Origin of the sequence: Faecalibacterium sp. BCRC 81149 (assembly GCF_022750605.1) — a bacterium.
GTDB lineage: Bacteria > Bacillota > Clostridia > Oscillospirales > Ruminococcaceae > Faecalibacterium > Faecalibacterium duncaniae.
In genome coordinates, this window is record NZ_QXJA01000003.1 from 170,750 (window position 1) to 227,989 (window position 57,240).

54 protein-coding genes and 2 tRNA genes (2 of these 56 only partly in view) are annotated in these 57,240 nt (G+C 59.4%); 34 read left to right on the forward strand and 22 right to left on the reverse strand.

The window, feature by feature from the left end; genetic code table 11:
* Together D3F01_RS05870 and D3F01_RS05875 are read left to right on the forward strand one after the other, a co-directional pair.
* Positions 1-63, forward strand: partial view of an RluA family pseudouridine synthase gene (locus tag D3F01_RS05870; protein WP_242886820.1) — the 3' end only. The gene continues 642 nt to the left of window position 1, outside the view; only the last 63 of its 705 coding nucleotides appear in the window; the start codon falls outside the window, past its left edge; the stop codon is at positions 61-63.
* 197 nt (positions 64-260) lie between these two features.
* Positions 261-941 (forward strand): GntR family transcriptional regulator, encoded by a 681-nt coding sequence (locus D3F01_RS05875; RefSeq protein ID WP_097769891.1) that lies wholly within the window; start codon positions 261-263, stop codon positions 939-941.
* Positions 942-1,023: 82 nt separating this feature from the next.
* Here the strand turns inward: D3F01_RS05875 and D3F01_RS05880 are convergent, their stop codons facing one another.
* From D3F01_RS05880 to dnaA, 8 genes are all read right to left on the reverse strand, one after another.
* A complete protein-coding gene (locus tag D3F01_RS05880; protein WP_242886823.1) occupies positions 1,024-1,608 on the reverse strand; it encodes a manganese efflux pump MntP family protein in 585 nt (194 codons plus the stop codon).
* A 319-nt stretch (positions 1,609-1,927) separates the two neighbouring features.
* Positions 1,928-4,492, reverse strand: a complete 2,565-nt coding sequence (gene gyrA, locus D3F01_RS05885; RefSeq protein ID WP_242886826.1) for a DNA gyrase subunit A — start codon at positions 4,490-4,492, stop codon at positions 1,928-1,930.
* A 12-nt stretch (positions 4,493-4,504) separates the two neighbouring features.
* Positions 4,505-6,499 carry a DNA topoisomerase (ATP-hydrolyzing) subunit B gene (gene gyrB, locus D3F01_RS05890; RefSeq protein WP_117476648.1) on the reverse strand — a complete coding sequence of 665 codons (1,995 nt, stop codon included), beginning with the start codon at positions 6,497-6,499 and terminating at the stop codon, positions 4,505-4,507.
* Between the two features lie 56 nt (positions 6,500-6,555).
* Positions 6,556-6,807 (reverse strand): DUF370 domain-containing protein, encoded by a 252-nt coding sequence (locus tag D3F01_RS05895; protein WP_005929118.1) that lies wholly within the window; start codon positions 6,805-6,807, stop codon positions 6,556-6,558.
* Between the two features lie 87 nt (positions 6,808-6,894).
* A complete protein-coding gene (locus D3F01_RS05900; protein ID WP_097769896.1) occupies positions 6,895-8,016 on the reverse strand; it encodes a DNA replication/repair protein RecF in 1,122 nt (373 codons plus the stop codon).
* A 3-nt stretch (positions 8,017-8,019) separates the two neighbouring features.
* Entirely contained in the window at positions 8,020-8,235 is a 216-nt protein-coding gene (locus D3F01_RS05905) for an RNA-binding S4 domain-containing protein (RefSeq protein WP_005929126.1), read from the reverse strand.
* Between the two features lie 11 nt (positions 8,236-8,246).
* The gene (gene dnaN / locus D3F01_RS05910) at positions 8,247-9,353 is read right to left on the reverse strand and encodes a DNA polymerase III subunit beta (RefSeq protein WP_097773091.1); all 1,107 of its coding nucleotides are present in this window, start codon (positions 9,351-9,353) and stop codon (positions 8,247-8,249) included.
* 400 nt (positions 9,354-9,753) lie between these two features.
* Positions 9,754-11,076, reverse strand: a complete 1,323-nt coding sequence (dnaA, locus tag D3F01_RS05915) for a chromosomal replication initiator protein DnaA (RefSeq protein WP_005929139.1) — start codon at positions 11,074-11,076, stop codon at positions 9,754-9,756.
* A gap of 386 nt (positions 11,077-11,462) precedes the next feature.
* On the opposite strand from dnaA, the gene rpmH reads away from it, so the two are divergent.
* The 12 genes from rpmH to serS all read left to right on the forward strand — a co-directional run bounded on the left by rpmH (position 11,463) and on the right by serS (position 23,782).
* Complete coding sequence (gene rpmH / locus D3F01_RS05920) at positions 11,463-11,597, forward strand: 50S ribosomal protein L34 (RefSeq protein ID WP_005929142.1); 135 nt, start codon at positions 11,463-11,465, stop codon at positions 11,595-11,597.
* A 247-nt stretch (positions 11,598-11,844) separates the two neighbouring features.
* A complete protein-coding gene (rnpA, locus tag D3F01_RS05925; RefSeq protein WP_117534290.1) occupies positions 11,845-12,243 on the forward strand; it encodes a ribonuclease P protein component in 399 nt (132 codons plus the stop codon).
* Positions 12,240-12,539, forward strand: a complete 300-nt coding sequence (gene yidD, locus D3F01_RS05930) for a membrane protein insertion efficiency factor YidD (protein WP_098924012.1) — start codon at positions 12,240-12,242, stop codon at positions 12,537-12,539. The genes rnpA and yidD overlap by 4 nt, the downstream gene beginning before the upstream one ends.
* A gap of 133 nt (positions 12,540-12,672) precedes the next feature.
* Complete coding sequence (gene yidC / locus D3F01_RS05935) at positions 12,673-13,755, forward strand: YidC/Oxa1 family membrane protein insertase (RefSeq protein WP_242886829.1); 1,083 nt, start codon at positions 12,673-12,675, stop codon at positions 13,753-13,755.
* A 5-nt stretch (positions 13,756-13,760) separates the two neighbouring features.
* Entirely contained in the window at positions 13,761-14,882 is a 1,122-nt protein-coding gene (gene jag, locus D3F01_RS05940; RefSeq protein ID WP_242886831.1) for an RNA-binding cell elongation regulator Jag/EloR, read from the forward strand.
* Between the two features lie 129 nt (positions 14,883-15,011).
* A complete protein-coding gene (gene mnmE, locus D3F01_RS05945) occupies positions 15,012-16,382 on the forward strand; it encodes a tRNA uridine-5-carboxymethylaminomethyl(34) synthesis GTPase MnmE (protein WP_242886834.1) in 1,371 nt (456 codons plus the stop codon).
* A 265-nt stretch (positions 16,383-16,647) separates the two neighbouring features.
* The gene (gene mnmG, locus D3F01_RS05950; protein WP_242886837.1) at positions 16,648-18,522 is read left to right on the forward strand and encodes a tRNA uridine-5-carboxymethylaminomethyl(34) synthesis enzyme MnmG; all 1,875 of its coding nucleotides are present in this window, start codon (positions 16,648-16,650) and stop codon (positions 18,520-18,522) included.
* A 137-nt stretch (positions 18,523-18,659) separates the two neighbouring features.
* Positions 18,660-19,367 (forward strand): 16S rRNA (guanine(527)-N(7))-methyltransferase RsmG, encoded by a 708-nt coding sequence (gene rsmG, locus D3F01_RS05955; protein ID WP_005929169.1) that lies wholly within the window; start codon positions 18,660-18,662, stop codon positions 19,365-19,367.
* 157 nt (positions 19,368-19,524) lie between these two features.
* The gene (locus tag D3F01_RS05960; RefSeq protein ID WP_242886840.1) at positions 19,525-20,319 is read left to right on the forward strand and encodes a ParB/RepB/Spo0J family partition protein; all 795 of its coding nucleotides are present in this window, start codon (positions 19,525-19,527) and stop codon (positions 20,317-20,319) included.
* 193 nt (positions 20,320-20,512) lie between these two features.
* Entirely contained in the window at positions 20,513-21,364 is an 852-nt protein-coding gene (locus tag D3F01_RS05965; protein WP_156076666.1) for a ParA family protein, read from the forward strand.
* Between the two features lie 3 nt (positions 21,365-21,367).
* Positions 21,368-22,237 carry a ParB/RepB/Spo0J family partition protein gene (locus D3F01_RS05970; RefSeq protein ID WP_242886843.1) on the forward strand — a complete coding sequence of 290 codons (870 nt, stop codon included), beginning with the start codon at positions 21,368-21,370 and terminating at the stop codon, positions 22,235-22,237.
* A 213-nt stretch (positions 22,238-22,450) separates the two neighbouring features.
* Positions 22,451-23,782, forward strand: a complete 1,332-nt coding sequence (serS, locus tag D3F01_RS05975) for a serine--tRNA ligase (RefSeq protein WP_223455406.1) — start codon at positions 22,451-22,453, stop codon at positions 23,780-23,782.
* 131 nt (positions 23,783-23,913) lie between these two features.
* On the opposite strand, the gene D3F01_RS05980 is transcribed toward serS, so the two are convergent.
* From D3F01_RS05980 to D3F01_RS06015, 8 genes are all read right to left on the reverse strand, one after another.
* Positions 23,914-23,988, reverse strand: a tRNA-Glu gene (locus D3F01_RS05980).
* Between the two features lie 91 nt (positions 23,989-24,079).
* Positions 24,080-24,156, reverse strand: a tRNA-Met gene (locus D3F01_RS05985).
* A gap of 160 nt (positions 24,157-24,316) precedes the next feature.
* Complete coding sequence (locus tag D3F01_RS05990; RefSeq protein WP_186851133.1) at positions 24,317-24,985, reverse strand: hydrolase; 669 nt, start codon at positions 24,983-24,985, stop codon at positions 24,317-24,319.
* 150 nt (positions 24,986-25,135) lie between these two features.
* Positions 25,136-25,792 carry an HAD family hydrolase gene (locus tag D3F01_RS05995; RefSeq protein WP_242886846.1) on the reverse strand — a complete coding sequence of 219 codons (657 nt, stop codon included), beginning with the start codon at positions 25,790-25,792 and terminating at the stop codon, positions 25,136-25,138.
* A 93-nt stretch (positions 25,793-25,885) separates the two neighbouring features.
* Entirely contained in the window at positions 25,886-27,262 is a 1,377-nt protein-coding gene (locus tag D3F01_RS06000) for a PH domain-containing protein (protein ID WP_242886849.1), read from the reverse strand.
* Positions 27,259-27,690 (reverse strand): hypothetical protein, encoded by a 432-nt coding sequence (locus D3F01_RS06005; protein WP_242886852.1) that lies wholly within the window; start codon positions 27,688-27,690, stop codon positions 27,259-27,261. Before D3F01_RS06005 ends, D3F01_RS06000 begins: the two co-directional genes overlap by 4 nt.
* A complete protein-coding gene (locus tag D3F01_RS06010; protein ID WP_005929193.1) occupies positions 27,687-28,352 on the reverse strand; it encodes a TrkA family potassium uptake protein in 666 nt (221 codons plus the stop codon). Before D3F01_RS06010 ends, D3F01_RS06005 begins: the two co-directional genes overlap by 4 nt.
* Before the next feature lie 119 nt (positions 28,353-28,471).
* Positions 28,472-28,885, reverse strand: coding sequence for a TrkA family potassium uptake protein (locus D3F01_RS06015; protein ID WP_097769913.1), 414 nt, complete (start codon positions 28,883-28,885; stop codon positions 28,472-28,474).
* Positions 28,886-29,137: 252 nt separating this feature from the next.
* On the opposite strand from D3F01_RS06015, the gene D3F01_RS06020 reads away from it, so the two are divergent.
* Entirely contained in the window at positions 29,138-29,968 is an 831-nt protein-coding gene (locus D3F01_RS06020) for an undecaprenyl-diphosphate phosphatase (protein WP_156074256.1), read from the forward strand.
* A gap of 157 nt (positions 29,969-30,125) precedes the next feature.
* Entirely contained in the window at positions 30,126-31,250 is a 1,125-nt protein-coding gene (locus D3F01_RS06025; RefSeq protein WP_097769914.1) for a DUF362 domain-containing protein, read from the forward strand.
* 69 nt (positions 31,251-31,319) lie between these two features.
* Here the strand turns inward: D3F01_RS06025 and D3F01_RS06030 are convergent, their stop codons facing one another.
* Positions 31,320-31,907, reverse strand: coding sequence for a hypothetical protein (locus D3F01_RS06030; RefSeq protein ID WP_242886857.1), 588 nt, complete (start codon positions 31,905-31,907; stop codon positions 31,320-31,322).
* A gap of 259 nt (positions 31,908-32,166) precedes the next feature.
* On the opposite strand from D3F01_RS06030, the gene D3F01_RS06035 reads away from it, so the two are divergent.
* The 5 genes from D3F01_RS06035 (at position 32,167) to D3F01_RS06055 (ending at position 37,841) form a co-directional block, all read left to right on the forward strand.
* Positions 32,167-33,708, forward strand: a complete 1,542-nt coding sequence (locus D3F01_RS06035; protein ID WP_242886860.1) for a PTS transporter subunit EIIC — start codon at positions 32,167-32,169, stop codon at positions 33,706-33,708.
* A gap of 294 nt (positions 33,709-34,002) precedes the next feature.
* Positions 34,003-35,319 (forward strand): M18 family aminopeptidase, encoded by a 1,317-nt coding sequence (locus D3F01_RS06040; protein WP_242886863.1) that lies wholly within the window; start codon positions 34,003-34,005, stop codon positions 35,317-35,319.
* The gene (gene gluQRS, locus D3F01_RS06045; protein WP_242886867.1) at positions 35,316-36,260 is read left to right on the forward strand and encodes a tRNA glutamyl-Q(34) synthetase GluQRS; all 945 of its coding nucleotides are present in this window, start codon (positions 35,316-35,318) and stop codon (positions 36,258-36,260) included. Before D3F01_RS06040 ends, gluQRS begins: the two co-directional genes overlap by 4 nt.
* A 117-nt stretch (positions 36,261-36,377) precedes the next feature.
* Positions 36,378-36,689 (forward strand): hypothetical protein, encoded by a 312-nt coding sequence (locus tag D3F01_RS06050; protein WP_242886869.1) that lies wholly within the window; start codon positions 36,378-36,380, stop codon positions 36,687-36,689.
* Positions 36,690-36,812: 123 nt separating this feature from the next.
* A complete protein-coding gene (locus D3F01_RS06055) occupies positions 36,813-37,841 on the forward strand; it encodes a leucine-rich repeat domain-containing protein (RefSeq protein WP_242886872.1) in 1,029 nt (342 codons plus the stop codon).
* Between the two features lie 59 nt (positions 37,842-37,900).
* Here D3F01_RS06055 and D3F01_RS06060 read toward each other — a convergent pair whose 3' ends face one another.
* The 3 genes from D3F01_RS06060 to D3F01_RS06070 form a co-directional block, all read right to left on the reverse strand.
* Positions 37,901-38,554, reverse strand: a complete 654-nt coding sequence (locus D3F01_RS06060) for a phosphatase PAP2 family protein (protein WP_242886876.1) — start codon at positions 38,552-38,554, stop codon at positions 37,901-37,903.
* Positions 38,555-38,822: 268 nt separating this feature from the next.
* Positions 38,823-40,181: an MATE family efflux transporter gene (locus tag D3F01_RS06065; RefSeq protein ID WP_242886881.1), complete on the reverse strand. Its 1,359-nt coding sequence runs from the start codon at positions 40,179-40,181 to the stop codon at positions 38,823-38,825.
* Between the two features lie 91 nt (positions 40,182-40,272).
* The gene (locus tag D3F01_RS06070; RefSeq protein WP_242886884.1) at positions 40,273-41,070 is read right to left on the reverse strand and encodes a hypothetical protein; all 798 of its coding nucleotides are present in this window, start codon (positions 41,068-41,070) and stop codon (positions 40,273-40,275) included.
* A 193-nt stretch (positions 41,071-41,263) separates the two neighbouring features.
* Between D3F01_RS06070 and D3F01_RS06075 the strand changes: the two genes are divergently transcribed.
* The gene (locus tag D3F01_RS06075; protein ID WP_242886887.1) at positions 41,264-42,919 is read left to right on the forward strand and encodes a putative manganese-dependent inorganic diphosphatase; all 1,656 of its coding nucleotides are present in this window, start codon (positions 41,264-41,266) and stop codon (positions 42,917-42,919) included.
* Positions 42,920-42,990: 71 nt separating this feature from the next.
* On the opposite strand, the gene D3F01_RS06080 is transcribed toward D3F01_RS06075, so the two are convergent.
* The gene (locus D3F01_RS06080; protein WP_242886892.1) at positions 42,991-43,659 is read right to left on the reverse strand and encodes a hypothetical protein; all 669 of its coding nucleotides are present in this window, start codon (positions 43,657-43,659) and stop codon (positions 42,991-42,993) included.
* A gap of 315 nt (positions 43,660-43,974) precedes the next feature.
* Between D3F01_RS06080 and D3F01_RS06085 the strand changes: the two genes are divergently transcribed.
* From D3F01_RS06085 to D3F01_RS06120, 8 genes are all read left to right on the forward strand, one after another.
* The gene (locus tag D3F01_RS06085; protein ID WP_242886895.1) at positions 43,975-44,451 is read left to right on the forward strand and encodes a hypothetical protein; all 477 of its coding nucleotides are present in this window, start codon (positions 43,975-43,977) and stop codon (positions 44,449-44,451) included.
* 200 nt (positions 44,452-44,651) lie between these two features.
* A complete protein-coding gene (locus D3F01_RS06090) occupies positions 44,652-45,170 on the forward strand; it encodes a hypothetical protein (protein ID WP_242886898.1) in 519 nt (172 codons plus the stop codon).
* A 137-nt stretch (positions 45,171-45,307) separates the two neighbouring features.
* Entirely contained in the window at positions 45,308-45,517 is a 210-nt protein-coding gene (locus tag D3F01_RS06095; RefSeq protein WP_097769926.1) for a BrnA antitoxin family protein, read from the forward strand.
* A gap of 131 nt (positions 45,518-45,648) precedes the next feature.
* Entirely contained in the window at positions 45,649-47,082 is a 1,434-nt protein-coding gene (locus D3F01_RS06100) for a Wadjet anti-phage system protein JetA family protein (RefSeq protein ID WP_117506204.1), read from the forward strand.
* Entirely contained in the window at positions 47,066-47,671 is a 606-nt protein-coding gene (locus tag D3F01_RS06105; protein WP_005929221.1) for a DUF4194 domain-containing protein, read from the forward strand. The genes D3F01_RS06100 and D3F01_RS06105 overlap by 17 nt, the downstream gene beginning before the upstream one ends.
* On the forward strand, positions 47,668-51,006 hold the full coding sequence (locus D3F01_RS06110) for an SbcC/MukB-like Walker B domain-containing protein (protein WP_242886913.1): 3,339 nt from the start codon (positions 47,668-47,670) through the stop codon (positions 51,004-51,006). Before D3F01_RS06105 ends, D3F01_RS06110 begins: the two co-directional genes overlap by 4 nt.
* The gene (locus tag D3F01_RS06115) at positions 50,999-51,238 is read left to right on the forward strand and encodes a hypothetical protein (RefSeq protein WP_005929223.1); all 240 of its coding nucleotides are present in this window, start codon (positions 50,999-51,001) and stop codon (positions 51,236-51,238) included. The genes D3F01_RS06110 and D3F01_RS06115 overlap by 8 nt, the downstream gene beginning before the upstream one ends.
* Positions 51,239-51,263: 25 nt before the next feature.
* Entirely contained in the window at positions 51,264-52,616 is a 1,353-nt protein-coding gene (locus tag D3F01_RS06120) for an MATE family efflux transporter (protein ID WP_242886916.1), read from the forward strand.
* Between the two features lie 391 nt (positions 52,617-53,007).
* On the opposite strand, the gene D3F01_RS06125 is transcribed toward D3F01_RS06120, so the two are convergent.
* Complete coding sequence (locus D3F01_RS06125) at positions 53,008-53,562, reverse strand: histidine phosphatase family protein (protein ID WP_242886965.1); 555 nt, start codon at positions 53,560-53,562, stop codon at positions 53,008-53,010.
* 335 nt (positions 53,563-53,897) lie between these two features.
* Here D3F01_RS06125 and D3F01_RS06130 point away from each other — a divergent pair, with 335 nt between their 5' ends.
* The 4 genes from D3F01_RS06130 to D3F01_RS06145 all read left to right on the forward strand — a co-directional run.
* Positions 53,898-54,818 carry a LysR family transcriptional regulator gene (locus D3F01_RS06130; protein WP_242886919.1) on the forward strand — a complete coding sequence of 307 codons (921 nt, stop codon included), beginning with the start codon at positions 53,898-53,900 and terminating at the stop codon, positions 54,816-54,818.
* Positions 54,819-54,882: 64 nt separating this feature from the next.
* Positions 54,883-55,047: a hypothetical protein gene (locus D3F01_RS06135; protein ID WP_242886922.1), complete on the forward strand. Its 165-nt coding sequence runs from the start codon at positions 54,883-54,885 to the stop codon at positions 55,045-55,047.
* Between the two features lie 72 nt (positions 55,048-55,119).
* A complete protein-coding gene (locus tag D3F01_RS06140) occupies positions 55,120-56,625 on the forward strand; it encodes a carbon starvation CstA family protein (RefSeq protein ID WP_242886925.1) in 1,506 nt (501 codons plus the stop codon).
* Positions 56,626-57,036: 411 nt separating this feature from the next.
* A protein-coding gene (locus D3F01_RS06145) for a carbon starvation CstA family protein (RefSeq protein WP_242886928.1) crosses the window boundary here: on the forward strand, positions 57,037-57,240 show its beginning. It continues 1,302 nt past the right edge of the window; the window shows 204 of its 1,506 coding nt (coding positions 1-204); its start codon is at positions 57,037-57,039; the stop codon falls past the right edge of the window.

The following is a 57,240-nucleotide window of genomic DNA, read 5'->3' on the forward strand; positions in this document are numbered from 1 at the left end:
AAGCCCATGGCCTTTTCTCTGCCCCTGCCCGCCGCCGCACCGTGGAAGGAGTTTTTGGAATAAGGCTGTTGCGCATGGTCAACATCCTCGCCCTCTCCGTCACCTGCGGTGACACCTCTCCCAAAGGGAGAGGCCTTGGCAAAAAGATGAAGTTTGCGTGGACTGCCAAGGGCTCCCACTTTGGGGGAGCTGGCATCGCGTAGCGATGACTGAGAGGGCGAGCCCGCTAAAGGAATAATCATTTCAACTAGGTGAGTGATATGGAACAGCAATACAAGACCGACGCTGAAATTTACGCTGTACTGGAGCGGGAGATCATCGACCTGACCCTGCGGCCGGGCAGTTCGTTGAGCGAAAACCCGCTCTGCGCACGCTTCGGGGCACCGCGCTCCATGATCCGAGTGGTTCTGCAGCGGCTGCAGGAGAACGGGCTGGTGAAGATCGTGCCCTACAAAGGTACCACTGTGACCCGGCTGAACCGGGAGATCGTGGATGAGCTCATTTACGAGCGCACCGCTGTGGAAGCCCGCGTCCTGCGGGACTTCTCGCCCAAGTGCACACCGGAGCAGCGGGCACTCATCCGGCGGCAGGCCGATGCCTACGCCGCGCTGGCCCGTGCCGAAGAGATCGACTACAACAAGCTCTACGAGGCAGACCGCCTGCTCCACGAGACATGGTTTGCCGCCATGGGAAAAATGTATCTGTGGCGCACCTTACAGAACGCCCACGCCGATTACAGCCGTTTCCGGATGCTGGACACCATGACCAGCGGCGGGCTGGACGAGGTGATCGCCGACCACCAGAACATCATCGCCGCCATTGAGCGGTGTGATCTTGCCGCCTTTGAGCCGCTGGTGGAGCGCCACCTCTACGGCGGCATCCGGCGGCTGGGCTCTAAGCTCACCGGGGAATATGCCGACTACTTTGAGCCGGAAAAATAATGCACCCTTAAAAATGTTCCACGGGGAACAAAACCGGCACAGCGCCTGCCTGACGCTGTGCCGGTTTTCTTTGCCCGTTTTTTCAGAAGAATACGCCGGAGATGAAGATCTCCAGCCCAATGCCGATGAGGATGACACCGCCCAGAACAGAGGCCTTGCCGGAGAGCCTGGTGCCGAACTCTTTGCCGATGTGCAGGCCCGCCATGCAGAGGAAGAAGGTGACGACGGCAATGATGCCGGAAGCTGCCAGCGCCATCAGCCAGCCATACTCCGCAATGGTAAAGCCCACCGAGAGGGCATCGATGCTGGTGGCCACGCCCTGCATGAAGAGGGCACCGGCACTCAGCGCGGCGGCTTCCTCGGTTTCCTCGCCCCGGATGCCATCAATCAGCATCTTGCCGCCGATATAGCCCAGCAGGGCAAGGGCGATCCAGGGGATGAACGTTTCAAAGGAGGAGAACATCTCCACGATGGTATGGACGCAGACCCAGCCTGTCATGGGCATCACGGCCTGAAACACGCCAAAGGTGCTTGCAATAATGCACATCCTCTTTCGGGACATGCCGGGATCATGCAGACCGTTTGCCATCGAGACCGAAAACGCGTCCATGGCAAGGCCCACGCCCAGCAGTGCACTGTTGAGAAAAAATAAAAAACTCCATTCCATAACTGAATGCCTCCTGAATCTGACCAAAATTACGGTGCGGCAAAAACAAAACCCGAGATCGGCGCGCGTGCACGTCCGGTCTCGGGTCATTTTTTACAAATGAACTCCATGTGTTGGGCGTGGTACTCCGCACCATAACACATGAGTCTCGCAAATGAAAGCAAGCCAGACAGCAGTGCTGTCATTGTGTTGACTTGCTGCGCCGTCTGCAAACAGCGCCTGCTACTCCCCCATGGGATTTTGTGATCGTTTCGCTAGTCTATCATATTTTCTGATAGAAGTCCAGGCTAACTTTTCCATTTTCTTTGGCAGGAGAGGCTCAATCCTCAGACGGTGCCTCGGAGGCAGATGCCTCATCGGCTGCTTCCATGGCGGCCAGCTGCTCTGCGGTGGGCTCATCGCCCTCCTCAGCCTCTACCGTCTCGGTCTGGGCTTCATCATCGTGGTCGGTACGGGCCAGGACCATGACCTTATCATTCTCGCCCAGACGCATGACACGGACACCGGAGCCGTAGCGGCTCTGCACCGGGATCTCATTGGCGTGCAGGCGGATGATGATGCCCTCCTGGCTGCTCAGCAGCACGTCATCCACATCGTCCACGATCTTGACCGCGGCGACCTTGTCCTTGGAGGCATCGTAGTTGCGGATGCCCTTGCCGCCGCGGGCGGTGATGCGGTAGGTGTCGATGTCGGACCGGCGGCCCTTGCCGTTCTCAGTCACGGTCAGGATGGTGGCGTTCTCACGGCAGATGCAGACACCCACGACCTCGTCGCCCTCGGCCAGCTTGATGGCGCGCACGCCGTGGCCGCTGCGGCCCATGGGACGGGCATCCTCCTCATTGAAGCGGATGGCCTGACCGTTGCGGGTGGCAACGATGAGCATATCGTGGCCGGAGGTCAGTCTTGTCCAAGCCAGCGCATCCCCCTCGTTCAGGGCAATGCCGATCAGACCACTCTTGCGGATGTTCGCATACTGCTCCAGCGGGGTGCGCTTGATGAGGCCCTGCTTTGTGACCATGGTCACGAAACCGCCTTCGTTGGTCGTATCCTTGCTCTGGCAGAGCATATTGGTGACCTTTTCGCCCTCGGCCAGCTGCAGCAGGTTCACAATGTTGGTGCCCTTGCTGGTGCGGCTGCCCTCGGCAATGGTGTAGCCCTTGATGCGGAACAGGCGGCCCTTATCGGTAACGAACAGGACATAATCATGGGTGGAGCCCACGAACATCTCCTGCACGATGTCCTCTTCCTTGCGGGTCATGCCGGAGATACCGCGGCCGCCGCGCTTCTGGGCCTGATAAGTGGCCTTGAGCTGGCGCTTGATATAACCGGCCTCGGTCAGGGTATAAACGCACTGCTCCTCAGCGATCAGATCCTCGATATCCACCTCGCCGGTCACGGTCTCGATCTCGGTGCGGCGGTCATCGCCAAAGCGGCGCTTCATTTCCAGCAGCTCACTCTTGACGATCTCCAGCACGCGGGCATCATCGGCCAGGATCTCTTCCCAATCCCGGATCTTGGCGTTCAGGGAGCCCAGCTCTTCCTCGATCTTCAGGATCTCCAGACCAGCCAGACGGCCCAGCTGCAGCTTGACGATGGCATCTGCCTGCGGGTCATCAAAGCCGAACTGCTCCATGATGGCAGCCTTAGCCTCGCTCATGCCGCCCTTGCAGGCACGGATGGTGGCGATCAGCTCATCCACGATGTCGGTGGCCTTCTTCAGGCCTTCCAGAATGTGGGCGCGTTCCCGGGCCTTTTTCAGGTCATACTGGGTGCGGCGGCGCACCACCTCGTCCTGGAACTCCACATACTTCTGGATCATCTGCTTCAGGGTCATCACCTTGGGCACCTTGTGGTCGATGGCCAGCATGATGACACCCACAGTATCCTGCAGCTGGGTGTACTGGTACAGCTGATTCAGGACGACCTGGGGGTTGGCATCCTTGCGCACGTCAATGACGATGCGCATACCCTTGCGGTTGGTCTCATCGTTCAGATCGCTGATGCCCTCGATCCGCTTTTCCTTGACCAGGTCGGCAATGTTCTCAATGAGGCGTGCCTTGTTGACCATGTAGGGGATCTCGGTCACGATGATCTGGGCGCGGCCATTCTTCTTTTCTTCAATGGTGGCGCGGCCGCGCAGGGTGATCTTGCCGCGGCCGGTGGCGTAGGCAGCACGGATGCCGCTGCGGCCCATGATGATGCCGGCGGTGGGGAAATCGGGGCCCTTGATGTGCTCCATCAGGCCGGGCAGGTCGATGTCCGGGTCCTCGATATAGGCCACACAGCCGTCAATGACCTCACTCAGGTTGTGGGGCGGAATGTTGGTGGCCATACCAACAGCGATGCCCTGACTGCCGTTGACCAGCAGGTTCGGGAAACGGCAGGGCAGAACGCTGGGCTCCTTCTTGGTCTCATCAAAGTTGGGGTCCCAGTCGATGGTATCCTTGTCGATATCGGTCAGCATCTCCACGGCCATGCGGCTCATGCGGGCCTCGGTGTAACGGTAAGCAGCCGGGGGGTCGCCGTCCACAGAACCAAAGTTACCCTGACCATCCACCAGCGGGTAGCGCAGGGAGAAATCCTGTGCCAGACGGACCATGGCATCGTAAACGGATGCGTCGCCGTGGGGGTGGTAGGAGCCCAGCACCGCACCAACGGTGTCGGCGGATTTGCGGTATGCATGGCTGGGGTCGTTGCCGCGCTCGTGCATGGTATACAGGATGCGGCGGTGGACGGGCTTCAGGCCGTCGCGCACATCGGGCAGGGCGCGGGACACGATGACTGACATGGAGTAGTCCAGGAACGCGGTCTCGATCTCCTTCTTGACATCGCGGATGATCTTTTTGGTACCGCTGCCCGGTATCATCACATAATCTTCTTCCATTGTTTCCTCCAATTACACATCCAGCTTCGCGTACTGGGCGTTGGTCTCGATAAAGCGGCGGCGGGGCTCCACCTGGTCGCCCATCAGGATGGTAAAGGCTTCATCGGCCTTTTCGGCATCCTCAATGGTGATCTGAACGATGACGCGGTTATCGGGGTTCATGGTGGTCTCCCACAGCTGTTCGGGGTTCATCTCACCAAGGCCCTTATAGCGGTTGACCTTTGCGCCGGGCATCTCCTGCGAGAGGATGGCCATTTCAGCATCGTTGTAGGCGTACTTGATGGTGTTGCCCTTCTGCACCTTGAACAGGGGCGGCTGAGCGACATAGACATGGCCCTGCTCGATGAGGGGGCGCATATAGCGGAAGAAGAAGGTCAGCATCAGGGTGCAGATGTGAGAACCATCGACATCGGCATCGGCCATGATGAACACTTTATCATACCGCAGCTTGGAGATATCGAATTCCTCGCCGATGCCGCAGCCCAGAGCCAGCACAACGGGCATCAGCTTATCGTTGCCGTAGATGCGGTCCGCGCGGGCTTTTTCCACGTTCAGCATCTTGCCCCACAGGGGGAGGATGGCCTGAATGGCGGAGTCACGGCCCATCTTGGCGGAGCCGCCTGCAGAGTCACCCTCGACGATGAAGATCTCGGTGCGGGTGGGGTCTTTTTCACGGCAGTCAGCCAGCTTGCCGGGCATCCGGCTGGTCTCCAGCGCGCTCTTGCGGCGCACCAGCTCCCGGGCCTTTTTGGCGGCGGCGCGGGCGCGGGCTGCCTGGGTGGCCTTTTCAAAGATGGCCTTTGCCACGCCCGGGTTCTCCTCAAAGAACTCCATCAGCTTGGTGTACACCATGTTGGAAACAAGGGTGCGGATCTCGGTATTGCCCAGCTTTGCCTTGGTCTGGCCCTCGAACTCTGCCTCCTGCAGCTTGACGGAAATGACGCAGATGAGGCCCTCGCGGACATCGGAGCCGGACAGGTTCTCGTCCTTATCCTTCAGCAGGCCGTGGCTGCGGCCGTAATCGTTGAACACACGGGTCAGGCTGGTGCGGAAACCCTCTTCATGGGTGCCGCCGTCCGGGGTGTTGACGTTGTTGGCAAAGCTCAGCAGCAGCTCGTTGTAGCTGGAATTATACTGCAGCGCGATCTCGGCCATGCCCCGCTCGGTCTGGCCCTTGAGGTAGATGACATTGGGGTGGAGCACCTCCAGATTGCGCTTTTCGCCCAGATAGGTGACAAAGCTCTTGATGCCGCCCTCATAGCACATGACCTCGGTGCGGTAGCAGGGGTCGCCCTCCTGGCCATCCTCCAGAACGGGGGTGTAAAGCTCCCGCTCATCGGTCAGGGTGATCTTGACACCGGCGTTCAGGAAGCTCTCCTCGCGCAGACGCTTTTCCAGCGTCTCGAAGTTATAGACGGTGGTGTCCTTGAACATCTCAGGGTCAGGCTTGAAGGTGACGCGGGTGCCGGTGACCCCCTCGGCCACCGTGCCCAGACACTTCAGGGGGCCGTCCGGGTCGCCGCGGCGGAAAGTCTGCTCGTATTCATGGCCGTCGCGGCGGACATTGACCCTCAGCCACTCAGAGCAGGCGTTGACCACGGACGCGCCGACACCGTGCAGACCGCCGGCCACCTTGTAGCCGGAGTTCTCGCCGCCGAACTTACCGCCTGCGTGCAGGATGGTATAGACGACGGTGACGGCGGGCAGACCGGTATCGGCCTGGATATCCACGGGGATGCCGCGGCCGTTGTCGGTGACCTGAATGATGTTATCCTTTAAGATCTTGACCTCAATGTGGTTGCAGTAGCCTGCCAGTGCTTCATCAATGGCGTTGTCCACGATCTCGTAGACCAGATGATGCAGGCCCCGCTCACCGGTGGAGCCGATATACATGCCGGGACGCTTGCGCACGGCCTCCAGACCCTTCAGGACCTGGATCTCGCTGGCATTATACTCATGGTCGGTCGCGGTTTCCACATTGGTGCTGGTGATGATTTCCTCTGCCATATCCTTTCTCCCTTTACTTGATATTTTTTCAATCGATTGGATCGTTGTTGATTTTTTCAGAACGACATTTCGGTGCGCCGCTTCATGGCCGCGCTGGACAGCTCCGAAAGATAAACGGTGTCCACGGGGGCATCGGCCAGAACATAACACTGGGGCAGGTCATCCGAAAGGCTGACCACGGCCCCATTCTTCTGGGCATAGTTGAGAAATTCCCGCCCCCGGGGGGAGACGGTGGTGGTCTCCAGATTGAAGATGCCGATGATATCACGGTCATTCAGGACATAGTCCCGGCCCAGATGGATATACATTGCGTATATTCTCCCGCAGATGCAGACTGCATATTCTGTCACATTTTCCGTATTCTATGCAATACAGCGATGCAACATTTCTCCATTTCAGATTTTACTCAGGACACCGCCGTTCATGCGGTAGACCTCGCCATCCGTTTTCAGGAAGGCCGTATCGTCACAGCTGGTGACGAAAGTCTGTTTTTCCCGCATCCGGGTCAGCAGATACTGCTTGCGGCCGTCATCCAGCTCACTGAGCACGTCGTCCAGCAAGAGGACGGGGTGCTCCCCGGTGATGGCAGCAGCGGCGGCGGCTTCGGCCATTTTCAGGCTGAGCACCACACTGCGCTGCTGCCCCTGGCTGGCAAAAACCCTGGCGGGCTGGCCGTCCAGCAGCAGCTCCAGATCTTCCCGGTGGGGGCCGCACAGGCTCTGCCCGGCCCGGACTTCCTCATTCTGGCGGGCTTTGAGCAGGGCTGCCAGACCACCCGGCTCAAACTGAGCGGCATACCGCAGCTCCATCCGCTCCGCCCCATGGGAAAGCTCCTCGTAATTGGCGCAGGCCAGCGGGGCCAGACGTTCCAGGTAGGCCCGCCGCCGCTGCTGGATGGCTTCCCCCTGCGCGGCAAGCTCGGTGTTCAGCACCTCGAGCAGGGCCATTTTTTCGGCGTAGGGACGTTCCTGCCCGGCAGGGGAGCGGCGCAGCAGCGCGTTTTTCTGCTGCAGGGCCCGCAGATAGCGGCGATACACGGTCAGGTAACCGGGGTAGAGCTGACAGAGGGCGGCATCCAGAAATTTGCGCCGCCCCTCGGGCGCTCCCTTGACCAGACTCAGGTGGCCGGGGTCGAACACGACAGCCGGAAAACTGCCGGCAAGCCCTGCCGCCCGCCTGGGGGCTGCCCCGTTCACCGAGGCGTACCGCCCGGGCCGCTGGGAATCCGGGGTACCCACCGTCAGCCGGACACGGTTCGGCTCGTCAGGCTCCTGTTCCTCCTGCTGTGCCCGGAGCGTGGAGGCTTCCAGCACGGCAAAAGGCTCACCCCGCCGCACCAGCTCTGCATCCTTGCCGCCCCGGAAGCTCTTGCCGCCGGTCAGCAGCCAGATGGCCTCCAGCAGGTTGGTCTTGCCCTGGCCGTTGTTGCCGCAGATCACGGTCAGCTCCCGGCCCGGGGTCAGGCTTGCCGATGCAATATTGCGGTAATTCGTTACTTCTAAGGAAAGCAGGCGCATGGTTTACTGGCCCTGTCCCACTTCCACGGTCTGGCCGTCCAGCTCGACGACATCCCCGGCGCGGCATTTTTTGCCCCGCATGGTGCAGACCTCACCGTTCACCTTGACAGCACCGCCCTGCACCAGCTCTTTGGCTTCGCCGCCGGTCTCACACAGGCCCGCATATTTCAGCAGGGCATCCAGCTTGATAAATTCCGTATGGATGAGAATTTTTTGCATTTTTATGCCTCTCAATCATTCTTGAAGCGGACAGGCAGGACCAGATACAAAAAGTCGCTGCCCTCGGTAGGCAGAACCTTGACCGGGCTCAGCGGGCCGCTGATCTCCAGTTTGACCTGCTCGGTGCGGGCGTTGCGCAGGGCATCCAGCAGATAGCGGTTGTTGAAACCGATCTCCACCTCATCGCCCTCGCACTGCGCGTTGAATTCATCCACCACGCGGCCCAGATTGGTCTGGCAGCGGACCACCACTTTACCCTCTGTAAAACTGATGCGGAGGGGATTTTTTAAACGCTCTGTAATGATCAGGGAGGCACGCTCGATGGTCTCGATGAACTCCTTGGTGTCCAGAACCACGCTGGTGCGGCTGCCATTGGGGATGACGTTGTGGTAGTTGAGGAATTCGCCCTCGATCAGGCGGCTCATAATGGTGTAACCGGCGGTGGTGAACACCACATAGCGGCGGTTTGCGGAGATGTGCACGGTCTCCTCGTCGTCGTTGGCCAGCAGGTGGGAGACCTCGTTCATGGTCTTGCTGGGCACGATGATGCGGATCTCCTTTATGGCTTCCACCGGCCGTTCCACAATGGCCAGACGGTAGCCGTCCAGCGCAACAACGGTCAGCTTATCCGGCGAGATCTCAAATAATTCACCGGTATGCGCAGGTTTTTTCTCATCCTGACTGACGGCGTACAGGGTGCGCTCGATCATATCACGGAGCACGCCGGTCTTGATGTTCAGGGTCTCCTCGGCCCCGGTGTTGGGCAGTTCGGGGAAATCGGTGGGGTTCATGGACTGGATCTCGAACTGTGCCACACCGCTCTGGATGGTGGTTTTTCCATTTTCAGCAGATTGGATGTTGATCTGGCCGGAAGGCATCCGGCTGACCATGCTGCTGAGCAGCTTGGCGTTCAGCACTACTTCGCCGGGCTCTTTGACATTGGCATCAATGGTGGTCACGATGCCCATTTCCAGGTCGTAGCCGGTCAGGGTGAGCTGGAAGCCTTCGGCTTTGAGCAGGATACCCTCCAGCACAGGGATGGTGGAGCGCAGGGTAACGGCTTTGGAAACGCCGTCAATGGCTGCACTCAGCAGGGTCTTATCGCAGATGATGTTCAATTGCGCGTCTCTCCTTATTTTGGATTCAAGTTTTGAGGTTCTTTCTCCCATAAAACAGGGACAAAACCTCCAAATCTATATTGAACTTGTTGTAGTATTCGTAGTAGGGGCTGGGGAAGATGTGGAAAAGTCGGAAAATGTGTGGAATGGTGCGGCTCCGTGGTTTTCCACCGGCTTGTGAATGCAGTGTGAAAGGCTTGTGGAAAGGGCCGGAGCGGCTTTTCTTTCCACGGCGGGTGTGCAAAACGGAAGTTGAATGTTGAAAACTCGGTGGAAAGAGTGGAGAACTTTGTCGTCTGACCACAATATCTTGTTCTGTTTTCCCGGATTCCCCTGCATTTCTCCCCATATTTGGGGTTTTATCCCCTGTGAGAGTATGACTTTTGCCCCTGTTTTCCCATCAGGCCTTGACGTTCTTGATGATGTCGCTGACGGTTTCGCGCAGGTGTTGGTCATTCTTCATGTCCCGCTCCATGGTCTTGAGGGAGTAGACGATAGTGGAGTGGTCACGGCCCGAGAACTCCCGGCCGATCTCCTCCATACTCATGCCGGTGACTTCGCGCAGGATATAGATCGCCACGCGGCGGGCGGATGCAACGTTGGCGTTCCGCTTGGTGCCCCGGATGTCGGCAGGGGAGACGTTGAAGGTGCGGGAGACCTCGCCCACAATCTTCTCGATGGTCACGGGCACGGGCTGGGTCTCGTTGAGGATGTCCTTGATGGCATTCTGTGCCACGCTGATGACAGGCTGGATGCCCTCCAGCATGTAGTAGGCGTTCAGCTTTTTCACTGCGCCCTCCAGCTGGCGGATGTTGTTTTTCAGGTGGTTGGCGATGAATTCCGCCACATCCTCGGGCAGATCCAGGTGGAGCAGCTCGGCCTTGCGCTTGACGATGGCCACGCGGGTCTCGAAATCAGGCGGCTGGACATCGGCGGTCAGGCCCCACTCAAAGCGGGTGCGCAGGCGCTCTTCCAGGCTCTTGATCTCCTTGGCCGGGCGATCAGAGGCAATCACGATCTGCTTGTGGGCATCGTGCAGGGAGTTGAAGGTGTGGAAAAACTCCTCCTGGGTGGATTCCTTGCCGGCGATGAACTGGATATCGTCCACCAGCAGCAGGTCGGCCACGCGGTACTTCATCCGGAAGTCCTCGGTGCTGCCGGCGCGGATGGCGGCGATCAGCTCGTTGGTGAACTGCTCGCAGGTAACGTACATGATAACGAAATCGGGGTGGGTGCGCTTGATCTCGGTCTGGATGGCCGTGAGCAGATGGGTCTTGCCCAGACCGGAGCCGCCGTAGATGAACAGCGGGTTATAGGCTCCGGAGGGATTGGCCGCAACCGCCTGCGCCGCAGCAAACGCAAACTGGTTGGAGGGACCCTTGATGAAGTTCTCGAAGGTGAACTCGTAATTGCCCTGGGGCGAGGCGGGGTTTGCCTCGTACTGTTGGGCCAGCACCACCTCATGGGGCGGGGTGCTGGGCACCACCAGCGTGATGTCCACGTCAAAGCCCAGCACGGTCTTGAAGGCCTCTTTCAGCAGGCCGAGGTAGCGGTCGGTGACGATCTTGCAGATGAAATCGTTGCGCACCGACAGGGTGATATGGCTCGAGTCCTCAAAGCTGATGGGCTCAAGTCCGTCGATGTAGAGATTATAGGTCGGCTCGGCCATCTGCGTTTTGCAGTATGCCTGGGCGGCCTCTAAAACGTCCTTGAAAGAATCCATAAAACATCCACTCCATTGAATTGGTCGAAGTTTTCAACAATGCTGCTGATACCCCGTTAGTATACCACAAAAATCTCCCTGCGTCTATATTCTATAATGTAATTTATAATACATAAGAAAAGACGCTCCATCGTGCCCTCGCGGCTCTTGTGTCCAAGGCGGTTTTTGGCCACAAGATATGGTGGAAGAAAAGTTTTCCACGGAGAACCGGTGAAAAAGTTGAAAGCTTTTTCACAAAGAAATTTGAAAAAAGTTTGCTGGAAAGTAAAAAAAACGCTTGACAGAAGGGGATAGTGTGCGATATACTGTTGAATTGCAAGCCTGTCCCCAATTTGGGACCAGAAATACCCCATTACCGGGGACGAGTTTTTACGGAGGATACAACCATGAAGAGAACTTTTCAGCCCAAGAAGCGTCATCGCAAGGAAGTTCATGGCTTTCTGACCCGCATGAGCACCAAGAACGGCCGCAAGGTCATCAATGCTCGCCGTGCTAAGGGCCGCAAGAGCCTGACCGTCTGATCCCGCTTTGCCAGGGATCCGGCGCAGAATTGAACATGCGCACAAAAGACTGCTGATCCAGAATTGGCGGTCTTTTTCTTATTTTGGACGTTCTGCGCGCGGAATGACTAAAAATTTGGCAAAAGATTTGGCACAAAAAACGCCCGGACAGCCTTTTCATGTCGGCGTTTTTTTGCTATACTGAATTTTGAACTTTGCCTTTAGGGAAGTTCTGCGATTTTTTAACCGAAAAGGAGGCGACGGAGCAGTGCGCTATCGTCCCATCCGCCGCAACAGCGAGTTCGGCCGCGTGTATGCCCGCGGCAAGTCCTATGTGAACCCGGCGCTGGTGCTGTATGTGCTCAAGACCCGCGGCAGAAAGACCCGCGTGGGCCTGACAGCCACCAAAAAGATCGGCCATGCCGTCCAACGCAACCGCGCCCGCCGCGTGATGAAGGCTGCCATTGATGAGCATCTGGATCAGAACATCGGCGGCTATGATCTGGTGTTCGTGGCCCGGGGCATGACCCCCCGCCTGAAGAGCTGGCAGCTCAGCGAAGTGGTGGCCAGGCTCTTTGCCCAGGCTGGCCTGCCCGACAAGGCAAAGCAGCCGGGCGCAAAGCCCCCGGCCACGGTCCCGCCTGCAGACCGGGCCGCAAAACAGTGAATCCCGTCTCCCGCGTCTGCCGGAACGCGCTCTGTGCGCCCATCCGGTTCTACCAGCGCTTTATCAGCCCGGGGCTGGGCCGCAACTGCCGCTTTACCCCCACCTGCAGCCAGTATGGCATAGAAGCCATCCAGACCCATGGCTGCATCAAGGGCTTGCTGCTCACCGCCTGGCGCATCGCCCGGTGCAATCCGCTTGGCCGGTGGGGCTTTGACCCGGTGCCGCCCAAAGGCCGCTGGGTGAGCCCGGAGAGAAAGCTCTCGGTATCGAAATTATTTAAAAGGCGGCATGGATAGTTCGGCGGGGAGTTTCTCCGAGGAGAAAGCTACCCGTCGGACTTGTATAACCAGCTTCTTGTGACGCTCCGCACTGTGGGCGGGGTGTCCTTCTCATAAAAATCTAAACGTCCCGCACCACAGGCGGGGCAGAATGGACGAAACTATGAATCCTTTGTACATCCTGGGCTGGCCCTTGGGCTATGTAATGGAGTGGATCTACAAGCTGATCCCCAACTACGGCTGGGACATCATCCTGTTCACCCTGCTCATCACCGTGATCAAGATCCCCCTCCAGCTCAACCAGCAGAAGAGTATGGCCCGCATGAGCGCTTTCCAGCCCATGGTGGCCGAGATCCAGAAAAAGTACCGCGATAAGCCCGAAAAGCAGCAGGAAGAGCTGATGAAGCTGCAGGAGCAGGGCTACAAGCCCACCGCAGGCTGTATGCCCATGCTGGTCAACTTCCTGGTCATGTTCGGCGTTATCGAGGTGGTGTACCGCCCGCTGCAGCGCATCTTCCACATTGGTGCCGATGCCCTGACCGCCGCAGGTGAGGCCCTGACTGCCATGGGCATCAGCTTTACCACCGTGACCCGCGACACCAACATCATTGCACAGGTCATTGCAGGCGAGAGCACCGTTTCCTCCTGCTTCACCCCGGATCAGGTGGCTACCATCACCGAGTTCGGCCAGCACATGGATTTCTTTGGCATCGACCTGACCCGTGTGCCCCAGTACAGCCTGGCTGCAGAGAACCTGCCCCTGCTGATCCTCCCGGTCCTGGCGATCGTGACCATGTTCCTGTCCACCCACATCAGCATGAAGGCCAGCGGCCAGGAGATGCAGGGCAGCATGAAGCTGACCATGTATATGATGCCGCTGATGTACGTCTTCTTCTGCTTCACCGTGCCCAGCGCTTTCTCTCTGTACTACGTTGTTTCCAACATCCTGATGACCGTGCAGAGCCTGGTGATGAAGAAGATCTACGACCCTGAGAAGATGAAGGCAGAGGTCGCCGCCGAGATGGCTGCCCGCAAGAAGGAGCAGAAGCGCGGTGTAAAGAGCACCACCATCAAGGTCAAGGATGAAAAGACCGGCGAGGTCGTGGAGAAAAATATCTCCGCCAGCGAAATGAACAAGCGCCGCCTGGAGTATGCCCGCAAGCTGGATGAGGAGCGCTATAAGGACGAGCGCACCGTTCCGCTGAGCGAGCTGGAAAACAAGAAGGAGGATTGACGGTTATGATCCGTACTCAGGAAGCGACCGGCAAGACGGTCGATGAAGCCCGCGCAAAAGCCTGCGCCCTGCTGGGCGTGCAGGCCGACGACCTGAATGTGAGCTATGAAGTGCTCGAAATGCCCCAGAAAACCGGTTTTCTGGGCCTGAAGACCACCCCCGCCAAGGTGCGTGTGAGCGTGGAAGAGCCCGATGCCCCGGCCGCTCCCGTGGTGGAGGAGAAGGTGGAGCCTGAGGTGAAGCCTGTTGTGGAGGAAGCTCCCGCTGAGGAACCCAAGGCCGAGGAGCCTGCCGCTGCCCCTGTGGCAGAGGAGGCCGCTCCCGTTGAGGAGGCTGCTGACCCCGCCGCAGAGGGTGAGGAGCCGGAAGTTCCCATCAATATCGAAGAGAACGCCAAGGTCAAGGCCGCTGTGGACTACCTGAAGGAAGTCATTGCCCTGATGGGCGTGGAAAATGTTACCTTCAGCGCCGTGCAGAAGGGCGAGGCCACCATCATCCGTCTGGATGGCGAGAAGCTGGGTGCCCTGATCGGCCGCCGCGGCGAGACCATGGAGAGCCTGTCCTATCTGGCAAGCCTGGTGGCCAACCGTCTGGAAGGCGATTACATCAAGCTGGGCCTGGATGTGGCCGGCTACCGCGACAAGCGTGAGAATGACCTGACCGTGCTGGCACAGCGCATTGGCAACAAGGTGCGCAAGACCGGCCGCAGCTTTGCCATGGAGCCTATGAACCCCTACGAGCGCCGCATCATCCACTCTGCCATCGGCAAGATGGAGGGTGTGCGCAGCGAGAGCAAGGGGGAAGGCCGTGACCGCCGTGTGGTCATCTACTCCACTGCTCCCGATGCCCAGACCGACAACACCTACGGCGAGCGCCGCCCGCGGGGCAATGGCCGCCGCCCCGGCGGCAACCGCAATGGCGGCTTCCGCGGCGGACGCGGCAGCAGCTCCCGGAATGGCGGTCCCCGCAATGGCCGTCCTGCAGGCAGCCGCGGTCCCCGTCCTTCCAGCGTGCCCGAGCGCACCTATGCTCCCCGTGACGCAGAGACTGCCGCACCCGTGGCACCCAAGCGCACCGAGCGCGTGGATGATTTTGCCGATTTCAGCTTTGGCAAGATCGAGCTGTAAACTCCGCTGAGTTTTGCACAATGCTGCCCCCTTCCGGTGGAAAACTGGAAGGGGGCTTTTTGTCTCTTTCCTTTTTCGTCGCTTCGTGATACAATAATTCTGATTTGAGAGCGGAGGGAGAGCACCAACATGGAACATTCAACGATCGCGGCCATTGCAACCGCGCCCGGCGCAGGCGGCATTGCCGTGGTGCGTCTTTCCGGCCCGGAGAGCTATGCCGTGGCGGCAAAGGTGTTCTGCCCGGCCAACCCGGCAAAGCGGGTAGAAGATGCCAAGGGCTACACCGCTCTGTTTGGGCATTTCATGGAAGGGGAGGAAGCCTTTGACGAGGGCGTGGCCCTCTTCTTCCGGGCACCCCACAGCTACACCGGCGAGGATGTGGTGGAGCTTTCCTGCCACGGCGGCAGTGCGGTGGCCCGGCGGCTGGTGGAAAGCTGCATCGCAGCCGGTGCCGCCCCCGCCGCCCCCGGCGAGTACACCCGCCGCGCCTTCCTCAACGGCAAGCTGGGCCTGACCCAGGCCGAGGCCGTTATGGACCTGATCTCTGCCGATGGCCGACAGGGTGCGGCGCTGGCCAATGCCTCCCTGAACGGTGCGCTGGCGAAGAAGATCGGGGCTGAAAAGGATGCCCTGACCGCCCTGCAGGCCCATCTGACTGCCTGGGTGGATTTCCCCGAGGAGGACGTTCCCGCGCTGGGGGATGCCCAGCTGGTATCCACCCTGACTGCCGTGAAGGGAGAGCTGGACACCCTCATCCGGAATTACGATGCCGGTGCGGTCCTGCGGGAGGGTGTGGACTGTGCCATCGTGGGGCGGCCCAATGCGGGCAAGTCCACCCTGCTCAACCTGCTGGCCGGGTTCGACCGGGCCATCGTCACCCCCGTGGCGGGCACCACCCGGGATGTGGTGGAGCAGGCCGTCCGGCTGGGGGACATCCGGCTGAACCTGTTCGACACGGCCGGTCTGCGGGAGACCGAGGATGCGATCGAGGCCGAGGGCATCCGCCGCAGCTGGAAAAAGCTGGACGAGGCGGGGCTGATCCTGGCGGTGTTCGATGGCTCTGAGCCCCTGACCCGGGAGGATCTTGCGCTGGCGCAGCGGTGCGCTGGCCGCCCGGCCATTGCACTGGTCAACAAAGAGGACAAGCCCACTCAGTTTGACGCAGAGATCATTGCGGGCGATTTTGCCATGGTGCTCCCGGTCTGCTGCCAGGAAGAGGGGAGCCGCAGAGTGATCGCCGCTGCTGTTGCCCGCCTGCTGGGCACCAACAACATCGACCCCCACGCTGCCAGCCTTTCGGGCCAGCGCCAGCTTGCCGCCGCCACCCGCGCGCGGGATGCAGTGGCCGGTGCGCTGGATGCGGTCAGCGGCGGGTTCGGGCTGGATGCCGTATCGGTCTGTGTGGACGATGCGCTGGATGCCCTCTGTGACCTCACCGGCGAAAATGCGTCGGAGAATGTCATCAATGAAGTGTTTGAGCGGTTCTGTGTGGGGAAGTAATGAGGAATGTTCTCTTTTGCGTGCCAAAAGAGAACCAGAAAAGCACCCGCTACTTTCGAAGCGCGGGAGGCACGAACTAGGGGCTGCTCGCCCCTAGTGACCCCAAAGAAGTGAGCTCCAAACAAAAATGCTGGAGATTCGCGCTCCCGCGCGAAGATCTCTTAACCGCATTTTTGCTTTCCACCGATTTGAAGTCGCTGCGCGACGGGCTGTGTAGGTACAGTTTCGATTGTTCCATTGACAATAGAGGGAATCCGAAAAAGTTATGAATCATTTAGGAGATTACGATGTGATTGTAATAGGCGCGGGCCACGCTGGCATTGAAGCGGCCCACGCTGCCGCCACGCTGGGTGCCAAAACGGCGGTGTTTACCATGAGCCTGGATGCCATTGGCAACATGCCCTGCAACCCCAGCATCGGCGGAACTGCAAAAGGAACGCTGGTACGCGAATTGGATGCGCTGGGCGGTGTGATGGGCCTTGCGGCGGATGCCACCTACCTGCAGAGCCGGATGCTGAACAAGGGCAAAGGCCCTGCCGTTCATGCCCTGCGCGTTCAGACCGACCGCAAGCGCTACCACGAATATATGAAGCACGCCCTTGAGCTTACGCCCGGCCTTGCCATCCATCAGGCCGAGGTGGTGGGCATTGAGGTGGAGAACGGCCATGTCAAGGGCGTTGTGACCCAGCTGAACGGGGAGTACAGCGCAAAGTGTGTGGTCATTGCCACGGGTACCAATCTGGGCGGGAAAATTTTTGTCGGTGATGCGTGGTATGCTTCCGGCCCCGATGGGATGCACGCCGCCAATGCCCTGACCGAAAGCCTGAAAGCCGCCGGTCTGCCCCTGCGGCGGTTCAAGACCGGTACGCCTGCCCGCGTCCACCGGAGAAGCATCGACTTCTCCAAGCTGGAATGCCAGCCCGGCGACCCGGACAGCGAGCTGCAGCCCTTCAGCTTTCTGACGGATGCACCCATGCACAACAAGGTCGAATGCTGGATCGCCTACACCAACCCCGAGACCCACAGGATCATTCTGGACAACATCCAGCGCAGCCCGCTCTACGGCGGCATGATCGAGGGAGTTGGCCCCCGGTACTGCCCCTCCATTGAGGACAAGGTGGTGCGCTTTGCGGGCAAGGACCGGCACCCCATCTTTGTGGAGCCCTGCGGCGAGAACACAGAGGAAATGTATCTGCAGGGTGCGTCCAGCAGCCTGCCCGAGGATGTGCAGTACGCCTTTTACCGGAGCATTCAGGGGTTTGAACATATTGAGATCATGCGCCCTGCCTACGCCATCGAGTATGACTGCGTAGATCCGACCAGTCTGGAAGCCACACTGGAGAGCAAGGTGGTGCGGGGCCTGTATGGCGCGGGCCAGTTCAACGGCACCTCCGGCTACGAGGAAGCCGCCGCGCAGGGTCTGCTGGCCGGTCTGAACGCCGCCCGCAGTGCAAAAGGGGAGAGTCAGCTGATCCTGGAGCGTCAGACCAGCTATCTGGGCACGCTGGTGGATGACCTTGTCACCAAGGGGGTCATGGACCCTTACCGCATGATGACCAGCCGGAGCGAGTACCGCCTGACCCTGCGGCAGGACAACGCCGATCAGCGGCTGACTCCCATTGGCCGGGAGTACGGTCTGGTGCAGGATGACCGCTGGGCAAAATACCAGCACACCCAGAGCATTCTGGAGGCGGAGCGCCGCCGCCTGCACGAGACCCACCTGCGCACTGCTGACCTGCGCGCTGCCATGGAAGCAGCCGGGCTGACCCCTGCCGCGGAGGGCGGCATTGCCGAGGAGCTGCTCCGCCGCCCCGAGATCAGCTATCCGCTGTTGGCGGGTGTGATCGGCTGGGGCGAGGGCATCACCCCCATGCTGGCCGAGCGGCTGGAGACCGAGATCAAGTACGCAGGCTACATTGCCCGGCAGGATCGGATGATCCGTGACGTGGCTCGCCACGAAAAGACCCTGATCCCCGCAGATTTTGAGTATGCTGACCTGACCGGCCTGACGCTGGAGGCCCGTGAGAAGCTGACCCGCATCCGCCCGAAGAATCTGGGGCAGGCGGGCCGCATCCCCGGCGTGTCGCCCTCCGATGTGGCGCAGCTGAGCATTGCTTTAACAGTCAGAGAGAAAACCTGATGCACTGACGGAGAGGTTGACGAAGGAGGGCAGAACCTCTGTACAACCTCTCAGCCGCCTGCGGCGACAGCTCCCCTGATAGGGGAGCCATTGATAAAAAGAGAAAAGAATTGCCTAAAACGAAAAGGGACAGATAAATGATCGACAAGAACAGACTGGAGCAAAAATGTTCCATGTGGAACATTGCGCTGACCGGAGAACAGCTGGACCAGCTGGATGCCTTTGCGCAGATCCTGGTGGACTACAACCAGAAGGTCAATCTGACCGCCATCACCGACCCGGAGGGCATTGAGGACAAGCACTTCCTCGACAGCCTGCTGTTTGCCAGCCAACCCGAGGTGGCAGGGAAGATGGTGGACGTGGGTGCCGGTGCCGGATTCCCGGGCATCGTGACAAAGATCTACAAGCCCGAGCTGGAGCTGACCCTGATGGAGCCCACCGGCAAGCGGGTGGAGTTCTTGAAGTATGCCTGCGCTCAGCTGGGCCTGACCGGGGTGGAGTTTGCCAAGGAGCGCGCCGAGGAAGCCGCCCGCAAGGCATGGCGGGAGCAGTTTGATCTGGCCTCTGCCCGTGCGGTGGCGGCTCTGCCCATGCTGGCCGAGTACTGCCTGCCGCTGGTCAAGGTGGGTGGCAGCTTCCTTGCCATGAAAGGCGCTTCCGGCGAGGAGGAGCTGGCTGCAGCCCGCGGTGCCATCCGGAAGCTGGGCGGCGAGTACAAGGAGACCCGCACCCTGCATCTGCCGGGCGGCGATACCCGCACCCTCATCCTCTGCAAAAAGATTTCGCAAACTCCGACAGCCTACCCCAGAAATGGTGGAAAGATCGCAAAGTCTCCGCTGAAATAACGCAAAACCGCAAGATAAATGCCAAGCCCTGCCGAACGATTCTTCTGGCAGGGCTTTTTGATTTCTGGTACACTGGAACTGCAATGAACAAACTTTCCACCGTTTCCCGGGAAACGGTGGAAAACTGTGTCACATTTCAGCGAAAGGGGAAAGAATCATGTTTGAATGGAAGAAATCTGCCGGAAAGATCTACACCCTGCCTGTGGAAAGCATCCAGCCCTCACCGTTTCAGGCCCGGACTGTCTTTGATGAAAAGGAGCTGGCGGGGCTGGCCCAGAGCATCCGGGAAAACGGCCTGCTGCAGCCCATCTCGGTGCGGAAGGTCGAGGGCGGTTATGAGCTGGTGGCAGGGGAGCGGCGGCTCCGCGCCTGCAAGCTGGCCAAGATGGAGACCATCCCGGCCATCCTCTGCGACTGCGGCGACCAGCGGACGGCGGCTCTGGGTCTGCTGGAAAACATCCAGAGGGAAGACCTGAACCCCTTTGAGCAGGCACAGGGGCTGCGGGATGTGATCGCCCTTTGGGACTGCACCCAGGCCGAGGCGGCCAAACGGCTGGGCATGGCACAGCCCACCCTTGCCAACAAGCTGCGGCTGCTGCAGCTGACCACCGACCAAAGGCAGTTCGTGTTGGACAATGGCCTGACCGAGCGCCACGCCCGGGCTGTCCTGCGCCTGCCCGAGAACCGGCGGAGCGAAGCCCTTATCACCATTGCCAAGCGGCGGATGAATGCCCGGCAGACCGACCTGTACATTGAACAGCTGCTCAATGCCGCCGCCCCAGGCAGACACCGTATCTCCATGGTCAAGGATGTGCGCATCTTTGTCAACACTATCGACCATGCCATCCGGCTGATGACGGACAACGGTGTGCCTGCCACGGCCCACAGGGAAGAGCGGGACGGCTATATCGAATACACGGTGCGCATTCCAACCGCAGCCGCGCAAAGATAAAACGCATCGCAATTTTCACAAAAAATGCAATTCCACAGGGTTTTTACGCAAAATAATCAGGAAACAGGTTCAAAAAGCCGCGCTGATGTGCTATACTAGTCTTTAAAGGGGCTTTGCTGGTGGGAAAACAGCGGGGCCCGGCCTCGAATGTTCCACGTGGAACAAATAATTTTCCCGGGAGGAAACAAAGAGCGTGGCTAAAATCGTTGCAATTGCAAACCAAAAAGGCGGCGTGGGCAAGACCACCACGGCCGTGAACCTTTCGTCCTGCGTTGCGGCTCTGGGCAAAAAGACGCTCATCGTCGATCTGGACCCGCAGGGCAATACCACCACCGGTTACGGCATTCCCAAGCGGAGTGTCGATGTGGGTACTTATGAGCTGCTGATCGGTGAGGCGGAGGCAAAGGATGCCATCCGCAAGACCGAGTTCCGCACCGATGTCATCGGTTCCAACACCCGGCTTGCGGGTGCGGGTCTGGAAATGATCGATCTGCCGGGCCGCGAAAGCCGCCTGCGCAAGGCGCTGGCCTCGGTGCAGAAGGACTACGACTTCATCTTTGTGGACTGCCCGCCCAGCCTGGATCTGCTCACCTTGAACGGTCTGTGCGCCTGCGACAGCGTGCTTATCCCCATCCAGTGTGAGTATTACGCACTGGAGGGCCTGTCGGAGCTCATCAGCACCCTCAAGACCATCCGCAAGAAGTACAACCCCTATCTGGACATCGAGGGCGTGGTGTTCACCATGTTCTCCGGGCGGTTCAACCTGACGCTGCAGGTGGTGGATCAGGTCAAAAAGTATTTTGGCACCAAGGTCTACAAGACCACCATCCCGCGCACCATCCGCATCTCGGAAGCGCCCAGCTACGGCCAGCCCATCAATTTCTATGAGCCCAAGGGCAAGGGCAGCGAGGCCTATATGGATCTCGCCATTGAGTTCGTAAAGAACAACCGCCCGCATGAGCCGGCACGCCGCCGCGCAAAAGGGAACAGTGCCCCCGCCGAGCAGAAAAGCGCACTGGAACAAGTGAAGCAGGGGGAAGCGTAACCTATGGCAAAAAAAAGAGGAGGACTGGGCCGGGGCCTGGAAAGTCTGTTTGAGGACACAGCCCCCAGCTTTGAGTCCGATAACCGGATCGAGACGCTGCCCCTGCGGGAGATCGAGCCGGACCCGGCTCAGCCCCGCAAGACCTTTGATGAGGAAACGCTGGCAGAGCTGGCGGCCAGCATCTCAGAGCACGGTTTGTTGCAGCCCATTGCGGTGCGGCCCCACGGGGTAGACCGCTATCTCATCGTGGCCGGTGAGCGCCGCTGGCGTGCCTGCCGGATGGCGGGCCTGACCGAGGCACCCGTCATTGTGAAGGATGTCACGGATGAGCAGGCCATGGAGCTGGCGCTGGTGGAAAACCTTCAGCGCGAGGATCTGGACCCGGTGGAAGAAGCACTGGGCATCCGGGAGCTGATGACCCGCTGTGACCTGACCCAGGAGCAGGCGGCCCGCAAGCTGGGCAAAAGCCGCAGCGCACTGGCCAACAGCCTGCGTCTGCTCAACCTGCCCGAAACGGTGCTGGAGCTGCTGAAGAGCGGTTTCCTCACCACGGGCCACGCAAAGGTGGTGCTGGGTCTGCCCACTCCGGAGCTGCAGGAGCAGGCGGCACAGATCATTGCCGACCATGAGCTGAATGTCCGGCAGGCAGAGACCCTGTGCAAGAAGCTGGCCAAGCCCCCCAAAGAGCCTGTGGAGCCCGCCCCGCGCGGCACCCTGCCTGTGGAGGTGGAGGAGAGCCTGAAGCAGGCGCTGGGCAGTGAGGTCAATGTGGCCTACCACGACGGCAAGGGCAAGCTGACCGTCCACTTCTACTCGGATGAACAGCTGAAGGCTTTTGCAAACTTATTAGGGCAATATCAGGTTGAGGATTAAACCTCTCCATCATTGTTGTTGCCTGGTAGGAGAGGCCCTGGCAGCCGATGGAAGCTTTTCGTATACGCCGCCAGCCCGACTGAGAGGGTTGTACGAAGGCAAGCCTGACCGAGAAGAAAAACATAGCGATCCAAGGCGGCACGCCGCCTTTGAACGGCATGGGAAAGGGCTTACCTGCCCGTGCGAACCGAAATAGAGTAAGGAGAGTAAATCATGCTTGATATCAAATTTGTCCGTGACAACCCGGATGCTGTCAAGGAAAACATCAAGAAGAAGTTCCAGGATGCCAAGCTCCCTCTGGTGGATGAAGTCATCGAGAAGGACGCAAAGTACCGCGAGTGCCTGAAGGAAGTTGAGAGCCTGAAGGCTGCCCGCAACAAGCTGAGCAAGGCCAACGGCCCCCTGTTCGGTCAGCTGAAGAAGTGCACCGACGAGGCCCAGAAGGCCCAGCTGCAGGCCCAGATCGATGCCAACAACGCCGCCGTCAAGGCCGATGCAGACAAGATGGCAGAGCTGGAAGCCGAGGAAGCCAAGCTGGCTGACCGCATCCAGGAGATCATGTACACCATCCCCCAGATGATCGACCCCAGCGTGCCCATCGGCCCCGATGACACCTACAACGTGGAAGCTCAGCGCTTTGGTGAGCCTGTGGTGCCCGATTTCCCCATCCCGTACCACACCGAGATCATGGAGAGCTTTGACGGCATCGATATGGACGCTGCTGGCCGCGTTGCCGGCAATGGCTTCTACTACCTGCTGGGCAATATTGCCCGCCTGCACGAGGCTGTGCTGGCCTATGCCCGCGACTTTATGATCGACAAGGGCTTCACCTATGTCATTCCTCCCTTTATGATGCACGGCAACGTGGTGCAGGGCGTGATGTCCTTCCCCGAGATGGATGCCATGATGTACAAGATCGAGGGCGAGGATCTGTACCTGATCGGCACCAGTGAGCACACCATGATCGGCCGCTTCATCGACCAGACCCTGGACGAGGCCACTCTGCCCCTGACCCTGACCTCCTACAGCCCCTGCTTCCGCAAGGAGAAGGGCGCACACGGCATCGAGGAGCGCGGCATCTACCGCATCCACCAGTTCGAGAAGCAGGAGATGATCGTGGTCTGCCGCCCCGAGGAGAGCGCCGACTGGTACGAGAAGCTCTGGCAGAACTCCGTGGAGCTGTTCCGCAGCATGGAGATCCCCGTGCGCCAGCTGAACTGCTGCTCCGGCGATCTGGCTGACCTGAAGGTCAAGAGCTGCGATATCGAGGCCTGGAGCCCCCGCCAGCAGAAGTACTTTGAGGTCTGCTCCTGCTCCAACCTGGGCGATGCACAGGCACGCCGCCTGCACATCCGCGTCAAGGGCAAAGACGGCAAGACCTATCTGGCCCACACCCTGAACAACACCTGCGTGGCTCCTCCGCGTATGCTGATCGCCTTCCTGGAGAACCATCTGCAGGCCGATGGCTCCGTGACCATCCCCAAGGTGCTGCAGCCCTACATGGGCGGCCTGGAAGTTATGGTCCCTACCCACAAGAAGGGCTGAGCCTGAGCTTTTCCACAAAGCACACATAAAATGTTGAACCCCCCGCCGTCCGCGTGATGCAGACGGCGGGGGGTTGTTGTGTAGAAAAAACAAAAAGAAAAAAGCTCCTGATTTTTCAATCAGAAGCTTTTTGGTGACCCGTACGGGAATCGAACCCATGTTACAGCCGTGAAAGGGCCGTGTCTTAACCGCTTGACCAACGGGCCTCAAAAACACAGAGCTTCGCTAAAACCTCCGACATCCATCATCCACTACTGCGGACGACCGTCCCCCTTATCTTAGCGAAACTCTGTAACGTGGTAGCGGTAACTGGATTTGAACCGGTGACACTTCGGGTATGAACCGAATGCTCTAGCCAACTGAGCTATACCGCCATATTTATTTTGTGCACTTGAACAGTGCTTTATTATTATATCCAATCGACCGCGATTTGTCAACAATTATTTCGCAAAAATTCAAAAATTTCTGAAATATCTCCTTCTATGGCGTAAAAAAGACGCTGTAACAGAAAAAAGTTACAGCGTCTTGCGTAAATCATTCCCGATATTTCTCCATCATTTCCTTGAACAGCACAGCCGGAGAGGGCGGCGTGTAGGTAATGGCGTTGGCACCCGCCGCAATGGTGGCGGAAATGCTCTCGCCGGTCTTGCCGCCGCTGGCGATGATGGGCACATCTGGGAACTGCTCCCGGATCTTTGCCACCACCCGGGGCGTGTCAGTGCTGCAGGCCACATTCAGAATGGATGCCCCGGAATCAATGCGGCTCCGGATGTTGGTGTCCTCTTTTGTCACTGTGATGATGACCGGGATGTCCACCACCCGCGAGACCGCCAGCAGGTTCAGGTCAGAGATGGGGGAATTGAGCACCACGCCCATGGCACCCTGGCTCTCCACGTCGCGGGCAAGGTTCAGGGTGCGCACGCCGTGGGTGGTGCCGCCGCCCACACCGCAGAACACCGGGATGTAGGATGCCTTGATGATGGCATCGCTGATGGCCTGCTGGGGCGTGAAAGGATAGACCGCGAACACCGCGTCCGCGTCGCAGTTGCGGATGATGGCAAGGTCGGTGGTGAATACAAAGCTTTTCAGCCGCCGCCCGTTGATGACGATGCCGCTGGCGGCATATACCTCCTGGGGCATTTTCAGGATGTTGTGGCGCAGGCGGCTCTCTACGTTGGGGGAGATTTTCTTTTCAGCTGCCATGGGCAAGTCCTCCGTTTCTCAATTGTATCAAATGGGAACTATATTATAGGAAAACAGGGGAGTTTATGCAAGAAACATCCTGTGAACAGTCTGCAAATAAAAATCGACCCTCTCCGTCAGTGCTTCAAAGCGCCGGAGAGGGTCGTTCCTTTAATGTGTTCTAACGTATTCTAAAATATCCTCAGGCACGCCGGCCAGTGCATCGGCTCCGGCAGCAGTCAGCTCTGCGCGGCCCCGGAAGCCCCACAGCGCCCCCATGGCAGGCAGACCGGCATTGTGCCCGGTCAGGATATCTACGTCGCTGTCGCCCACGAACAGGGTGCTGGCAGGGGCTGCGTGCAGGTCCTGCATCAGGCTGTAAACACCGGTGGGGTCGGGCTTGGTGGGCACGCCCGGGCGGCTGCCCCGCACCAGAACAAACCGACCTGCCCCGAAATAATGCTCGATGATCTTGCCGCACAGCGGGTCAGCCTTGTTGGAGAACACCGCGCACTGCACGCCCGCGGTGTTCAGCGCGTCAATGAGGGCAGCAATGCCCGGGTAAGGCGCGGTCTTGTCCTCCTTGTGGGCATCGTACCGGGCGGTAAATTCCGCCAGCGTAGCGGCCAGCTGCTCCGGTGTGCGGGCATCGGCGGGCGAAAACCGCTCCACGAGCTTCGGGATGCCGTTGCCCACCATGTGCTTGAACTGCTCCGCCGTAAACTCCGGCCACCCGTGCTGTGCGCACACCCAGTTGCCTGCATCAGCCAGGTCGTCGATGGTGTTCAGCAAAGTGCCGTCCAAATCAAATAATACTGTATGAATCATAACAATTTTACTTCCCCTAAAAACAATAACGTTATCTTTATGCCAAGAGCTCCCCTGATTGGGGGAGCTGTCGCCGATCGGCGGCTGAGAGATTTAATTCGTTTCCATAAATCTGAAAAATTTCTCCGCATCCCGCAGCGGCACGCTCCTCACCTTGAGCTTTACCCAGCCGGGAAAGGTCAGGGTCAGGTTGGCGCGGCCCACACTGGCAGCCCAGGGGCTTTGTGCTGCGGTCAGGCAGACATCCGGGTGCAACACACAGATGCAATGCAGGTAGAGCCCCTGCTGCCGCCGCAGGGTCATGCGGCCCTCCCGCAGCCAGAGGCCCTCCCGCCGATAGCCTGCCGCGGCCCCGGCCAGCAGTGCCCCAAAGAAGAAGGTGGGGATGAGCAGGGTAACGGTCAGCTGGGGCAACACTGTGGCCGAGACCAGCGTCAGCAGCAGGCAGAGGGCAAAGGGAATGCCTGCCGGTGCAAAAAAGATGAGACTGCGCTGCTCGGTGCGGGCCAGCAGGTCGGGCGGCATCCGGAACTCCGGCAGCAGCTCCCGGAACAATGCTTCCTCGCCGCTGCGGTAGACGAACAGCGGCAGCTCGGGGGAGCAGCCGCCCGCCGTTACAAAGACCGGCCAGCGTTTCATCAGCCGGGCAGCGGGGGAGATGCGGACATCTGCAAAGCTGATCTCGCTTGTCCGCACCCGGCACTCGAAGTGCCCCAGCCAGCCGCCCCGGCTGCCGATCTGGTCGGCCGTGTGCCAGACAGTGTAGTGCACGGTCTGGGCAAAGCTGCGCATCAGGCTGGCCCCCAGCAGAAAGCCTGCAGCCGCCAGCAGCCATGCCGCGCCTGCGGGGAGCCACCGCGCCGCGAATCGGGCCAGAAAGCTCACCTGGATCTGGGCAAAAACGGCAGGGTTCCAGTCCGGAACATCCCGGGTCTGGCGCACGGCCAGCACGAACAGGGCCAGCGTGGAGAGGCCGTTGGCCCCCAGAAAACCCAGCGCCGCCCGCTCCTCTCCGGCGGGCCGGTGCAGGGTAGGCTTTACCAGAGGCATCAGCTGGTCTGCCACCGCCTCGGCATCGGCTTTGGGCAGGCAGACCGAAAGGGTGTGCTTTTGCGCCGCGCCCACTGGGTAAAGGGTCAGGCGGCTTGCCCCGGCCATCCGGTAGAGCAGGGGCCGGTCGATGGTCAATGCCGCCAGCATCTCGCCCCGCAGGGCACGATCCAGCCGGATGCCCAGCCGCCAGTGCAGATGAAAGACTCCGGTGTCGTCCAGGCTCCAGCTGCTCACATGCAGGATGCCCCAGCTCACGGCGCAGAGCAGAAGGAACAGCAGCGCATCCTGCCGCAGAGCTGTGTGCAGGGCTGTCCAGTTCCTCTCAAACAGCACCTGGACCAGCGGCAGCAGATAGACCACCAGCGTCTTGCGCAGAAACCGCAGAACGGTAAAGGGGTGCAGGCGGCGTTCATTCATCGGATCTCCTCCGCAAGGACATGGGTGAGGGCAGCGGCCTGCTCTGCCGGAACCGCCGGTAAAATAAGCTGCGTGCCCGGTGCCGTGATGACGACCACCGATACCCCTGCCAGCCGGAGCAGCGGCGTGCGCAGCCGGAACAGCCCTGTTACGGCCCTGCGTCGGATCGCCCGCCGCAGCGGAAAGGCGATGCCGGAGTACACCGTCAGGGTCTCCGCGCCCAGCGCGGCGGCATAGCTGCAGGCGCGCTGGTACACCACCGTCACCAGTGCGGCCCAGAGCAGGCAGAACACCACCCCGGCGGGCAGGCTCTGCCAGAACACAAAGGGAGCCGCCAACAGGCCCGGGATGGCGGCCCAGCAGCAAAGCACAGCCCGGCCCCGGGGCGGGATGATGAGCGCCGTGCGGCGCAGCTCCCGCTCCGTCACTTGCTGTTCAGCTCCCAGGCATCGGTCAGCAGGTGCAGGGTATCGTCCTGCGTCAGCACCAGGATGCGGTCCCAGGGCAGCAGAACGGTGTTGCCGTGGGGGATGATGAACTCGGTGTCGCGGGTGATGCTGACCAGAATGGCATCACCGGGAATGGGCACATCCATGATGGCCTTGCCCGCAAACTTGAAGTTCTCGGGCAGCAGGATCTCGTTCAGGCTGGCTGTGCCGCCGCCCAGGCTGAGCAGCTGGCGGATGGTATCCGTCTCGATCTCTCGCTCCAGAATGTGGCTCAGGTTGTCGGTGCCGCAGACCACGGTGTCCACGCCTAAGGTGTGCAGCAGCTCCCGGTTCTTGGGGTTGGAGGCCCGGGCCACGGTGCGGTCCACGCCGAACTCCCGCTTGGCGATCTGGCAGGCCACGAGGTTGTCCTCGTCCGAGCCGGTCACGGCCACAAAGGCGTTGCAGCTGCCAACATCGGCGGTGCGCAGGGTGTCCACGCTGATGGAATCGCCGCAGATCACGGGGATGTCCAGCGAATCTGCCAGCATCCGGCACTGGGCCTCGATGGGTTCAATGATGACCACCGAATGGTGGTTCGTCAGCAGGCTCTGGGCCAGATACCGCCCAACACGCCCGCCGCCTGCAATACAAACTTTCATATAAAAACCTCATAATACTTAAAGTATATAGAAACTTTGTCTGAACCAGCTCTTGGCTCCCCCTTTGGGGGAGCTGGCAAAGCCGTCAGGCTTTGACTGAGAGGGTGAGCCAGTTTCCATTATTTCGCCAGCGCACGGAACACTGCCTGTTCTGTCAGGATGGTGGGGCAGATCGTGTCCAGCTCGTAGGTCTTGTGGTAGAGCACCTGCAAATGCGGGTCGGAGACGCGGCAGATGACCTTTTCGCGCCGGAAGATGTTCTTTGCGATCTGTGCGGCCATCAGGTTCACGGAGTCATCCTCGCACACAGCGGCCACCGCGTCGCAGTTCTCCACGCCGCCCTGCTTGAGGATGTCGGGGTCGGTGGGGTCGCCCACAAGGGCCGTGCCGCCAAAGGAATAATCATCAAAGCTGTCCAGCCGCTTGAGCTGCTCGGGGTCCTTTTCGATCAGGGAAATATCATGGCCGATGCGTTCCAGATCCCGCACCAGTGCCGCGCCCACCTGGTCGCAGCCGATCACCAGAATATTCATGGATGTCACCTCATTGTTCAAAATCTGTTGTTGTCTGGCCCGGCATTCCGCGTCAGAAGGAAACACAGGGAAAAGCGCTGTGTCCAGTATAGCATATTTCCGGCGGCAGATAAATACAGAAAAAGGAGACAGTGCTTCTGTATAAAATTTGTGATTTTTCGTGCGCAGGCTCTCAGAATATGATATACTGGAGAGCGAACCCAATCTGAATGTGTGCAGAGCGCCCGAGCCGCTTTGCAGGGAGGAGAACCCATGTTTCTTGAAATACTGAAAGCCATCCTGATGGGCATTGTGGAGGGCATCACCGAGTGGCTGCCCATCTCGTCCACCGGCCACATGATCCTGGTGGAGCAGGTGGTAAAGTTCAACGCCAGCGAGGAATTCATGTCCATGTTCCGCGTGGTCATCCAGCTGGGTGCCATTCTGGCTGTGGTGGTGCTGTTCTGGAATAAGCTCTGGCCCTTCGGCCTGCGCCATGGCCGCGTCTGCTCCAAACCTGCCGTCTGGCAGCTCTGGTTCAAGGTGGTGGCCGCCACCATCCCGGTGCTCATCATCAGCCCGCTGGACGACTGGTTTGAGGCCCGCTTCTACAATTACATCACGGTCGCCGCCATGCTGATCCTGTACGGTGTCCTCTTTATCCTTGTGGAGAACCGCCGCACCGCCCCACATGTCACCCGGCTGGAACAGATCACCTACCGCGAAGCCTTCATCATCGGCGTGTGGCAGATGCTGGCCATCATCCCCGGCACCTCCCGCTCCGGTGCCACCATCGTGGGCGGCCTGCTGCTGGGTCTGTCCCGTGCCTGTGTGGCTGAGTTTACCTTCTTCCTCGCCATCCCCGTTATGGCGGGCGCGTCCCTGCTCAAGGTGGTCAAGTTCGTCCTCTCCGGCGCTGCGATGACCGGCACCGAGATCGCTGTTCTCGTGGTGGGCTGCGTGGTCGCCTTTGTGGTCAGCCTTGCCGCCATCCGCTTCCTGATGGATTACGTCAAGCGCCATAACTTCAAGTTCTTCGGTCTTTACCGCATCGTGCTGGGCCTGATCGTCCTGGCCGTGGCCGCCATCACCGCCATTGCGTAAATCGCTCCCGAACCCCCAGCCGCCCGCCCGGGCGGCTTTTTTGCGCCCTGGGGCAATTGCACCGGCCCCGGCCTTGTGCTATACTGGAGCCATAAAGAGAGAACCCGGCGGCGGGAAAGTGCCGCGCCTGAAATTGTCAAAAACGGAGGAGATCCCTATGGAAGCATCGACTGTATATTACACCGACTTCCGGTGTCCTGTGGGCACCAGCCTGACCGAAAAACTGCGCCGCCTGTGCATTGCGGCGGGCATCAAGAGCATTGATATGGACGGCAAGTTCGTGGCCATCAAGATGCACTTTGGCGAGCTGGGCAACCTGGCTTTCCTGCGCCCGAACTACGCCAAGGTAGTGGCAGACCTGTGCAAGGAGCAGGGGGGCCAGCCCTTCCTGACCGACTGCAACACGCTGTACCCGGGCAGCCGTAAGAACGCGCTGGAGCACCTGAGCTGCGCGCAGGAAAACGGCTTCTGGCCCATGACCACCGGCTGCCAGATCATCATTGGCGACGGCCTGCGCGGTACCGATGAGCTTGAGGTGCCCGTGCCCAACGGCGAATACTGCAAGACCGCCAAGATCGGCCGCGCCATTATGGATGCCGACATCTTCATCAGCCTGACCCACTTCAAGGGCCACGAAGCGACCGGCTTCGGCGGGGCCATCAAGAACATCGGCATGGGCTGCGGTTCCCGTGCGGGCAAGATGGAGCAGCACTCCTCCGGTAAGCCCGCCGTGCAGGAGGAACTCTGCCGCGGCTGCCACCGCTGCGCCAAGGAGTGCGGCTCCGATGCCATCCGCTACAACGAGAACAACAAAGCGGTCATTGATTACGAAAAGTGCAAAGGCTGCGGCCGCTGTATCGGTGCCTGCAACTTCGATGCCATCTATTCCATCGACAGCAGTGCCAACGAGGAGCTGGATCGCAAGATGGCAGAGTACGCAGCCGCCGTCTGTGCAGACCGCCCCTGCTTCCACATCAGCCTGGTGCAGGATATCAGCCCCAACTGTGACTGCCACGGCGAGAACGATGCCCCCATCCTGCCGGATATCGGCATGTTCGCCTCCTTTGACCCCGTGGCGCTGGATCAGGCCTGTGCCGATGCCTGCCTGAACGCACAGCCCCTGCCCAACAGCCAGCTGGGCCAGAACCTTGCAAAGCCCGGCTGGAACTGCCACCACGACAACTTCAAGGATTCCAACCCCAATGTCGAGTGGAAGGCAACGCTGGAGCAGGCCGAAAAGATCGGCATGGGCACCCGCCAGTACACCCTGAAGAAGATCTGAACATAAAAATAAGCCCGACAACGTCGGGCTTATTTTTATGTCTCTTGCATTCAGGGGCAGACAGGACGCTCAATACTCGCTGGAAGCCGGGACCAGTACGTCAATGACATCGGCCAGGGCTTTCCAGTTTTCCTCGGAACAGCCGGGCAGCTCTTTGGCATCCAGACCGGCATCCTCAATGCGGCCGGTCATGCTGTCCTTGTCGGTCAGCAGGGTCTCGGCATCGGCCTTAATGAGCGGCCAGGCATCGGCAAAGCTCTGCTGGTCATCGGCGCTCAGGCTGTCGAACCACTGGGTATAGGCAGCTTTGATGTCGCTGACCGGCTGGATGCTCATACTGCAGCCATCGGCCCATTTCAGCAGGGAAGCCGCCGCGATGACGGATTTCAGCGAGCAGCCGGACACGCCGGGGCCCCAACCGAGGCAGGGGGCAAAGGCATCGTCCGGGTCAGAGAGGGAGAACAGGGAGTTCTCGCCTGCGTCCAGCGGGCCCACCTTGCCGGTGTCGGCGGTCACGGTGGAAGAGGGGATGCTCTCGCTTGCAGAAGCGGAAGAGCTGGAAGCGGCAGTGCTGCCGGAAGAGGTGCTGCAGCCTGCCAGCACGCCGCACAGCAGGGCGGCGCAGACCAGCAGGGAAAGAATACGCTTGCGAATCATAGGAAAGCCTCCTTTTATCGTGTTCCGGCCCATCTGCCGGAGAAACTGCTCTGGTACATTTCTAGTATACTGTTCTGCCGGGCTGTTGTCAATCGGCGTGCGCAGGACGATTTTTCACCCCGGCTGTGCAAACTATACAAACTTTTGTCCTTTTTTTCTCAGTCGGGCGGGATTGACATTTTTTGCGCTGGCGCGTATAATCCGGCCATGGTCAAACTGGGAGAAATGAGTGAAGAACCGGGAAAAGGGGGAGAAACGGATGCAGAAATTTCTGCGGCGGCTGGAACGCTTTTCACAGTCGCTGCTGTCGCCGCTGTCTTATCTTTCGGCGGCGGGCCTGCTGCTGGTGCTGGGGGCGCTGCTCACCAGCAAGCCCCTGTGTCAGGCGCTGCCGGTGCTGCAGTGGGCTCCGCTGCAGCTGGTGGGGCAGCTGCTTTACAACGGGATGATGGTGCTCATCAACAACCTCAGCGTCATTCTCTGCGTGGGGGTAGCTGCCGTGCGCGCCAAAACCGAAAAGCAGGATGCCGCCCTGCTGGCGCTGATGGCTTACCTTGTGTTCCTCACAGCCAACCACACCGCGCTGGAAGCGCTGGGACTGCTTGCCCAGCCCAACGGGATGACCGGCCTTGCGGGCACGGGCCAGACCACCATTCTGGGCATTCAGGTGGTGGACACCGGCGTGGCAAGCGGCATCGTGCTGGGCTTTGCGGCGGCGTGGCTTTTCAACCGCACCTGCGAAAAGCAGTTTTATGGCATGATCACCCAGCTCTATTCAGGTCTGCGATGGTCTTTTTTGTGGCTGTCGGCGCTGGCGGTGGCACTGGGGCTGGGGTTCTGCTTCGTCTGCCCGCCGCTGCAGCGGGCGGTCAGCGCCCTCACGGGCTGGATCGCGGCTTCAGGGAACGCGGGTGTGTTCCTTTACGGCTTTCTGGAACGGCTGCTCATCCCCACCGGCCTGCATCACCTCATCTATATGCCCTTCCAGTTCTCTTCGCTGGGCGGCAGCCTGACTGTGGGTTCTGTGACCTACACAGGCGCTTACGCCGTCTGCATGACCGAGTACACCATGGGCCTGCCCCTCTCGGACGGCATCGTCTGGATGTACACCGGCTTCACCAAGACCTTTGGCTATCTGGGCATTGCGGCGGCCTTCATCTTCACGGCCCGCAGGGAGAACCGTGCCCGTACCGCCGCCGCTATGATCCCGCTGGCGGTCACGGCCTCGGTGGCCTCCATCACCGAACCCATTGATTTTCTGTTCTGCTTCGTTTCGCCCCTGCTCTGGGTGGCCCATGCGGTCATTACGGGCGGCTTTATGGTGCTGCTCCATGTCCTGCATGTCCGGGCCTTTACCTCCAACCTGCTGGGGTCGCTGGTGTTCAACCTGAGCGCCGGGGAGCAGCTGCAGAATCTGCCGCTGCTCTATCTGCTGGGCCTTGCGGAGCTCCTGACCTACTTTGCCGTGTTCAGCATCCTCATCAAGGCAAAGGATCTGCCCACCCCGGGCCGGGAGGCAGCCCCTTCCACAGACCAGTCCCCGTACGCCGACCCGCAGGAGGTGTGCCAGTTCATCGCCGCGCTGGGTGGGCCGGAGAACATCGCCCAGCTGGGAAACTGCTTCACCCGCCTCCGGCTCACGGTGCGGGATGCCTCGCTGCTGGATATGGGGGCTCTGCTCTCCCTGCCCCATAAGGGTCTTGTGGTGCAGGGCACCCGGGTCCAGCTGGTCTGCGGCCTGCACGCCGCCCAGCTCCGCCGCGCGCTTGAACAGCAGCTTGCCGAGATGGCCCCGGTGTGATTGCATTTTGATAAGAGAAACGGTATAATTGTGGCGAAACCTCTCAGTCGTCTGCGGCGACAGCTCCTCTAACAGGGGAGCTAAGAAAGGCCCCTGCCTCTCCTATTAGGCAGCAACAACAACCGCCGCCAGTGGCGGATGAAGGAGTTGTTGTTGGGGCAGCGGCCAACAAGGCACAAGTGCAATACTTTGCACGAAGTGAATGTTGGGAGCCGCAACCCGGACAAGTGGCATTGCGAAGCAATGACGGAGAGGTTTAGCAGCGGATAACCTGAAAATAAAGGAGAACATAAAATGCAGAATAACACCTTTTCCGTCGAAGGTCTCTTCGATTTCCTGAACGCCGGTGTCAGCGCCTTCCACTCCACGGCTGCGGCTGTGAAGCTCCTGGAAGAGAACGGCTACCAGAACTGCCCCGAGAGCGCAGCCTGGGAGCTGGTGCCCGGCGGCAGATATTACACCACCCGCAACGGCTCTGCCGTGCTGGCATGGCGGATGCCCAAGGGTGAGCTGACCGGCTGGCATGTCACCGCCAGCCACAGCGATTCTCCCACCTGGCGCATCAAGCAGCTGGATGGCGGCAAGGACACGGTCTTTGCCAAGGCGGAGACCGAGGGCTACGGCGGTATGATCATGCCCACCTGGCTGGACCGGCCCCTGAGTGTGGCGGGCCGCATTCTGGTCCGCACGGAGAATGGCATCCGGAGCCTGCTGGTCCACCCCGACCGGGCGCTGGCTGTCATCCCCAACCTCTGCATCCACTTCAGCCATGACCTGAACAACGGCATGAAGTACAACCCTCAGGTGGATCTGCAGCCCATCTTTGGTGAGGCGGGCTCCACCCTGCGGGACGCTCTGGCTGAGGAAGCCGGGGTCAAGGCTGAGGACATCGTGGACGCTGACCTGGTGCTCTGCACCCGTGAAAAGGCCGAGCGCGTGGGCCTGAAGGGCGAATATTTCATGTCCGGCCGCATCGATGACCTGGAATGCGCCTACACCACCCTGTGGGGCTTCCTGCAGGGCCGCGGCGAGGAGGAAGGCCGGGGCGATATGTGGGTCATGTTCGACAACGAGGAGGTGGGCTCCTCCAGCCGGCAGGGCGCACAGGGCACCCTGATGGCCAATGTGCTGGCCCGCATTGAGGAAAAACTGGGGGTCACCCGGGAGCAGAGCATCCGTGCCTGCACCAACAGCCTGCTGCTGAGCGCCGACAATGGCCACGCCACCCACCCCAACCACCCCGAAAAGAGCGATCCCGCCAATGTGGCGGTCATGGGCGGCGGTGTGCTGCTGAAGTACAATGCCCGCCAGACCTACACCACCAGCGGCTTTACCGGCGCTGCCTTTGCCGATATCTGCAAAAAGGCCGGTGTGCCGGTGCAGGTGGCCGCAAACCGCGCGGATGTTCCCGGCGGCTCCACGCTGGGCAACCTGCTGGGCCACCAGATCCTGATCCCCATGGTGGATATCGGTCTGGCACAGCTGGCCATGCATTCCGCAATGGAGACCGCCAGCTGCAAGGATGCCGAGTACATGGCAAAGGCCGTGGCCGAGTTCTATAACACGCCCATCTCCCAGCCTGTGGACGGCGAGTGGAAGCTGGGCCTGTGAGCGCTGTGACCGGGCGCTTTGCCCCCAGCCCCAGCGGGCGGCTGCATCTGGGCAATCTGGCCTGCAGCCTGCTGGCCTGGCTCAGCGCCAGAAGTCAGGGCGGGCGCATCGTTCTGCGCATTGAGGATCTGGATGCCGAGCGCTGCCCCCGCAAATACGCCGATGCACTGGAAGAGGACCTGCGCTGGCTGGGCCTTGTCTGGGACGAGGGCGGCAGCAGCGGCGGCCCCAACGGCCCCTATTACCAGAGCGAGTGCGCCGCCATCTACACCGAGAGCTATAACAAACTGGAAGCACAGGGCCTTGTTTACCCCTGTTTCTGCTCCCGTGCCCAGCTCCATGCCGCCAGCGCACCCCACACCTCCGACGGCAATGTGATCTATCCCGGCACCTGCCGGGGGCTGACGGCAGAGCAGATCGCCGAAAAGCGCAAAAAGAAGGCCCCGGCCTACCGTCTCATGGTGCCCGATGAGGACATCGCCTTCACCGATGGCTGTATGGGCCCCCACACCGAGAACCTGCTCCGCGACTGCGGGGATTTCTACCTCCGCCGCGCCGATGGCGTGTTTGCCTACCAGCTGGCTGTGGTGGTGGATGATGCCCGCATGGGCGTGACGGAGGTGGTGCGGGGCGCGGACCTGCTCTCTTCCACTGCCCGGCAGCTCTACCTCTACCGCCTGCTGGGTCTGAAAGCGCCGCAGTTCGCCCATTGTCCGCTCCTGCTGGCCCCGGATGGCCGCCGCCTTTCCAAACGGGACGGGGACCAGAGCCTGGAAAATCTGCGGGCAAAGTATACGGCGGAAGAAATCGTGGGCAGGCTTGCCTTTGCCTATGGTCTCCAACCTGAACCGGCCCCCCGCACCCCGGAAAGCCTCATTGCAGACTTTTCCTGGGACAAGGTGCCAAAGCAGGACATCTGCCTGCAGGAAAATCTGTTTTAAACAAAACCACAATCTTTGCTGTGCTTGAGCAGAGGTTGTGGTTTATTGTTTACAAAATAAATTGTGTATGGTAGAATATAGATGGTTAAAATCACAGTATAGATTGGAGGAAGTAAAATGAAAAAGATGTTAGCTGGTCTATTGGTGGTATTGACACTTGTGTGTGCGATGCCGCTTGGCGCATTTGCTGCTGAGCCAGAAGATGAAGGAGTGCAGCCGCTTTTTTTTCCTGAGTGTCCGAAATGCGGTGGCGTACTTAATATTGAAAGAACATGGACGGAATACACATATTATTACACAACTTTATGGGTATATGTGGTATGCGAAAATGGCGACTATTCGAGTAATGAAGTGATGTCTCAAGTTCCCAATCAGACATCTCGTAAAAAGAATGATAATGAGAGCGAGAGTGTTACGCAAATAGACTAAAACAGAAAGGAGCCTGTTATGCGTAAAATGTTAAAAGCGTCGAGTTTGTTGATCTGTGCAATGCTTTTGCTCAGCGCATGTGCAAGCTCTTTGAATCTGAGACCGGGGCCTTTCCGTTCGGAAATGCAGGATGTTTTTGTTCAGCAGACGACACTTACGGTTCCGGCCAGCCATGCCGAGCATGGGGAGGACTATGTCATTGAGTGGCAGGACCCTGTGATGGAAAAGCACGTCCGGAAATGGCTTGACCGCCCGGAAGGGGATATCTATCACAGCGATGTCTGGGATTATCAGCGCGTTACGATAAATTCCGGAACCGGCGTGAAAGATCTCCTCGTCAAAGATGCACCGGACGGGGAAGATATTGGGGGAACCGTTAATGGCAATGATCAGCTGGAAGCCTGTGCGGTCAGGGTAGAGGGAACGTATGATCCGGTGACCTCTCTGGCAGACCTGCGGCATTTTGACAGCTTGCAGGTATTGTCGGTCAATAATAGAAGGGGAGCCCCACCCATTACAGATCTGACAGGTCTGGAGGAATGCAAAAATCTGATGCTTTTGAGTGTGCCCAGTGTGGAGAGCAGCGCATTCCCGACCTTTGCAAAGCTGGATTCCGTGGTAGAGCTGAAGTATGGCAGTGACGGGATCCGGGCGGATTCCAATGTCTCCGACCTTTCGGCGCTGGCGCAGATGAAGTCGCTGAAGATGCTGTGGATCACCGGCAGTGAGGTCGATCTGACCCAGCTGGCCGGAGCTGACTTGCGGGTCCTGAGACTGGACGTGACCCGGATCGGTTCGCTGGAACCGTTGAAGCAGATGGAAAATCTGAGCTTTCTGCAGCTGTGCCAAGGACCGGAGATCGACAGCTTTGCCCCGCTGGCGGAGAGCAGTGTGCAGTATCTGAGTATGTCTCTCTCTCAGGGTGCGCAGGAAAGATATAAGAACATGGATTATACTCCCCTGACCCGGATGCCGCAGCTGATCTGGCTGGATCTGACCAACAACATCACGTTTGATACGGAAACCTGCAAAAAACTGCTGGCAAACGATACGGCCCTGAAATATCTGAAAATTTCCTATACATCAGCGGCCAAAGATGCCGAAGAGCTGGATACAGCGCACCTGAAAGAGTTCACTGCCCCAGCTCCGTAATACCCCAAAATGCAAAAACACCCATGCCAGCGCCGGCATGGGTGTTTTTCCGTACAGATTCACAGCCGCTGCAAGGCTCTTGCGTCGCTGCGTTCCAGTGCGGTCATGGCCGTATCCAGCGCCATGGCCAGCAGGATGCCCAGCAATACATCAATGCAGCTGTGCTGCTTGAGCAGGACCGTGGACGCAATGATGGAAACGCAGAGCACGGCGGAAGCGGGCCGCATCCAGCGGCGGCCCGGCGTTTCAAAGATGCGGCTGCGGTAATAGGCCATCATCAGGGTGACGGAGTTGAACACATGGATGGAGGGGCAGACATTGAGGGGCGTGTCGGTGGCATAGAGCATCCGCACGGCCTGAGCAAAGATGTCGCTGCCGTACACCCGGTAGGGCCGCAGGTTAAGGCCGGTGGGCAGGATGACATAGCAGGCCAGCGCAATGGTCATGCCCGCAAACAGGGGCAGGCAGAGCCGCCAGAAGTCGGCCCGGGGCGCTTTCCACAGCAGGTAGAACAGGGTGAACGGGATCCACAGGAACCACGCAAAGTAGGGCACGATGGCATATTTGCAAAAGGGGATCAGGTCGTCCAGATGGCAGTGCACCAGAACATCGGGCACGGCAATATGGACTTCGAGCCAATGGAACGCCGAAAGGTAAAACAGGAGATAAAACGCCATGAACGAAACGGGGTGGCGGGAAAACCAGTTGCGCATGGAACACACTTCCTTTTCTGGAATGGGGGCCGCAGCCCCGCCTAAAGTTCTTTGCAGCGTATGATTATACCGCGCAAAGACGAAGAAAACAAGACAAAAAGCTGACAAAATCGTGAACACATCCGCGCGGAATTTGGTATGCTTTGGGGAAGCGGATGCAGGGGAGAAGCTTCTGCCTATTGATACGAGACAGGATGCGGGTTTCCTGCACAAAAAAAGCCCTCCCCGCCAAAACTGCAATGGCGGGGAGGGCCGGATATACGGAAACTCAGATCACCTTTTGTTCCATCCACCTGCCGCGGACAAAGCGGACGCAGAAGAACAGCGAGCGCATGGCCCAATCCAGGAACATGCCCATCCAGATGAACAGCAGGCCGCAGTGGAACTTGAGCACCATCAGGTAGCAGAAGGCCACCCGGAACACCCACATGGAGATGACGCTGACCGTCATGGTAAAGGCGGCGTCTCCGGCGGCGCGCAGGATGTTGGGCAGGGTGAAGCTGGAGGGCCACAGGATCAGCGATACAACGTTGAACCAGACCATCAGTTCCAGTGCCATGCCGTAGGCCTCCGGCGAGAGGTTGAACCAGGAGAGCGCCAGCTTGTTCAGGAAGAACAGGCCGGAAAGGTTCATCGCCCAGTCGCCGGCGTAGGCGGTCAGGAGCAGCAGGCGGGAATAGCGCTTGGCCTGCGCCTTTTCCCCGGCACCCAGACACTGGCCCACAACGGTCAGCGCGCCGATGCCCACGGCGGAGGCGGGCACGTTCAGGAAGCTGGAGATGTTGCCTGCCACGGCGTTTGCGGCAATGGCGGCGGTGCCCAGCGTGCTGGTCAAGCTGGAGACCGACAGCTTGCCGATCTGGAACATGCCGTTCTCGATGCCGGCGGGGATGCCGACTTTCAGGATGCGCTTGATGAGGTCGAGATCTGGCTTCAGGTCGGTGAGGTGGTCGATGCGCAGCGCACATTCCGGCTTCTGCAGCAGGAACATCACGGTGAAGCAGGCGATCATCCGGCTCACGAGGCTGGCGGTGGCCGCACCCATCACGCCCATGCCAAACCTGTAGATCAGGATGGCGTTGCCGCCAATGTTCACCACGTTCATCACCAGGCTGGAAAGCATACTGATCTTGCTGTTGCCCTGGGCGCGGAACAGAGCCGCACCGGCGTTGTACACGCCAATAAAGGGATAGCTCAGGGCCGAGAGCAGGAAATAGGTCTCGGCGTAGCGCATCACATCCGCGTCAATGGAGCCGAAGATGCCCCGCAGGATGGCGTGCCGTCCCACCGCCACGATGACGGCGGTGACCACGCTGAGCGAGATCATAATGAACATGATCTGTGCGGCGCTGGCCTTGGCCCGTTTTGGCTCCCGGTGGCCGATGTACTGGCTGGCGACCACCGCGCCGCCGGTGGCCAGTGCGCTGAGCAGCTGGATCATCAGCACGTTGAAGGAGTCCACCAGGCTCACGCCCGAAACGGCGGCTTCGCCCACCGAGGAGACCATCAGGGTGTCCGCCAGACCGATGGAGATGCTGAGGGCCTGCTCTGCCACCAGCGGCAGGAAAAGTGAGATGAGCTGTTGACGGTTGAACAGCGGTCTTGATGTGGTCGATGCGTCTGTCATGGTGTCCTCCCTTGGCGCGTGGATTCAAACACACCCATGATAGCGCGGAATGACGTGAAAATCAAGATGTTGTATCCAACAAACATGGAAATCAGGCAAACTCTTTGCTGGGGGTCAGGCTGGTGCCGTAATAAACAATGTAGTCGTAGGGGACCTGGGGATTGTACGCGGCCAGATCGCCGTACTTGGCCAGAATGTTGTTCCGCAGGTTCTCCGGGGTGTAGGGCTGCCCGGCGGAAAGGGAATCGGCGCAGATCGCGTTCCACATGCCCTCGGTAAAGGCGGCGCAGTTGAAGTAGGCCGACCAGTGGTCAGATTTGGCAAGGTTGCGGTTGACCACGTCCAGCTGGCCCTGATCCAGCGAGGTCTGGACAGCGTAGATGTTCTGGTAGTAGGAATCGGCCAGATAGCGCTTGTAGTAGCCCTCCAGATTGTACCAGATGCCGGTGTGCTCCCAGCGGTTGCCGCGGGGGCTGAAGGTCATCTCGGTATCGGGCGCGATCCGCAGGCCGCCCACCTCGATGTCGTGGTCCGAAACGTTCCGCACCGAGAGGAAGGAGTGGCCGCTGGAATTGATGGAGGCATCGCCCCGGTCCTCGGCCCGGGCGTAGATGTGCAGCAGGGCCACGGCACCCTCGGCGGGTTCTGCACCGTAGGCCTGCACGGCAGATCTATGGTCGGCCTGTTCAAAATCGTAGGGGCCGCCGGTGCTGGTGGTGAAACCGACGATGTTGCGGATCTGATCCTCAAGGGGGCTTACATCGGTGATGACACGTTGGTCCTGGGGGGCGGGCGTGGCGGCGGGAGCCTCGGCCAGCGCGGCGGTGCTGCCGAACACGCACAGAGCCAGTGTCAGGCAGAGGGAAAGGGCGCGGAACAGCTTTTTCATGGGGGAACCTCCAAAGAGAAAAATTTCAGGTCAAGGATAGACGATTTTTGGGACGCTGTCAAGAAAAAGATGTCTGCCGCCTTTACCCCCGGTGCCGGATGTGTTAAAATGTAGCTGGCAGCTGTGCCCGGTGTTTTGGGGCATGGGGCCGATCGGAAGGTAAATGAATCTGACCCAGAGAGGGGAACAGCCTATGCCAAAAGAAGCACACAAGGTCGTGGTCATCGGGCACCGCAACCCCGATACCGATTCCATCTGCTCCGCCATTGCCTATGCGGAGCTCAAAAACCGCACCAGCACGCTGGTCTGTGAGCCGCGCCGTGCCGGTAAAATGAATCAGGAGACCGAGTTCGTCCTGAAAAAGTTCGGTGTCACGCCGCCCCGGATGTGCACCGACGTGAACCCCAAGATCCGGGACGTGGATTACCGCGAGATGCCGGGCATCCCGGGCTCCACCAGCCTGCGCCGCGCGTGGAAGATCATGCGCGACCAGCAGATCGACACCCTGTCCATCACCAGCGCAGACAACGAGCTGGAGGGCATCATCACGGTGAAGGATCTTGCCACCGCCAACATGGATGTGTTCGATACCGCGGTGCTGGCCAAGAGCCGTACCTCTTATAAGAATATCCTTGAAACGCTGAACGGCACCATGGTGGTGGGCAATGCCGACGCGGTCTGCACCACCGGCCACATCAAGATCGGCACCGCCACCCCCGAGATGCTGGAAAGCAGCGTGGAAAAGGGGGATATCGTCATTCTGAGCAACCGGTACGAAAGCCAGCTCTGCGCCATTGAAAAGGAAGCCTCCCTGCTCATCATCTGCAATGGGGCCAAGGTGGGCCGCACCATCCAGCGCATTGCCGATGAGACCGGCGTAGCCATTATGACCACCCCCGAGGATACCTATGCGGCGGGCAAGCTCATCAGCCAGTGCGCCCCCATCTCCTATTATATGACCCGGGACGATATCCTCAAATTCACCCTCGTCACCCCCGTGGCCGATGTGCTGCGGGTGATGGCAAAGGTGCGCCACCGCTATTTCCCCATCCTCGATGAGGACGGCAAATACTGCGGCATGGTCAGCCGCCGCAACGTCATTGCCCTGCGCAAGCGGCGCATCATTCTGGTGGACCACAACGAGGCCACCCAGGCCGTGGAGGGCTTTGATCAGGCCGAGATCCTGGAGATCATCGACCACCACCGCATCGGCAGTCTGGAGACCAGCGGCCCGGTCTACTTCCGCAACCAGCCCGTGGGCTGCACCGCCACCATCATCACCCAGATGTACGATGAAAACGGTGTGGACATCCCGCCCCAGATCGCGGGCCTGCTGCTGGCGGCCATCCTCTCGGATACGCTGGCCTTCCGCAGCCCCACCTGCACCCCCGTGGATGAAAACGCCGCCAAGCGTCTGGCCAAGATCGCAGGCGTGGACATTGAAGAGTTTTCCACCGAAATGTTCGAGGCCGGTGAAAAACTGGACGGCAAGACCCCCGAAGAGGTCTTTTTGCAGGACTTCAAGGTGTTCATGTGCGGCGATATCCGCTTTGGCGTGGCACAGGGCAGCTACATGACCCGCAAAAACCTGCAGGCCGCGCAGGCGCTGCTCCAGCCCTATCTGGAGGAGGCCCGCAACAAGCAGAACGTGGAGGACCTCTACATGCTGCTGACCGATGTGCCCAAGGAGGAGAGCGTGGTCATCTGCACCGGCCGCTACGCCGCCGAGGTGTTGAGCAACGGCTTTGAGAGCCGGCCCGCCGCCGACGGCAGCTGGACGCTGCCCGGCGTGGTCAGCCGCAAAAAGCAGTTCATCCCCGCCATGATGAGCGCCTATCAGGAGCTGTAACCCCCGATACAAAACACGAAGCCCCCGGAACCCTGCATGTTCCGGGGGCTGTTGTGTTTTGTAAGGGAGCGTCAGGCTGCGACTTTTAAGGGAGAGTTATCAGTCCAGATGGTGCCATCCAAAAGCTTTGTTACGGCCAGTGTGCCGTTCACGCTGACCCGCGCGGGGTCCAGCGCATAGAAATCGCTCTCCCGCAGGTTTTCGGGGTCTGCCGTGGGGGAGATGCCCACCACGCACACCCAGTGTCCGTAAGTGCTGCTGGTGGCGATGTGGGGGTAATTGACCTCTTTCCAGCCGGAGCCGGAGAGATGGTATTCATAGCTCGTCACGCGGTTGGTGTGCTTGGACACGCCGCTGACAGCGGTGTTTTTCAGATGTACGATGACGGGCCGCCCGGCCTGCAGCTCTTCATACAGGCGGGAAAGGCAGTCGGAAAGGGAGCCGCTGTAAGGGTAGTACCCGGCGGCAGACCATACCGCGCCGTTCGACCACATCCCGCTGCCTGAGCAGGGCTTGCCATCCAGAATGGTGCGGGCGTAGCGCAGGGCGTACCAGCTGCACCGGCCCGAGGTCTGGTTGCCGATGGAGACGATCTGCTGGCTGTCGAAGGACAGCAGCGTGATGCCGTTCACATCCTGCAATTGTGCCGCCGCAGCCTTTGGCGCGGCCAGAAAGCTCAGGCACAGCAGAACTGCTGCCATGAAAACGCGCACCGGAGCGCGCAGGGAACCATGCTGCATGGGGCAAACTCCTTTTCCTTGTTCAGGAACGGCACCCGGCGGTTCCCATTGCCTTAAGTTTAGCACCAAATCGTGGTAGAATTGTGTAAACGCCGGAAATATTTTCCGGTTTTTGCCCCGGGCACGGCAAAGGATCTTTGCGAAGATTCGTTCTGGAAAAAACAACAAAAGCAGGAGAAAATGTTTGGTGAAGCTGGCAATTGACAAAAGCGACAGTCGTTGGATAAAATAAAACTGGAAGGGGCCCTGTTTCAAAATGGAAAGGCACCCTGCATATTATGATAACAACACAACAAAACGACTGGAGGTCCCGACATGAAAATGCTGAAAAAACTGGCCGCTTTGATTCTGGCGGCGACCATGGTACTTGTTCTGTTCACCGCCTGCGGCGGCGATACCCCATCGACCCCTGAGGCTCAGGCAGAAGCTCAGATGATGAGCACGATCAATGCAAAGCGTGGTACGGCAGTACAGCTGTGCAATGACACCGAGCTCAAAAAGGAAGCTGAAAAGTTCTTGGATTCGGCGGTAGACATCAACACCGGTGCATGGAAAATTCACAATGCTATAGATGTTCATCGTGATGACAATGGTATTTATACGGCTAAGGTCGTGGTCAAGAATGAGTATACCGGTAAACTGTTGGAAGAGTTCTTCAATATGGTAAACAACAAGGATAAGGATGTGAACATCAACGCAGTTGGCAAGTGGACCAAGGTTGGTGTAGCCGCAAAGACAGTTAAGGGCAACATGTACATTTCTATCGTTGTTCAGGTTAACCCCAAAGCATAAGGATACAATAATACACTCCCCGGAGCGTGGCTGAAAGGCCGCCCTCCGGGGCTTTTTTATTTACACAAAAAAGAAATGAAAATTTTGGCTAGTCTGCGAATTGACATAGGGGGGGGGGTAAGAGCTAAAATGAACCTAGACGCACTGTATGATTTGGGGTTATACAGGGGTCTGAATTTTATTATGGAGGAAATTGTTTTATGAAAAAAATGAAACGTCTTGTTGCAATCCTGCTGGCCAGCGTGCTGGCTCTGGCGATGCTGACCGCTTGCGGCGAAAGCGGCAGTGGTTCTAAGAGTTTTGCACAGCAGGTTGAAGAGGCATATATGCAGAATGTGAATGCATCGATGGATGAGAATTCCAAGCTGCAAAATGATGCTACTATCCGCAATCGTGCAATGGCAATGCTGGACAAAATTGATGAGAATGGCATGATTGCAGCGAAGGACGCTATTGTATTCAGTTATGGCGTAGAAAATGGTGAGCAGGTTGTGACGATGATTCTGGCCGCTCAGCCGAATAGTCATGAAACCAACGGAAAAGTTCCTGCAATTGAAGTTACTGCTGCAGATTTGGAGAAACTGAAGAACAATAATGATCCGATGGATCGTCCCAATGGTACTGGTGAGTATAAGGCTGTCGGTATTGCCGCAAAGACAATGTCCAACGGCAAGACCTATGTTGCAGCCGGCATCACCTACGCAGAAAAAGCTGAATAATACGAGACTGAACATTTCTTGAGCATACCCCGGAGCGCGGAACCCCTGCCGCCCTCCGGGGCTTTTTTGCGTCTGGAGCACTTGACTTATAATTATATTATAATTATAATATAGATATGGAAAGTGAGGTCTGTGTTATGCTCAAAGAGTACGATTTCAGCAATGCAAGAAAGAATCCCTATGCCAAGGCGCTGAAAAAACAGATCACCATTAACATTGACAGCAATACCATTGATTACTTCAAGGAGCAGGCCGAAGTGGTGGGCATCCCTTACCAGACCCTGATCAATTTGTACTTGAAAGACTGCGTTGCCAATAACCGTCATTTGTCTCTGTCGTGGCAGTGAGAAGAAAAACGGGCTCGTCCGGTTTTGCTCCGGGCGGGCTTTTTGTTTGCAACTTTCCCATAAAAGATGCAAAAAAGGCTGTGATGTGGTACAATAAAAGATAGATTTTATCGAAAGAAAGGAACCTTTGGATGCAGCTGTTTGAACTGGTCAGCCCGCGGCTGTTCCGCCCGCTGGCGGGGCCCAACCGGGCGTTTTATGCGGAGCTGCTGCTCCTGCTGTGGGAGGAGTGCCGCCACACGGCGGATTACTCCATCTCCCGGGCAGAAGCGGTGAGCCGGGCCGAGGATTACTTTGCGGCGCTGGCAAAGCCGCTGGCGCTGGATGCCGATGACGCGGGCGACGAAGCAGAACAGCCCACCCGGGACCCCCATACCCTTGCGCTGGGCTTTCTGCTCCGTCTGCGCCGCACCGGCTGGCTGGAAGAGCAGCCCGGCAGCTATGAGGAGGAGCCTGCCCTTGCCTTTGTGCCCGAAGTGGCCCCCCTGCTGGAGGCGCTGGAAGAGATCCTGAACCCGCGTGTTGTCACCTACACCGGCAAGCTGTATAAGGCCTGGCAGCTGCTGCAGAACATCGGGGAGGAAAAGAGCCCCTATGAGAATGTTCTGCGGGAGGTGGCCTCCGATCTGGAAGCACTGAACAAGTCCCTGCGGGCGCTGAACGCATCCATCGGGCATTATATCGACCGGCTCACCCGCAACCGCACCCCGCAGGAGGTGCTGGAGCTCTTCGACCAGTACGAGGAAAAGGTGGTGGCCGCCGCTTACCACCGCTTCAAGACCAGCGATAACCTGTTCAACTACCGCGCTTATCTGGAAGAGGAGCTGGATGACTGCGAGGCAAACCATCTGCCCCGGCTGGCGCTGGATTACGCCCGGGTGGAGCACTGCGCCCCCGGCGAGGCCGCCCCTGCCGTGCGTGCCCTTATCCAGAAACTGCGGGATTCGCTGGAAGAGATGAGCACCCTGATGCGCCAGATCGACCAGAGCCATATCCGCTACCGCAAGCGGGCCGTGCAGCGGGCACAGTTCCTGCTGCTGAGCGACCGCTCCTCGCAGGGCAGTGTCACCGCCCTGCTCCGCCGCTATGCCGAGGAGATCAAAACGCCCGATCAGCTGTTCGCGCCGGATGACGGCCCGGTGGCAAAGCACCTGCACCTCTACCCGGCGGCGGTGTTCGGGGCAAAGCCTCTCTACCCGCCCGCCGCGCCCCGCAGCGAAACGCCGCTGGCCCCGGTGCGGCAGGCCGGGCTGGATGCGGAGCAGCTGCGCAAAGAACAGCAATTGCTGCTGGATTATGCCCGGATGGCCGTAACCGAGGAAAATGTGGGCCTGCTGGCAAAACAGGCCCTTGCCGCCCGCAGTGCGGTGGCTGCCTCCACGCTGGCGGAGGAATACCCCCGCGATTTTGCCCGCATCATCGGCCTGCACACCTATTCGCAGTCGCCGCGCCGGGCTTACGATATCACCCTTACCGGAAACTGGGTCGAACGGGGCGGCTTCCGGTTTGAAGAGTTTATTCTGACACCCCGCAGGGAGGACGCTGACCATGGCCGAACCGAATAAAATGCTGGAAGAGACCGCAAACTATCTGCTCAATCACTGCTTTGTGCTGGGCGGCGTGGAGGATCAGCGGGCAAAATACCTCTATGTGCAGGATCATCTGCCCGAGGTGCGGGCCGTGTTCGCGCCGCTGGGCTATGCGGTAACGCTTTACCCGGCTCCGCTGCAGGCGGCGGCGCTGGTCAACGAGCATGAGGGCAGTCAGGCCCGGCTGCTGAAATACGAGAGCATCCTGCTGCTGGTGCTCCGCCTGCTCTACCTGCAAAAGCGGGAGAGCCTTGCCGCCAGCGCCGATCAGGTGCTGGTCACGGTGGAAGAGGTGCAGACAGAGCTGCAGAAGATGAACCTGCCCCGGCGGCTGGACCAGCGCACGCTGGAGGAGCTGATGCGCACCCTGCGCAGGTATAATCTGGCCCGCCCGGTGGGGCGGCTGACCGGTCTGGACAGCCGCATCGAGGTGTTCCCCACCGTGCTGCTGGCCCTGCCGGACGCAGACCTTGCCGATGCCGCCGCCGAGAGCAGCCGCACCCGGGAAGAACTGGCCCTTTACGAGCGGCCTGACGGAGATGCCAGCGGGGAGGAAGAAGAATGATCGAATTAAAGCGCCTGAAGCTCATCAACTGGCACAACTTTGAAAATGTCACCTTTGATTGTGCCCGTCTGACTTATATGATCGGTGTCAACGCGGTGGGCAAGACCACCATTCTGGATGCCATCCGCTACTGCCTGACCACCAACCGCAATTTCAATGCCCTGGGCAATAAAAAGAGCGGCCGCACCCTGCAGGGCTCTGTCCACGCCAAGCAGCGCGGTGAGAACGCCTACCGCCGCCCGGGCCGCACGGTGGCATACATCGGTGCCGAGTTCTGGGATACCGTCAAGCGAACAAACTTTGTCATCGCTGTCCGGGTGGAATCTGAGGGCCCCATGCAGGAGCTCCACCCCGGCGACCAGACCTGGTACATCTCCGAGGACGGCATCACGCTGGAAAAGCTGCCCTTCCTTGATCCGCGCACCGGTGCCCCCAGCGCCAAGGAGGACTTCAAGCCCGCCGTGGGCCGCCTGTCCTACACCCGCAGCCCCAGCGAGGCCCGGGACCGCATCTGCCGTGCCCTGGGCATTGGCCGCGCCTCCAGCCCGCTGGGCAAAAAATTCAACGAAGTGTTCCAGATGGGCACCAGCATGGACGAGATCCCCAACTTCCGGGAGTTCCTGTACCAGTACATCCTGCCCCAGCCTGAACTGGATCTGGAAGCGCTGCAGGGCGACCGGGTGGAGCTGGAAAACCTCCACGCCGTTCTGGCCGAGGCCCAGACCCGTGCCGCCGCGCTGGAACAGATCGTGGCGTATGGCCGGGAAGCTGCTGCCAAAGAAACGGATGCCCTTGTCAACCGGGGCGCGGCCCTGCTGGCCCGCGCCGAAGCGGATGCCGGTGAGGATGCCTCCTGGCAGAGCCATCTGGATGCAGGCCGCCGCCAGCTGTCTGACCTGAACGAAAAATACGAGGCCGCCAAGAACGCCGAAGCCGAAGCCCGCCGGGCCTATCTGGCGGCCCACGGAGCGGCCGGTGACAGCGGCGCGGGCCGGGCGCTGGATGCCCTGACCGAGGAGCTGGCCCGGAAAAAGAGCGCGCTGGATGCAGCAGCCCGGACAAGGAACAGTCTGGAAGCGACCGCGGATACCATCACCGGCCTGCTGACCCAGCTGAACCGCAGCGGCTTTGCGGTGGAGAAGGAGCTCTGGCCCCAGCGCCTGACAGCGGAACATCTCCCCGCCCTGACCGAGGCCCTGGCCCGCATCGAAAAGCCGCTGGAGGAGCAATATTTTGCTGCCCGGCAGGCTTCGGCGGATCTGGCAAAAGAGCAGGAGGGTCTGCGGGCCGAGCTGAACGCTGTGTCCGGCGGCAAATGGGTCTACCCCCACGGCGATGCCGCCACCAAAGTGCGGGATGCCGTGAATGCCGAGCTGAAAAGCCGCGGCATGACAGCGGATGCAAAGATCTTCTGTGAACTGCTGACCGTGGCCGACGAGAGCTGGCAGGACTGTGTGGAGGCCTGCCTGGGTGACCGCCGGTTCGATATCCTTGTGCCGCCTGCCCACTATGCCGCCGCCAAGAGCGCCTTTGTGGCACTGGGCGACCGGGTGGGGCCCATCAGCCTGCTGGATACCCCGGGCATCCGCAAGGCGGACCGCCATGCGGAGACAGCCCCCGCCGACAGCCTTGCCGCCCAGGTCACCAGCGAGAACCCGCTGGCTGCCCAGTATGCGGACACCATCCTGCGCCGCATCGTCTGCTGCGACACCCCCGATACGCTGGAGCATTTCCCCGACAGCGCCACCCGGGACCTGCTGCGCCACCATCCCTTCCGGCTGGAACGCCTGCGCAGGCCCCAGCGCTATATCGGCCTGGATGCCCGCAGGGAGCGTGCCGAAGCGCTGGAAGCACAGCTTGCCGCCCAGGCCGACCGCTGCCGCGAAGCCGCCCAGACCGAAAAGACCCTGAAATCTGCCTACGACCAGTACCAGAACGTCCTGCGGGGCCATGCGCTGGAACAGCTGGCCGAACTCTGGGCCAGCCGGGCCGCGCTGGATGCCGCCCGTGCCGACTACGCCGCGCAGGAGCAGAAGCTGGCGGACTGCCGCGAGAACCCCATGCTGCAGCAGCTCTACCGCGAGGAAGAAGCCCGGGAAGCTGCATGGGAGACTGCCCGCAAGGCCGTGGAGCAGGTGGGCGGCGATATCCGCGTCTGCGAAAAGCAGATCGCATCCTGTGAGGCAGAGCAGGGTAAGGCGGTGGAGACCGCCGCACAGAGCCGGGAGGCGGCAGAGGCATTCTTTGCACAGCACCCGCTGCTGGAGCCTCTGGCACAGGAACGCAAAAAGGGCCTGATGACGGGCGGGCGCACGGCCCGTGCCGCCGCGCAGACTGCCGAAAAGGCACAGACCAGGCTGGACGATGCCCTGCGAGCGTATCTCACTTCCACGCTGGAACCCGCCCAGAGGGATTACAACGAGCACTATGTCTGCGATTATCCGCTGGGTCTGGCCGGGGTGGAGCAGTACCGCGCCCAGCACGACAGCCTTGTCCGGATTGATCTGGAACGCTACGCCGCCCGGCTGGAGCAGGCACAGCGGGACTGCAAGGACCGCTTCCGCAAGGACATTTTGTTCCGCATGAAGGATGATATCTTCAACGCCCGCCGCCAGTTCCGGGAGCTGAACAAGGTGATGGAGCAGCTGACCTACGGCGAGGAAGTCTACCGCTTTGAGCTGGAACCCAGCCGTGACCCCCAGCTGGCCGCCTTCTATCAGGTCATTGTGGACAAGGGCAACCAGCAGATGACCGATGGCGACTCGCTGGACAACCTTGCCGCCACTGCCGACCCCGTCTACGAGCGGCAGGTGGACGCGCTGATGGAAAAGATCATGGCTGATGTGGACGAGAACACCCGGGCCCGGCAGGAGGGCCGCACCACCTCCGGTGCCACCCTCTCGGATTATGTGGACTACCGCACCTATCTGGACTATGACATCAAGGTGACCAACACCGTTTCGGGCCAGCAGGCCTATCTTTCCCGCGTCAGCCGCGATTCCTCCGGCGGTGAGAATCAGGCTCCCTTCTATGTGGCCATCTGCGCCAGCCTGCTGCAGATCTACCAGAAGAGCGAGAACAGCATCCGCCTTGTCCTGCTGGACGAGGCCTTCAGCAAGATGACCAGTGACCGCATCCGCCCCATGATGGAGCTGTTCCGCCGCCTGCAGCTGCAGGTTCTGCTCATCTCCACCGTGGAAAAGAGCACGGCCATCCAGCCCTACTGCGACATTACCTATTCCATCATGCGCCACGGCGATGCCAACGCCATTGCGCCGTTCTACCGGGCCGGCACCCTTGCCGATGCCCCGGAAAAGGAGACTGAATATGAATAACACCCTTGCAAACATCTGGCTCTTTGCCACCCACTGGACCAAGCTGGATGCTTTTGATACCGAGGAAGAGCTCAACGATGAGCTGGAGCTGCTCCAGCGCCAGAGCCTGCCCACCAAAGTCCGTCAGGTCACGGACAAGGAAGGCAGGGAACAGTTCCTCCTTTACGTCAAACAGGCCGACCGCGATTATGCCCGCTACTGCACCGGCTGGCGGCCCGGCGGGATGATGTGAGCCACCCCTGCAAAAAGGAGAATCCATGTCAAAACAGAAAATTCAACTTTCGGATCACTTTGATTATTCACGGCTGATCCGTTTTGTGCTGCCCTGCATCGGCACCATGCTGTTCACCTCCATTTACGGCATCGTGGACGGCCTGTGCGTCTCAAACTTTGTGGGCAAAACGGCCTTTGCGGCAGTCAACCTCATCATGCCCGTGCCCATGCTGGTGGGTACCGTGGGCTTTATGCTGGGCACCGGCGGCAGCGCCATCGTAGGCATCACGCTGGGCGAGGGCGACAATGCAAAAGCTGACCGCTACTTCAGCCTGTTCATGTCAACGGCGCTGATCGCTGGCATCGTGCTGTCCGTGCTGGGGATGCTGCTGCTCCGGCCGGTGGCCCTGATGCTGGGTGCCGAAGGCGAGATGCTGGACTACGCCCTGCGCTATGGCCGGGTGCTGATGCTCAGCCTGCCCACCTTTATCCTGCAGAATATGTTCCAGAGCTTTTTTGTCACCGCCGAAAAGCCGCATCTGGGCTTTTATTTCACGGTGGGCGCGGGCTGCACCAACATGGTGCTGGACGTGCTGTTGGTGGGCATCCTGCACTGGAGCGTAGAGGGTGCCGCCATTGCCACCATGCTCAGCCAGGTGGTGGGCGGCCTGCTGCCGGTGTTCTACTTCCTCAACCGGAAAAACACCAGCCTGCTCCACCTCTGCCGTCCCCGCTTTGAGGGCAAAGTTCTGCTGAATGCCTGCATCAACGGCTCCTCCGAGCTGATGACCAACCTTTCCATGTCGCTGGTGAACATCCTGTACAACTATCAGCTGCTCCGCTTTGCGGGCGAGGATGGCGTGGCCGCTTATGGTGTGATTATGTACGCATCCTTCCTGTTTGTGGCGGTGTTTGTGGGCTACGCCGTGGGCAGTGCGCCCATCGTCAGCTACCACTATGGTGCCAATAACCGCAAAGAGGTCAACAACCTCTACCGCAAGAGCCTGAAGCTCATCGGTGTGGTTGCGGTGGGAATGACCATCGGCTCCATGTTCATCATCCCCCATGTGGCCCGCTTCTTTGTAGGCTATGATGAAAACCTGCTCATTCTGACCACCCGGGCCTTCCGGCTCTATGGCCTGAGCTTCCTCATCATGGGCTTCAACGTCTATGCGTCCTCCTTCTTCACGGCCCTGGGCGACGGTGTGACCAGTGCGCTCATCTCGTTCCTGCGCACCCTGCTGTTCCAGGTGGCGGCGGTTCTGCTGCTGCCGCTCCTGCTGGGCATCGATGGCATCTGGCTGGCCGTGACAGCCGCCGAGCTGGCCGCTTTGCTGGTCAGCATCGGCCTGTTCATCACCAGAGACCAGCAGTTCCATTACCGCAAGGCGGAATAAGGATAGTGAAGAACAAAGCGGCTTTCCGCACAGATACGGGAGGCCGCTTTGTTTTTGTCGAAACATGTGTTATACTGTTTGCGCTGCCCCTTTCCATTCTGGCAACAGATGGGAGGTGACATTATGTATAATCTCGTAACCGATTTGGTTGTAGCCGTCGCAGCAGGTGTAATTGTCCGCTACATCTGCAAGTGGCTTGACGACTGGATCTAAGGGTCAGCAAGCACAAAAGAACCCCTTCAGAGTGTCCACCTCTGAAGGGGTTCGCTTTTGGTGACATTATGAATCTCGTAACCAATCCATTGTCCACTTTCAGTATATGCGAATTTGAAAAAAAGTCAATAGCTGCATAAAAAATTTACTATTTTCTGAGCGTTGAGATGAAAGTGCTTTATTTATTAAAAGTAAATTCCACGAACTCACAGTTTTTGATGCCTGCCGCCGCGTACTCCTCGTTGGTCATATCGTAAAAATAGGACTGCACCACCCGGGCAATGCCGTTGTGGGCCACCAGCAGGTAGGTCTTGTCGGTGTCGGCCCGGAGCTCGTCCAGCAGGTTGTAGATGCGCTGAGCCAGCTGCATCATGCTCTCGCCGCCGGAGTAGCGGTCGGCAAAGTGGGTCTTGGAAATGCGGAACTCTTCGCCGTCCCGGGGCGTGCCCTCGTAGCGGCCAAAGCACTGCTCTCGGAGCCGGGGCTCACACCGGGCAGGAATGCCGGTGGCCTCTGCAATGGCCCGGGCGGTGTCGGCGGCGCGGGACAGGGGAGAGTACAGGATCTCATCGATGCGGAGGCCGCTGGTCCGGAGCTTTTCGCCCAGCTCCCGGGCCTGGGCGCGGCCTTTTTCGGTCAGGGGGCTGTCGGTCATGCCGCAGATCTTGTTTTCCACGTTCCAAACGGTCTCGCCGTGGCGGGTGAAATAGACCTTGTGCGCCGCCTTGGTCAGCCTGTGATCCCGCAGGGTGACGGTGCTGCCCTCGTTGATGTCCAGCCGGGTCAGCTCGGCATCCGGGTAGGGGAGAACCCGCTGCGTGCCGTCGGCAGCCTCCAGCAGGACATCACAGAGCACGGGCTGGCCCTCGGGCAGCTCCTCGCAGCCATAAAGCTGCTCCTCAATGCGCAGAACGCGGTAGTTTTTTTCTTCCATCCTCTTCGACCTCTTTCGGGCAGATTGTTTCTTACATTATAAAACGGCAGCGGGGCCCCGTCAACGCTTGACAGCCCCGTGTGCCGCCTGATAAACTAGGCGCAAGGGAAAAAACGCCAAAAGGAGAGAAAAAGTTGAACATTACAGAACTGCGGTATCTTGTCGCCATCATGGAATGCGGATCTGTGAGTGCGGCGGCAAAGCGGCTGTATGCCGCTCAGCCCAACGTGAGCAAGGCGCTGAAAAATCTGGAAGAAGAATATCATCTCCGCATTTTTGAGCGGTCATCCACCGGCATGATCCCCACGGAGCAGGGGCGGCATTTCATCGAGCAGGCCGAACGGGTGCTGCGGGAGGTGGACCGGCTGGACCGGAGCGTGCAGGAGGCGCAGGAGCGCTGCGCCGAGCTGCGGGTAATGATCCCCCACGCCACCTATGCCTCCTATGCGGCGGTGGATTATCTGGAGCAGGCAGCATCCATTGAGCGGCTCCACATCCACATCCGGGAGGGCGGCTCCATGGAGGCACTGGATCATGTCCTGCGGCAGGGGTATCATCTGGCTCTGCTGCGGTACGCCGTGGAGGATGACGAGCACTATACCCATTACTGCGCCCGGCGGGGCCTGAAAATGGAACCCATTATGGATTTTGAATACAGTCTGCTGACCAACCGGGACGGCCCGCTGGCCCGGAAGGAGATCCGCGACCTGTCTGAGCTGGACAAGTATATGGAGATCCTCCACGATGATTTCCAGCTGCCCGGCGAGGAGGGCGGCGACGGTGTGCGCTGGCATGTCAACCCGGAGCGCCGTATCCATGTGTATGAGCGGTGCAGCCAGTTCTCGATCCTGCAGCGGCTGCCCACGGCCTACATGTGGGCATCGCCCATGCCCCGCAGGGCACTGGAGCAGTACCATCTGGTGCTGAAGAAGTGCCCGGCCCAGCGCCAGCAGATGCGGGATGTGCTGGTCTACCCGGACAAGGGCCGCCTGCGCCCCGAGGAGCAGGCCTTTGTGGATCTGCTCCACAAGGAAGCGGCTTCCACCGTGAAATAAAGGGGCTTTCCGGCTAAGATGCGGCAAAGGTTACTCCCTTTGAAATTGACAGAAAAACCAATAAATGGATGAAAAACCGGGCGAAAATAAGCGCCCGGTTTTATTTTTGCTGATAAATGGTCAAAAAATAAACGGAAAAGCGGCAAAAATTCTTTGCAGCTATATCGGAAACCATATGGCCCCATGCCGGAAAGATATTTCTCCGCTGGAAAAAAGTGTGCTACCATGAGGCCAGAAAAGAGCCCCGGGTATGCGGCAGAATGGGGCCGCGGCCGGCAGGGGCAAAAAGGAGGTTTCTGGTATGATTAGTTTTCTGCTCTGTCTTGCGATCCTGGTGGGCGGATACTTCGTCTATGGCAAGATCGTGGACAATACCTTCGGCCCGGACGACCGTGAAACGCCTGCTGTGCGCATTAACGACGGCGTGGACTATGTCGTGATGCCCCAGTGGAAGCTGTTCCTCGTCCAGCTGCTGAACATTGCGGGCCTTGGCCCCATCTTTGGTGCCATGCAGGGCGCTCTGTGGGGCCCCGTGGTGTTCCTGTGGATCACCTTCGGCACCATCTTTGCCGGTGGTGTGCATGACTACTTCTCCGGCATGATGAGTGAGCGCAACGACGGTGCTTCCATCGCGGAGATCACCGGCAAATACTTAGGCCCTGTGATGCAGAACGTGATGCGTGTGTTCTCTGTTGTGCTGCTGATCATGGTGGGCACCGTGTTCGCCGTCGGCCCCGCCGGTCTGATCGTTGAGCTGTGCAGCCAGAGCGGTGCATCCGGCGTGATGACCTCGCTGCTGTTCTGGCTGGTCATCATTCTGACCTACTACTTCATCGCGACCTTTATCTCCATCGATGCGGTCATCGGCAAGATCTACCCCGTGTTCGGCATCTGCCTCATCATCATGGCCATCGGTGTCATCTTTGGCATCTTCACCAACCCTGCCTATACCATCCCCGAGATCTGGGATCACTTCGGCAGCATGCACCCGTCGGGCACGCCCATCTGGAGCTTCATGTTCATCACGGTTGCCTGCGGCGCGATCTCCGGCTTCCACTCCACCCAGTCGCCTCTGATGGCCCGCTGCATGAAGAGTGAGAAGCAGGGCCACTTTGTGTTCTACGGTGCCATGGTCTGCGAGGGTGTCATTGCCCTGATCTGGGCCGCTGCCGGTTGCTCTCTGTACGAGGTCACCGATGGCCTGAACACCGGTCTGGCCCAGGCACTGGCAATGGGTCAGTCCAAGGCCATCTATGATGTCTGCTCCAAGACCATGGGCGGCGTGGGCATCGCACTGGCCATGATCGGCGTGGTCGTCTGCCCCATCACCTCCGGCGATACCGCCTTCCGTTCTGCCCGCCTGACTCTGGCCGACTGGTTCAAGATCGATCAGGACAGCTACGGCAACCGCCTGAAGCTCTGCATCCCTGTGCTGGGCGTGGGCGCTTTCCTGGGCATCGGCAACGCGCTGGGCTTCATCAACTACACTGTGATCTGGCGCTACTTCAGCTGGACCAACCAGACACTGGCCATGATCGTTCTGTGGGCCGCTTCCATGTACCTGTTCAAGGAGAAAAAGAACTACTGGATCACCGCAGTGCCCGCCACCTTTATGAGCGCTGTGTCCGCTACTTACTTCGTGCTGGCTCCCGAGTGCCTGGGCGGTCTGCTGAACCATAAGACTGCTGAGGGCGCTACCGTCTATAACACCGCAGTTGCTTACCCGGTGGGCATCCTCTTTGCGATCGCCATGCTGGCGCTGTTCATCTATGCGACCAAAAAGCAGACAGTGAAAAAGACTGCATAATTGACATTTCCCCCTCTTCATCCATCCCGATACCCATTCACAACCGCAAAAACCGCCTGCCGGGCCGTCCGGCAGGCGGCTTTTGCTTGTGCAGAGAAACAACGAATTGCGGCAAAAAGAACGGGAATGCAGACAAGATGCACAAAAATATGCCAAAAAGTTTGGCAGGGTGCACTGAAAACGGAAAAACACCCGCTGAAACGATTTCGGCAAAGAAGTTTTGCCGAGGATACGTTAAAAAATCTTTTCCGGAATTCCCGGGAAGGACTGACTTATATAGTTTTTGATATAAGGGCCATTCTGGAAGGATATTACCAGATTTATGAAGATTGTGTTAACATAGGGCCAAGGAATGGCCGTGACGGGGCAGAATGGGGCTCCGGGCACGGACGATAAAAGGAGGTTTCTGGTATGATTAGTTTCTTACTCTGTCTGGCGCTCCTGATCATCGGCTACTTTGTCTATGGCAAGATCGTTGACAATACGTTCGGACCGGACGACCGCGAAACTCCTGCTGTGCGCATCAACGATGGCGTTGACTACGTTGTGATGCCCCAGTGGAAGCTGTTCCTCGTTCAGTTGCTGAACATTGCAGGTCTGGGACCCATCTTTGGT

Bases quoted from the DNA above. Each gene is read 5' to 3' on its own strand.
- D3F01_RS05875 (WP_097769891.1), top strand. From the start codon at position 261: ATGGAACAGCAATACAAGACCGACGCTGAAATTTACGCTGTACTGGAG.
- D3F01_RS05880 (WP_242886823.1), bottom strand. From the start codon at position 1,608: ATGGAATGGAGTTTTTTATTTTTTCTCAACAGTGCACTGCTGGGCGTG.
- gyrA (WP_242886826.1), bottom strand. From the start codon at position 4,492: ATGGAAGAAGATTATGTGATGATACCGGGCAGCGGTACCAAAAAGATC.
- gyrB (WP_117476648.1), bottom strand. From the start codon at position 6,499: ATGGCAGAGGAAATCATCACCAGCACCAATGTGGAAACCGCGACCGAC.
- D3F01_RS05895 (WP_005929118.1), bottom strand. From the start codon at position 6,807: ATGTATATCCATCTGGGCCGGGACTATGTCCTGAATGACCGTGATATC.
- D3F01_RS05900 (WP_097769896.1), bottom strand. From the start codon at position 8,016: ATGCGCCTGCTTTCCTTAGAAGTAACGAATTACCGCAATATTGCATCG.
- D3F01_RS05905 (WP_005929126.1), bottom strand. From the start codon at position 8,235: ATGCAAAAAATTCTCATCCATACGGAATTTATCAAGCTGGATGCCCTG.
- dnaA (WP_005929139.1), bottom strand. From the start codon at position 11,076: ATGGATTCTTTCAAGGACGTTTTAGAGGCCGCCCAGGCATACTGCAAA.
- rpmH (WP_005929142.1), top strand. From the start codon at position 11,463: ATGAAGAGAACTTTTCAGCCCAAGAAGCGTCATCGCAAGGAAGTTCAT.
- yidC (WP_242886829.1), top strand. From the start codon at position 12,673: ATGGACGAAACTATGAATCCTTTGTACATCCTGGGCTGGCCCTTGGGC.
- jag (WP_242886831.1), top strand. From the start codon at position 13,761: ATGATCCGTACTCAGGAAGCGACCGGCAAGACGGTCGATGAAGCCCGC.
- mnmE (WP_242886834.1), top strand. From the start codon at position 15,012: ATGGAACATTCAACGATCGCGGCCATTGCAACCGCGCCCGGCGCAGGC.
- mnmG (WP_242886837.1), top strand. From the start codon at position 16,648: ATGAATCATTTAGGAGATTACGATGTGATTGTAATAGGCGCGGGCCAC.
- rsmG (WP_005929169.1), top strand. From the start codon at position 18,660: ATGATCGACAAGAACAGACTGGAGCAAAAATGTTCCATGTGGAACATT.
- D3F01_RS05960 (WP_242886840.1), top strand. From the start codon at position 19,525: ATGTTTGAATGGAAGAAATCTGCCGGAAAGATCTACACCCTGCCTGTG.
- D3F01_RS05970 (WP_242886843.1), top strand. From the start codon at position 21,368: ATGGCAAAAAAAAGAGGAGGACTGGGCCGGGGCCTGGAAAGTCTGTTT.
- serS (WP_223455406.1), top strand. From the start codon at position 22,451: ATGCTTGATATCAAATTTGTCCGTGACAACCCGGATGCTGTCAAGGAA.
- D3F01_RS05990 (WP_186851133.1), bottom strand. From the start codon at position 24,985: ATGGCAGCTGAAAAGAAAATCTCCCCCAACGTAGAGAGCCGCCTGCGC.
- D3F01_RS05995 (WP_242886846.1), bottom strand. From the start codon at position 25,792: ATGATTCATACAGTATTATTTGATTTGGACGGCACTTTGCTGAACACC.
- D3F01_RS06000 (WP_242886849.1), bottom strand. From the start codon at position 27,262: ATGAATGAACGCCGCCTGCACCCCTTTACCGTTCTGCGGTTTCTGCGC.
- D3F01_RS06010 (WP_005929193.1), bottom strand. From the start codon at position 28,352: ATGAAAGTTTGTATTGCAGGCGGCGGGCGTGTTGGGCGGTATCTGGCC.
- D3F01_RS06015 (WP_097769913.1), bottom strand. From the start codon at position 28,885: ATGAATATTCTGGTGATCGGCTGCGACCAGGTGGGCGCGGCACTGGTG.
- D3F01_RS06020 (WP_156074256.1), top strand. From the start codon at position 29,138: ATGTTTCTTGAAATACTGAAAGCCATCCTGATGGGCATTGTGGAGGGC.
- D3F01_RS06025 (WP_097769914.1), top strand. From the start codon at position 30,126: ATGGAAGCATCGACTGTATATTACACCGACTTCCGGTGTCCTGTGGGC.
- D3F01_RS06030 (WP_242886857.1), bottom strand. From the start codon at position 31,907: ATGATTCGCAAGCGTATTCTTTCCCTGCTGGTCTGCGCCGCCCTGCTG.
- D3F01_RS06035 (WP_242886860.1), top strand. From the start codon at position 32,167: ATGCAGAAATTTCTGCGGCGGCTGGAACGCTTTTCACAGTCGCTGCTG.
- D3F01_RS06040 (WP_242886863.1), top strand. From the start codon at position 34,003: ATGCAGAATAACACCTTTTCCGTCGAAGGTCTCTTCGATTTCCTGAAC.
- D3F01_RS06050 (WP_242886869.1), top strand. From the start codon at position 36,378: ATGAAAAAGATGTTAGCTGGTCTATTGGTGGTATTGACACTTGTGTGT.
- D3F01_RS06055 (WP_242886872.1), top strand. From the start codon at position 36,813: ATGCAGGATGTTTTTGTTCAGCAGACGACACTTACGGTTCCGGCCAGC.
- D3F01_RS06060 (WP_242886876.1), bottom strand. From the start codon at position 38,554: ATGCGCAACTGGTTTTCCCGCCACCCCGTTTCGTTCATGGCGTTTTAT.
- D3F01_RS06065 (WP_242886881.1), bottom strand. From the start codon at position 40,181: ATGACAGACGCATCGACCACATCAAGACCGCTGTTCAACCGTCAACAG.
- D3F01_RS06070 (WP_242886884.1), bottom strand. From the start codon at position 41,070: ATGAAAAAGCTGTTCCGCGCCCTTTCCCTCTGCCTGACACTGGCTCTG.
- D3F01_RS06075 (WP_242886887.1), top strand. From the start codon at position 41,264: ATGCCAAAAGAAGCACACAAGGTCGTGGTCATCGGGCACCGCAACCCC.
- D3F01_RS06080 (WP_242886892.1), bottom strand. From the start codon at position 43,659: ATGCAGCATGGTTCCCTGCGCGCTCCGGTGCGCGTTTTCATGGCAGCA.
- D3F01_RS06085 (WP_242886895.1), top strand. From the start codon at position 43,975: ATGAAAATGCTGAAAAAACTGGCCGCTTTGATTCTGGCGGCGACCATG.
- D3F01_RS06090 (WP_242886898.1), top strand. From the start codon at position 44,652: ATGAAAAAAATGAAACGTCTTGTTGCAATCCTGCTGGCCAGCGTGCTG.
- D3F01_RS06095 (WP_097769926.1), top strand. From the start codon at position 45,308: ATGCTCAAAGAGTACGATTTCAGCAATGCAAGAAAGAATCCCTATGCC.
- D3F01_RS06100 (WP_117506204.1), top strand. From the start codon at position 45,649: ATGCAGCTGTTTGAACTGGTCAGCCCGCGGCTGTTCCGCCCGCTGGCG.
- D3F01_RS06105 (WP_005929221.1), top strand. From the start codon at position 47,066: ATGGCCGAACCGAATAAAATGCTGGAAGAGACCGCAAACTATCTGCTC.
- D3F01_RS06110 (WP_242886913.1), top strand. From the start codon at position 47,668: ATGATCGAATTAAAGCGCCTGAAGCTCATCAACTGGCACAACTTTGAA.
- D3F01_RS06115 (WP_005929223.1), top strand. From the start codon at position 50,999: ATGAATAACACCCTTGCAAACATCTGGCTCTTTGCCACCCACTGGACC.
- D3F01_RS06120 (WP_242886916.1), top strand. From the start codon at position 51,264: ATGTCAAAACAGAAAATTCAACTTTCGGATCACTTTGATTATTCACGG.
- D3F01_RS06135 (WP_242886922.1), top strand. From the start codon at position 54,883: ATGGATGAAAAACCGGGCGAAAATAAGCGCCCGGTTTTATTTTTGCTG.
- D3F01_RS06140 (WP_242886925.1), top strand. From the start codon at position 55,120: ATGATTAGTTTTCTGCTCTGTCTTGCGATCCTGGTGGGCGGATACTTC.